At 29.3% G+C, this 57,671-nt stretch carries 58 protein-coding genes, 1 tRNA gene and 1 pseudogene (2 of these 60 only partly in view); 24 read left to right on the top strand and 36 right to left on the bottom strand.

Annotated features, from left to right (window positions below):
* The 3 genes in view from C820_RS04175 to C820_RS04165 are tightly spaced (at most 23 nt apart) and all read left to right on the top strand, a layout consistent with a single transcriptional unit that may run on beyond the window.
* On the top strand, positions 1–200 hold the final stretch of the coding sequence (locus tag C820_RS04175) for a DnaD domain protein (protein WP_035296947.1). 844 nt of this gene lie to the left of the window's left edge; the window shows 200 of its 1,044 coding nt (coding positions 845–1,044); its start codon lies off the left edge, out of view; the stop codon is at positions 198–200.
* A 16-nt stretch (positions 201–216) separates the two neighbouring features.
* The gene (locus C820_RS04170) at positions 217–1,215 is read left to right on the top strand and encodes an ATP-binding protein (RefSeq protein ID WP_004038030.1); all 999 of its coding nucleotides are present in this window, start codon (positions 217–219) and stop codon (positions 1,213–1,215) included.
* 23 nt (positions 1,216–1,238) lie between these two features.
* Positions 1,239–2,462: an ATP-binding protein gene (locus C820_RS04165; RefSeq protein WP_004038031.1), complete on the top strand. Its 1,224-nt coding sequence runs from the start codon at positions 1,239–1,241 to the stop codon at positions 2,460–2,462.
* A gap of 52 nt (positions 2,463–2,514) precedes the next feature.
* Here the strand turns inward: C820_RS04165 and C820_RS04160 are convergent, their stop codons facing one another.
* The 5 genes from C820_RS04160 to C820_RS04140 all read right to left on the bottom strand — a co-directional run bounded on the left by C820_RS04160 (position 2,515) and on the right by C820_RS04140 (position 7,363).
* On the bottom strand, positions 2,515–3,504 hold the full coding sequence (locus C820_RS04160) for an NAD(P)H-dependent glycerol-3-phosphate dehydrogenase (protein WP_004038032.1): 990 nt from the start codon (positions 3,502–3,504) through the stop codon (positions 2,515–2,517).
* A 14-nt stretch (positions 3,505–3,518) separates the two neighbouring features.
* Positions 3,519–4,136: a glycerol-3-phosphate 1-O-acyltransferase PlsY gene (gene plsY / locus C820_RS04155; protein WP_004038033.1), complete on the bottom strand. Its 618-nt coding sequence runs from the start codon at positions 4,134–4,136 to the stop codon at positions 3,519–3,521.
* 13 nt (positions 4,137–4,149) lie between these two features.
* Entirely contained in the window at positions 4,150–5,475 is a 1,326-nt protein-coding gene (gene der / locus C820_RS04150) for a ribosome biogenesis GTPase Der (protein ID WP_004038035.1), read from the bottom strand.
* Positions 5,472–6,806 (bottom strand): DUF512 domain-containing protein, encoded by a 1,335-nt coding sequence (locus C820_RS04145; RefSeq protein WP_004038037.1) that lies wholly within the window; start codon positions 6,804–6,806, stop codon positions 5,472–5,474. The genes der and C820_RS04145 overlap by 4 nt, the downstream gene beginning before the upstream one ends.
* A 245-nt stretch (positions 6,807–7,051) precedes the next feature.
* On the bottom strand, positions 7,052–7,363 hold the full coding sequence (locus tag C820_RS04140) for a YbjQ family protein (protein WP_004038039.1): 312 nt from the start codon (positions 7,361–7,363) through the stop codon (positions 7,052–7,054).
* A gap of 157 nt (positions 7,364–7,520) precedes the next feature.
* Here C820_RS04140 and C820_RS04135 point away from each other — a divergent pair, with 157 nt between their 5' ends.
* The gene (locus C820_RS04135) at positions 7,521–8,339 is read left to right on the top strand and encodes a peptidylprolyl isomerase (RefSeq protein WP_004038042.1); all 819 of its coding nucleotides are present in this window, start codon (positions 7,521–7,523) and stop codon (positions 8,337–8,339) included.
* A gap of 130 nt (positions 8,340–8,469) precedes the next feature.
* Positions 8,470–8,688: a hypothetical protein gene (locus C820_RS04130; RefSeq protein WP_004038043.1), complete on the top strand. Its 219-nt coding sequence runs from the start codon at positions 8,470–8,472 to the stop codon at positions 8,686–8,688.
* 54 nt (positions 8,689–8,742) lie between these two features.
* On the opposite strand, the gene C820_RS04125 is transcribed toward C820_RS04130, so the two are convergent.
* The 4 genes from C820_RS04125 to C820_RS04110 form a co-directional block, all read right to left on the bottom strand.
* Complete coding sequence (locus C820_RS04125; protein WP_004038044.1) at positions 8,743–9,564, bottom strand: divergent polysaccharide deacetylase family protein; 822 nt, start codon at positions 9,562–9,564, stop codon at positions 8,743–8,745.
* 60 nt (positions 9,565–9,624) lie between these two features.
* A complete protein-coding gene (locus C820_RS04120) occupies positions 9,625–10,455 on the bottom strand; it encodes a Cof-type HAD-IIB family hydrolase (RefSeq protein WP_004038046.1) in 831 nt (276 codons plus the stop codon).
* Positions 10,456–10,460: 5 nt separating this feature from the next.
* Positions 10,461–11,180, bottom strand: a complete 720-nt coding sequence (locus C820_RS04115) for an MBL fold metallo-hydrolase (protein WP_004038047.1) — start codon at positions 11,178–11,180, stop codon at positions 10,461–10,463.
* 117 nt (positions 11,181–11,297) lie between these two features.
* Positions 11,298–12,251 carry a 2-hydroxyacid dehydrogenase gene (locus C820_RS04110; protein WP_004038048.1) on the bottom strand — a complete coding sequence of 318 codons (954 nt, stop codon included), beginning with the start codon at positions 12,249–12,251 and terminating at the stop codon, positions 11,298–11,300.
* Between the two features lie 203 nt (positions 12,252–12,454).
* Between C820_RS04110 and C820_RS04105 the strand changes: the two genes are divergently transcribed.
* Positions 12,455–12,808: an arsenate reductase family protein gene (locus tag C820_RS04105; RefSeq protein WP_004038050.1), complete on the top strand. Its 354-nt coding sequence runs from the start codon at positions 12,455–12,457 to the stop codon at positions 12,806–12,808.
* Positions 12,809–12,873: 65 nt separating this feature from the next.
* On the opposite strand, the gene C820_RS04100 is transcribed toward C820_RS04105, so the two are convergent.
* From C820_RS04100 to C820_RS04085, 4 genes are all read right to left on the bottom strand, one after another.
* Positions 12,874–13,854: a 2-hydroxyacid dehydrogenase gene (locus C820_RS04100; protein ID WP_004038053.1), complete on the bottom strand. Its 981-nt coding sequence runs from the start codon at positions 13,852–13,854 to the stop codon at positions 12,874–12,876.
* Between the two features lie 486 nt (positions 13,855–14,340).
* Complete coding sequence (locus C820_RS04095; RefSeq protein WP_004038054.1) at positions 14,341–15,312, bottom strand: ribose-phosphate diphosphokinase; 972 nt, start codon at positions 15,310–15,312, stop codon at positions 14,341–14,343.
* A 120-nt stretch (positions 15,313–15,432) separates the two neighbouring features.
* Positions 15,433–16,794, bottom strand: coding sequence for a bifunctional UDP-N-acetylglucosamine diphosphorylase/glucosamine-1-phosphate N-acetyltransferase GlmU (glmU, locus tag C820_RS04090; protein WP_004038056.1), 1,362 nt, complete (start codon positions 16,792–16,794; stop codon positions 15,433–15,435).
* A gap of 167 nt (positions 16,795–16,961) precedes the next feature.
* A complete protein-coding gene (locus tag C820_RS04085) occupies positions 16,962–17,180 on the bottom strand; it encodes a DUF6870 family protein (RefSeq protein ID WP_004038058.1) in 219 nt (72 codons plus the stop codon).
* A gap of 169 nt (positions 17,181–17,349) precedes the next feature.
* On the opposite strand from C820_RS04085, the gene C820_RS04080 reads away from it, so the two are divergent.
* From C820_RS04080 to trxA, 4 genes are all read left to right on the top strand, one after another.
* Positions 17,350–17,724, top strand: coding sequence for a GntR family transcriptional regulator (locus C820_RS04080; RefSeq protein WP_004038060.1), 375 nt, complete (start codon positions 17,350–17,352; stop codon positions 17,722–17,724).
* Positions 17,717–18,418, top strand: a complete 702-nt coding sequence (locus C820_RS04075; protein WP_004038072.1) for an ABC transporter ATP-binding protein — start codon at positions 17,717–17,719, stop codon at positions 18,416–18,418. The genes C820_RS04080 and C820_RS04075 overlap by 8 nt, the downstream gene beginning before the upstream one ends.
* The gene (locus C820_RS04070) at positions 18,415–19,221 is read left to right on the top strand and encodes a hypothetical protein (RefSeq protein ID WP_004038073.1); all 807 of its coding nucleotides are present in this window, start codon (positions 18,415–18,417) and stop codon (positions 19,219–19,221) included. The genes C820_RS04075 and C820_RS04070 overlap by 4 nt, the downstream gene beginning before the upstream one ends.
* Before the next feature lie 290 nt (positions 19,222–19,511).
* Positions 19,512–19,829, top strand: coding sequence for a thioredoxin (trxA, locus tag C820_RS04065; protein ID WP_004038074.1), 318 nt, complete (start codon positions 19,512–19,514; stop codon positions 19,827–19,829).
* Between the two features lie 46 nt (positions 19,830–19,875).
* On the opposite strand, the gene hdhA is transcribed toward trxA, so the two are convergent.
* A complete protein-coding gene (gene hdhA / locus C820_RS04060) occupies positions 19,876–20,676 on the bottom strand; it encodes a 7alpha-hydroxysteroid dehydrogenase (protein ID WP_004038076.1) in 801 nt (266 codons plus the stop codon).
* A gap of 271 nt (positions 20,677–20,947) precedes the next feature.
* On the opposite strand from hdhA, the gene C820_RS04055 reads away from it, so the two are divergent.
* A complete protein-coding gene (locus C820_RS04055; RefSeq protein WP_004038078.1) occupies positions 20,948–21,517 on the top strand; it encodes an RNA polymerase sigma factor in 570 nt (189 codons plus the stop codon).
* Positions 21,501–22,286: a hypothetical protein gene (locus C820_RS04050; RefSeq protein WP_004038079.1), complete on the top strand. Its 786-nt coding sequence runs from the start codon at positions 21,501–21,503 to the stop codon at positions 22,284–22,286. Before C820_RS04055 ends, C820_RS04050 begins: the two co-directional genes overlap by 17 nt.
* Positions 22,287–22,371: 85 nt before the next feature.
* On the opposite strand, the gene C820_RS04045 is transcribed toward C820_RS04050, so the two are convergent.
* The 4 genes from C820_RS04045 to C820_RS04030 form a co-directional block, all read right to left on the bottom strand.
* Positions 22,372–23,223: a MerR family transcriptional regulator gene (locus tag C820_RS04045; protein WP_004038081.1), complete on the bottom strand. Its 852-nt coding sequence runs from the start codon at positions 23,221–23,223 to the stop codon at positions 22,372–22,374.
* Positions 23,224–23,346: 123 nt separating this feature from the next.
* Positions 23,347–24,861: a lysine--tRNA ligase gene (lysS, locus tag C820_RS04040; protein ID WP_004038083.1), complete on the bottom strand. Its 1,515-nt coding sequence runs from the start codon at positions 24,859–24,861 to the stop codon at positions 23,347–23,349.
* 38 nt (positions 24,862–24,899) lie between these two features.
* On the bottom strand, positions 24,900–25,376 hold the full coding sequence (gene greA / locus C820_RS04035; protein ID WP_004038085.1) for a transcription elongation factor GreA: 477 nt from the start codon (positions 25,374–25,376) through the stop codon (positions 24,900–24,902).
* A 180-nt stretch (positions 25,377–25,556) separates the two neighbouring features.
* Positions 25,557–26,465, bottom strand: coding sequence for a hypothetical protein (locus C820_RS04030; protein WP_004038086.1), 909 nt, complete (start codon positions 26,463–26,465; stop codon positions 25,557–25,559).
* 131 nt (positions 26,466–26,596) lie between these two features.
* On the opposite strand from C820_RS04030, the gene C820_RS04025 reads away from it, so the two are divergent.
* The 5 genes from C820_RS04025 to C820_RS04005 all read left to right on the top strand — a co-directional run bounded on the left by C820_RS04025 (position 26,597) and on the right by C820_RS04005 (position 30,077).
* The gene (locus tag C820_RS04025; RefSeq protein WP_004038088.1) at positions 26,597–27,199 is read left to right on the top strand and encodes a hypothetical protein; all 603 of its coding nucleotides are present in this window, start codon (positions 26,597–26,599) and stop codon (positions 27,197–27,199) included.
* Positions 27,200–27,299: 100 nt separating this feature from the next.
* A complete protein-coding gene (locus tag C820_RS04020; RefSeq protein ID WP_004038090.1) occupies positions 27,300–27,533 on the top strand; it encodes a DUF2508 family protein in 234 nt (77 codons plus the stop codon).
* A gap of 241 nt (positions 27,534–27,774) precedes the next feature.
* Positions 27,775–28,023: a pro-sigmaK processing inhibitor BofA family protein gene (locus C820_RS04015; RefSeq protein WP_004038092.1), complete on the top strand. Its 249-nt coding sequence runs from the start codon at positions 27,775–27,777 to the stop codon at positions 28,021–28,023.
* 279 nt (positions 28,024–28,302) lie between these two features.
* A complete protein-coding gene (locus C820_RS04010) occupies positions 28,303–29,412 on the top strand; it encodes a rhomboid family intramembrane serine protease (protein WP_004038094.1) in 1,110 nt (369 codons plus the stop codon).
* Positions 29,413–29,513: 101 nt separating this feature from the next.
* A complete protein-coding gene (locus C820_RS04005; RefSeq protein ID WP_156801465.1) occupies positions 29,514–30,077 on the top strand; it encodes a uracil-DNA glycosylase in 564 nt (187 codons plus the stop codon).
* A 128-nt stretch (positions 30,078–30,205) separates the two neighbouring features.
* On the opposite strand, the gene C820_RS04000 is transcribed toward C820_RS04005, so the two are convergent.
* From C820_RS04000 to C820_RS03985, 4 genes are all read right to left on the bottom strand, one after another.
* Positions 30,206–32,551: a heavy metal translocating P-type ATPase gene (locus C820_RS04000; RefSeq protein WP_004038098.1), complete on the bottom strand. Its 2,346-nt coding sequence runs from the start codon at positions 32,549–32,551 to the stop codon at positions 30,206–30,208.
* Positions 32,552–32,648: 97 nt separating this feature from the next.
* Positions 32,649–33,002 (bottom strand): ArsR/SmtB family transcription factor, encoded by a 354-nt coding sequence (locus C820_RS03995; RefSeq protein WP_004038100.1) that lies wholly within the window; start codon positions 33,000–33,002, stop codon positions 32,649–32,651.
* Positions 33,003–33,163: 161 nt separating this feature from the next.
* Positions 33,164–34,105: an alpha/beta fold hydrolase gene (locus tag C820_RS03990; RefSeq protein WP_004038101.1), complete on the bottom strand. Its 942-nt coding sequence runs from the start codon at positions 34,103–34,105 to the stop codon at positions 33,164–33,166.
* A gap of 134 nt (positions 34,106–34,239) precedes the next feature.
* Entirely contained in the window at positions 34,240–36,378 is a 2,139-nt protein-coding gene (locus C820_RS03985; protein WP_004038102.1) for an SGNH/GDSL hydrolase family protein, read from the bottom strand.
* A gap of 193 nt (positions 36,379–36,571) precedes the next feature.
* Between C820_RS03985 and C820_RS03980 the strand changes: the two genes are divergently transcribed.
* From C820_RS03980 to C820_RS03965, 4 genes are all read left to right on the top strand, one after another.
* Positions 36,572–37,471: a DUF4097 family beta strand repeat-containing protein gene (locus C820_RS03980; protein ID WP_004038103.1), complete on the top strand. Its 900-nt coding sequence runs from the start codon at positions 36,572–36,574 to the stop codon at positions 37,469–37,471.
* Between the two features lie 69 nt (positions 37,472–37,540).
* Positions 37,541–38,329, top strand: coding sequence for a hypothetical protein (locus C820_RS03975; protein WP_162213089.1), 789 nt, complete (start codon positions 37,541–37,543; stop codon positions 38,327–38,329).
* A 14-nt stretch (positions 38,330–38,343) separates the two neighbouring features.
* Positions 38,344–38,883 (top strand): class I SAM-dependent methyltransferase, encoded by a 540-nt coding sequence (locus C820_RS03970; RefSeq protein WP_162213090.1) that lies wholly within the window; start codon positions 38,344–38,346, stop codon positions 38,881–38,883.
* A 109-nt stretch (positions 38,884–38,992) separates the two neighbouring features.
* Positions 38,993–40,066 carry a tetratricopeptide repeat-containing glycosyltransferase family 2 protein gene (locus C820_RS03965; RefSeq protein WP_004038119.1) on the top strand — a complete coding sequence of 358 codons (1,074 nt, stop codon included), beginning with the start codon at positions 38,993–38,995 and terminating at the stop codon, positions 40,064–40,066.
* A 90-nt stretch (positions 40,067–40,156) separates the two neighbouring features.
* On the opposite strand, the gene C820_RS03960 is transcribed toward C820_RS03965, so the two are convergent.
* Positions 40,157–41,131, bottom strand: a complete 975-nt coding sequence (locus C820_RS03960) for a dipeptidase (protein ID WP_004038122.1) — start codon at positions 41,129–41,131, stop codon at positions 40,157–40,159.
* A 67-nt stretch (positions 41,132–41,198) separates the two neighbouring features.
* On the bottom strand, positions 41,199–42,410 hold the full coding sequence (locus tag C820_RS03955; protein ID WP_004038124.1) for a DUF819 family protein: 1,212 nt from the start codon (positions 42,408–42,410) through the stop codon (positions 41,199–41,201).
* Between the two features lie 265 nt (positions 42,411–42,675).
* Here C820_RS03955 and C820_RS03950 point away from each other — a divergent pair, with 265 nt between their 5' ends.
* A complete protein-coding gene (locus C820_RS03950) occupies positions 42,676–44,085 on the top strand; it encodes an amidophosphoribosyltransferase (protein WP_004038130.1) in 1,410 nt (469 codons plus the stop codon).
* A 74-nt stretch (positions 44,086–44,159) separates the two neighbouring features.
* On the opposite strand, the gene C820_RS03945 is transcribed toward C820_RS03950, so the two are convergent.
* Positions 44,160–44,696: a cupin domain-containing protein gene (locus C820_RS03945; protein ID WP_004038133.1), complete on the bottom strand. Its 537-nt coding sequence runs from the start codon at positions 44,694–44,696 to the stop codon at positions 44,160–44,162.
* A 281-nt stretch (positions 44,697–44,977) separates the two neighbouring features.
* On the opposite strand from C820_RS03945, the gene C820_RS03940 reads away from it, so the two are divergent.
* A tRNA-Ser gene (locus C820_RS03940) sits at positions 44,978–45,065 on the top strand.
* 203 nt (positions 45,066–45,268) lie between these two features.
* On the opposite strand, the gene C820_RS03935 is transcribed toward C820_RS03940, so the two are convergent.
* The 6 genes and pseudogenes from C820_RS03935 to C820_RS03910 all read right to left on the bottom strand — a co-directional run bounded on the left by C820_RS03935 (position 45,269) and on the right by C820_RS03910 (position 50,654).
* Positions 45,269–45,625 carry a PTS glucitol/sorbitol transporter subunit IIA gene (locus C820_RS03935; protein ID WP_004038135.1) on the bottom strand — a complete coding sequence of 119 codons (357 nt, stop codon included), beginning with the start codon at positions 45,623–45,625 and terminating at the stop codon, positions 45,269–45,271.
* 37 nt (positions 45,626–45,662) lie between these two features.
* The gene (gene srlE / locus C820_RS03930; protein WP_004038136.1) at positions 45,663–46,736 is read right to left on the bottom strand and encodes a PTS glucitol/sorbitol transporter subunit IIB; all 1,074 of its coding nucleotides are present in this window, start codon (positions 46,734–46,736) and stop codon (positions 45,663–45,665) included.
* 35 nt (positions 46,737–46,771) lie between these two features.
* Positions 46,772–47,306 (bottom strand): annotated as a pseudogene (srlA, locus tag C820_RS03925) (PTS glucitol/sorbitol transporter subunit IIC).
* Between the two features lie 23 nt (positions 47,307–47,329).
* Complete coding sequence (locus C820_RS03920) at positions 47,330–47,791, bottom strand: transcriptional regulator GutM (protein WP_004038144.1); 462 nt, start codon at positions 47,789–47,791, stop codon at positions 47,330–47,332.
* A gap of 22 nt (positions 47,792–47,813) precedes the next feature.
* On the bottom strand, positions 47,814–49,751 hold the full coding sequence (locus C820_RS03915; RefSeq protein WP_004038147.1) for a BglG family transcription antiterminator: 1,938 nt from the start codon (positions 49,749–49,751) through the stop codon (positions 47,814–47,816).
* Between the two features lie 81 nt (positions 49,752–49,832).
* The gene (locus C820_RS03910) at positions 49,833–50,654 is read right to left on the bottom strand and encodes an SDR family oxidoreductase (protein WP_004038148.1); all 822 of its coding nucleotides are present in this window, start codon (positions 50,652–50,654) and stop codon (positions 49,833–49,835) included.
* 584 nt (positions 50,655–51,238) lie between these two features.
* Between C820_RS03910 and C820_RS03905 the strand changes: the two genes are divergently transcribed.
* A complete protein-coding gene (locus C820_RS03905) occupies positions 51,239–54,247 on the top strand; it encodes an S-layer homology domain-containing protein (protein WP_004038150.1) in 3,009 nt (1,002 codons plus the stop codon).
* 37 nt (positions 54,248–54,284) lie between these two features.
* Here C820_RS03905 and C820_RS03900 read toward each other — a convergent pair whose 3' ends face one another.
* The 5 genes in view from C820_RS03900 to C820_RS03880 are tightly spaced (at most 27 nt apart) and all read right to left on the bottom strand, a layout consistent with a single transcriptional unit that may run on beyond the window.
* Positions 54,285–54,869, bottom strand: a complete 585-nt coding sequence (locus tag C820_RS03900; RefSeq protein ID WP_004038152.1) for a TerD family protein — start codon at positions 54,867–54,869, stop codon at positions 54,285–54,287.
* A gap of 23 nt (positions 54,870–54,892) precedes the next feature.
* Entirely contained in the window at positions 54,893–55,486 is a 594-nt protein-coding gene (locus C820_RS03895; protein ID WP_004038154.1) for a TerD family protein, read from the bottom strand.
* A gap of 20 nt (positions 55,487–55,506) precedes the next feature.
* Positions 55,507–56,187 (bottom strand): TIGR00266 family protein, encoded by a 681-nt coding sequence (locus C820_RS03890; protein WP_004038156.1) that lies wholly within the window; start codon positions 56,185–56,187, stop codon positions 55,507–55,509.
* 26 nt (positions 56,188–56,213) lie between these two features.
* On the bottom strand, positions 56,214–56,795 hold the full coding sequence (locus C820_RS03885; RefSeq protein WP_004038157.1) for a TerD family protein: 582 nt from the start codon (positions 56,793–56,795) through the stop codon (positions 56,214–56,216).
* Between the two features lie 27 nt (positions 56,796–56,822).
* A protein-coding gene (locus tag C820_RS03880) for a calcium-translocating P-type ATPase, PMCA-type (RefSeq protein WP_004038163.1) crosses the window boundary here: on the bottom strand, positions 56,823–57,671 show its end. It continues 1,800 nt past the right edge of the window; 849 of the gene's 2,649 nt are visible here — the last part of the coding sequence; its start codon lies off the right edge, out of view; the stop codon is at positions 56,823–56,825.

Below are 57,671 nucleotides of genomic sequence, written 5' to 3'. Positions count from 1 at the left end.
CAATAGAAGATGTCGAAATTTCAGACAAAAATTTTCAGTCTTCCAAAATACAAAATCAAAATACAAAATCAAAAGCAACAAATTCTAAACAAAATAAAAATGCTACTATAAAACAAAACAGATTTGTCAACTACAAGCAGAGAGAATGGGATTTTGAAGAATTAGAAAGACTGGCAAGAGAACGCTTAAAAAAAAGTTGAATAGGAGTGTATTCACATGGCCACAAAATCAGAACTGTATAGAACTGCACTGCGTCAATATGAAAAAATACAAACACAAAAACAACACGAATTGCAAAAAAATAGAAATGAAATTTATACTGCTTGTCCTCGTTTACAAGAAATCGAACAAGAAATTGCTTTAACAGGTGTTCATATTGCCCGTATGGTGCTTCAAAAACCGGAAAATATGGAACAACTTTTAAAAAAATTAAAAAAAGCACTTTCACAGTTACAAAAAGAAAAAAAAGCACTTCTTTCTGAACTAGGTTTTTCTGAAAAGGCACTTCAGCTAAATTTTGTTTGTAACGATTGTAAAGATACAGGTTATATTAATAATGTACCTTGTCACTGTATGAAACAAAAATTAATTGATTTAGCATATGACCAGTCTAACATCAAAGAAATTGTAAAACAAGAAAATTTTGATACATTTGATATTCGATATTATAGTGAAGAAATTAATGAGCATGAAGGTTGGTCACCTAGTGATAATATTAAAAAAATTTTTAAAAGATGTATGAATTTTTGTGAAAATTTTGATACTACATTTCAAAATTTATTTTTATATGGCGAAACAGGATTAGGTAAAACATTTTTATGTAATTGTATTGCAAAAGAATTATTAGACAAAGGGTACATTGTACTTTATATGACAGCAGGACAACTTTTTGATATGATTGAAAAACAGCAATTTGACAACAACAATCAAGAAGAAAAAGACGATGTTATGAAAGACTTGCTTACAGTAGATTTATTAATAATAGATGATTTAGGTACAGAATTTAGCACCATACTTTCTAGTGCCAAGCTATTTCATATTATCAATAGTAGAATGTTAACAAAAAAACCTGTTATTATTTCTACCAATTTGTCACCTAATGAACTGATTAATCAATATTCTGACAGAGTAGTTTCTCGTATTGCTGGTACATATATTATGTTAAAATTTTTTGGAAGCGATATTCGCAAAAAAAATCAAGAAAATAGTATATAAATCAAAAGAAAAGGAGCTTTTTTATGGAAATCAAACATTTTTTACTTGCTTCTTGTTCTCTGACTACATTGCGTCACATAACAGAAGCACCTATATTTCAATTAACTTATAATGTTATGGAAAGTTACGCTAAAACAGCACAAGATTTTTGTCGTGCTTATGGTGAACTTTGTGGCTATATATTTGAACACAAAGATTTATCTCGTTTATTTTATGAAGAACTTGTATATGACAACAATATTTTTGCAGATTTAAGTTGTAAAAAATCTCTCGAAGAAATACCAGAACACATAAAGTCTTCCGTATCATTTGATATACAGGTATTAGAAACCGTTTCTTCTATTACAGGAGATATGCTTATTGAACAAGCTGTTAAAACATTTCCTAAAGAAAGTGCTTTTTTACATACATTACCACGTTTTCCTAATTCTGCACAACTTCCTGTAAAAGATGTTGCTTCTCTTTATAAACTTTACAGACAAAAAGGATATGGTTATTTTGCAAGAGGAACTGCTTTTACAGTAGAAAAAGGAGAAATTATTTCTTTACCTCAATCTGACAGTATACGCCTTTCTGATTTAAAAGGTTATGAAAGGCAAAAAAGAGCAATATTGTCAAATACACTTTCTTTTTTACAAGGCAAATTAGCAAACCATATATTGTTATATGGTGACAAAGGCACAGGAAAATCTTCTACAGTAAAAGCCGTTGTAAATGAATATGCAAATCAAGGTTTAAAAATTATTGACTTATCTATGGCACAATTAAAATATTTTCCTAAAATATGTGATACAGTGTCAATAAGTCCTTTTAAATTTATATTATTTTTAGACGATTTGACATTTCGACAGGAAGATGAAACGTTTACAGCATTAAAAGCATTTATTGAAGGTGGTGTTGCAGGCAAACCAGATAATATTTTAATTTATGCTACTTCTAATAGACGTCATTTAGTAAGAGAAACAATGTCAGAACGTATGACAGATAACGAAATTCATTTAAGAGATACTTTGGAAACTTCTTCCTCTCTTTCAGATAGGTTTGGCTTAGAAATTACGTTTTCTGTACCAGATAAAGAAGAATATCTTGATATAGTAGATAGTCTTGCAGAAGAATACAGTATTGATTTAGAACAAAAAGAACTACATCTACTAGCAGAACGTTTTGCTCTTACAAGAGGAGGTCGTTCCCCTAGAACAGCAAGACAATTTATTAAATTACAAATATCTGAAATGGCCATGGAATAACAAATATTACAATAAAAAAGGAGTTATAATAAATCAACTCCTTTTTTTAGTATCATTCTGCTTTTCCATCTCTTGTCATAAGTTGTAATACTGCCTCTCTTACATTTTTATGATAGAAAAGTACTTGATTAATCTCTTCTGTAATAGGCATAGAAACATGATATTTTTTTGCTAATTCACACGCCGCTTGTACTGTGTTAATACCTTCTACTACCATTTTTACCTCTGCTAATGTTTCATCAAGAGATTTTCCTTTTCCTAATAATATACCCGCACGTCTATTTCTAGAGTGCATACTAGTACAAGTTACAATTAAATCTCCTATACCAGAAAGTCCTGCAAATGTTTCTGCTTTTCCTCCCATAGCAATACCAAGTCTTGACATTTCTGTCATGCCCCTTGTCATTAATGCTGCTTTGGTATTATCTCCAAAACCAAGACCATCAGACATACCTGCTGCTAATGCAATAATATTTTTCAAAGCTGCACCAACTTCTACCCCTATTACATCATTGTTAGTATACAATCTAAAATTAGGGTTCATAAATTCCTTTTGTATCATTTTTGCAATGTCATTTTCTTCTGTTGCAATCACACAAGCTGTAGGAATACATCTTCCTACTTCTTCTGCATGGCTTGGGCCAGATAGTACACAAGGGTGACAATGTGGTACACATTGTTTTATTACTTCTGACAGCCTCAGCAAACTGTCCTGTTCTAGTCCTTTTGCTACATTTACAATAATTACATCTTTTTGAAACAAATCTTTAAATTTTGTCATAGTTTCTCTTACTGCACGAGAAGGTACTGCAGAAATTATAATTTCTTTTGATTGAATTGCTTTTTCTGCATCACAAGTAATATCAATATTTTCACCTAACATGACACCAGGTAAATACTGTTTATTTTGTCTTGTTCTTCTCATATCTTCTACAGCTTTTTCATTTCTTGCCCACATAGTGACATCATGACCATCTTGTTCTAGCATTACAGCTAAGGCAGTTCCCCAACTTCCTGCACCTATTACAGCAATTTTTTTCATAAAACACACTCCCTTTAGATATTTTTTTCTATTCTTTTTATACCTAATTTATTTTCATTTCCTGCCAAAAGTCTGCTTATATTTGCTCTATGCTGATATAATGCTAATGTTGCTAAACAAATTGCAATGATAGTGCCTTCTAATGGAAATCCTACTTTATATAATACAACAGGTATCATTACAGCAAATGATATAGAACCTAATGAAACATATCTTGTTGCAGCAATACAAATAATACCTATGCCAAACGCAAAAGCAGGCAAATACCATGTTGTGATACTTAAACATAATACAAGTCCTATCATACAAGCAATGCCCTTTCCACCTTTAAATCCTAAATAAAAAGGAAAATCATGCCCTAATATAACACCAACACAGCCATAAAGTCCTGCTAATGGTATATCTTTAAAAAGTATTTTGCACAACAAAAAACCCACTACAGATTTTAAAATGTCACAAATAAATGTAATAGCACCCGCTTTTTTTCCTAGCACTCTCAAAGCATTTGTTGTACCTAAATTACCACTGCCATATTGTCTTAAATCCACATGTCCTACAATTTTACCTACTAAATAAGCAGACTGTAAACAGCCAATACCATACCCCAACAATATACAAATAAAGCGAAACATTTTTCTATCCCCTTTAATTTTCTTTTCCCTTTTCTCTTATAATAAAATGTACTGGTGTACCAACAAATCCAAATGCCTCTCGTAATTGATTTTCAATATATCTTTTGTATGAAAAATGAAATAGTTCTCTATCATTTACAAATATCACAAATGTAGGCGGTTTTATAGAAACTTGTGTCATATAATATAGTTTTAGTTGTCTTCCCTTATCTGCTGGAGGCTGTTGCATTGCAGTTGCTTCTATCAAAACATCATTTAAAACGCCTGTGCTGATACGTAAAGCATGATTTTGATATACTGTTTGTATCAATTCCAACATTCTAGTAATTCTTTGTCCTGTCAAAGCAGATATAAATACTTTTGGTGCATAAGGCATATAAGCAAGCTCATTGCCAATATCTTTTAAATACTGGTTCATTGTTTTATCATTTTTTTCAATAGCGTCCCATTTATTTACTGCAACAATAGCTGCACGTCCTCTTTCATGTGCAATTCCTGCAATTTTAGTATCTTGGTCTGTAATGCCTTCTTCTGCATCAATTACTAATATTGCTACATCACATCTTTCCACTGCTGCAACTGCTCTAATAATACTAAATCGTTCAATTTCTTCTTTAATTTTACTTTTTCTTCTCATTCCTGCTGTATCAATAAAAACATATTTTTGTCCATCAATTTCAATAGGACTATCAATAGCATCTCTTGTTGTTCCAGGAATATTACTTACAATTAGCCTATCTTCTCCCAATATTTTATTTATCAAAGAAGATTTTCCTACATTTGGTTTACCTATAATTGCTACTTTTATAACGTCGTCTTCTTCTTCCTCTGACTGCTGTTCCGGAAAATAGGAAATTACTTCATCTAACATATCCCCTAATCCCAATGCTTGCCCTGCAGAAATAGCAATCGGGTCGCCTATACCTAACTCATAAAATTCATAAATATTCATACTATCTCTATTTACATTATCTATTTTATTTACCGCTAATACAACAGGTTTTTTTGTTCTTCTAAGCATATTTGCTACTTGTTTATCATCATCTGTCATACCAGATTTTGCATCTGTAATAAATAATATTACATCTGCTGTTTCAATAGCAATTTCTGCCTGTTGTAATATTTGCTTCACTATAATATCCTCTGTACCAATTTCCATGCCACCAGTGTCAATCAATGTAAATTTTCTGCCTGTCCACTCTACATCTGCATAAATTCTATCTCTTGTTACACCAGGTGTATCTTGTACAATAGAAATTCTTTCTCCTGCCAAACGGTTAAAAAGTGTAGACTTTCCTACATTTGGTCTTCCTACTACTGCTACAATAGGTTTACTCATTTATTTTCCTCCAAATCTAAAATATTACACAGTAACGCTTCTCCTGTATTTTTTGTTATTTTAATCATTATATTTAATTCTCTTTCAATATCTTCTACTTCTATATCATCTAAAAGCATTGTGGTATCATTTCTTAAAAGGTTTTCTGGTAAAAGAAGATAACTTCCTAATTTTTTTTTGGTCAGCTGTTTTATAATGTCTTGTCCTGTAAGAAGTCCAGAAACTGTAATTTCATATCCAAAAAAGTCATTTCGTATTTTATAAACATAAATATTCCATTTAGGGCAATATTCCATTACTTTATCACATAGTTTTTTAATCAAGTTATATGCTGCTTCTCCTGTTGCTATAGAAATTGTATTTTGTTTTTGTTTTGGCAATTTATGTTGATATTGTTGTAATGCTTGTTCAAATTCTACTTCTAAAAGTGAAAGCATACCAACTCCATTTTCATACTGTTCAAAATTTTCATAAAAAGTATAATCAGGTAAATTACAACCTGCTTTTAAATAAAATTCATCTGACAAAAACACAAATGAAGTTCCTAATTTCTGTTTTAATTTTTTTTGCCAATATTCTACTTGTGTAATAACTTTTTTACTTTCTTGTTTATCAAAAGGTATCATAGTATACAAATTTTGTCTATATTTTGTTAAACCAATAGGTACAACAGACATACTTCTTGCATAAGGAAAAAAATAAACACAGTCTTTTATTGTTTTATCTAATACTGTTCCATCATTTATTCCTCTACAAAGAACAACTTGTAAATTCATTTCTATTCCTGCATCTGCTAACTTTTTCATTACTTCAAGTACTTTATCTGCATTAGGATTTTTCAGCATTTTTTTTCTCAATTCTAAATCTGTTGTGTGTATAGAAACATTAATAGGAGAAAGATGATAAAATATAATGTGGTTGATATCCTCTTCTGACATATTTGTTAATGTAACATAATTTCCTTGCAAAAATGACAAACGAGAATCATCATCTTTAAAATAAAGGCTTTCTCTCATACCTTTTGGTAACTGGTCTATAAAACAAAATATACATTTATTTTTGCAGCTCTTGGCATTATCCATCAAACCACTTTCAAATATAATACCAATATCTTCTTCTTCTTCTTTTTCTATTTCTGCAATATATTCTTCTCCTTCTATAGTACGTATTGTCAATTCAACATATTCTTCTTGCATCAAATATCGATAATCAAAAACGTCTTGTACACTTTGTCCATTCACAGCTAGTAAAATATCTCCTGCTTGTATACCTAATTCTTGTGCAATACTATCTTGTTCTATTTTGATAATCACATTTTGTTTTAGCTCCATTTCAATATCCTCTCTATATTACAATCGGCTACATTATATCATAGTTTATTGACAAATACAAAGGAGTGTTTTTAAATTCAGACAAAAATAAAGAGTAAAACTATAAATTTATTGAATGTCAAGCAATAAATATAATAAAGCAAAAAAAGAAATTTTAAAAAAAATTATACTTTATTATAATAAGAAAAATTAATAATAAAAAACTGTAACTTCAATAAATAAAAGTTACAGCTTTTTTTATCATTTTATTTATATTTTACTGCTGTACCATATGCCATTACCTCAGCAGCTCCTTGCATAACAGAGGAAGAAGAATAACGTACATTTACAATAGCATCTGCTCCCATTGTTTCTGCTTCTGTTATCATTCTTTGCATTGCCAAAGCACGTGCATCATTCATCATTTCTGTATAAGCTTTTAATTCTCCACCTACTAATGTTTTAAAACCTTGTGAAATATCTTTTCCTAAATGCTTTGATTGTATAGTACTTCCTTTTACCATTCCTAACATTTCTAACTCTTTTCCTGAAATATAATCTGTATTTACAATTAACATACTATTAACCTCCTTATGGTATACTTTAATAATATCAATTATAAATATATTTTCAAAAATTTGCAAATTAATAAATTACTTTTGCAATACATTGACAGCATTAAAAAAGTATACTACAATGACAAAATAGTATTTATAACAGAAAGGATTGAAAAAAATGAAAAAAGCACTTACTTGTTTTATTATGACAATGTTTCTTTTTTCTGCTGTAGGTTGTTCTGCAAATGCAGAAAATAATAACACTTTAGAAAGTAGTCAAACACAACAACGTGATGAAAATGCAGAACTTTTACAATCACAAATGCCTAAAGAAGGTGATGAAATCGCTGTAATACAAACAAATAAAGGTGAAATTCGTATGCAGTTTTTCGCTGAACAAGCACCTAAAGCTGTTGAAAACTTCAAAACACATGCAAAAGAAGGATATTTTGATGGTTTAATATTTCATAGAGTAATAAACAATTTTATGATACAAGGTGGTGACCCTACAGGAACTGGTACAGGAGGAGAAAGTATTTGGCAAAAAGATTTTGAAGACGAACCTTCTGACGAATTATACTTTTTTAGAGGTGCTGTTGCTATGGCAAACAGAGGCCCTAACACAAACGGCAGTCAATTTTTTATAGTACAAAATAATGCTGTTTCAGAACAAATATTACAAACAATAAAACAATCTAAAACAACACAAGAAGATGGCGACAATATGGGTATTTATTTAGGTGAAAAATTCATTAGTATTAACCAAATGAAAAATGCTTTTACAGATAAATCAATAGACTACTATGAACAAAATGGTGGTTCTATTGAATTAGAAAATGTGTTTTCTGGAAGTGTTTACACCATATTCGGACAAGTATACAGTGGCTTAGATACTGTAGATACTATTGCTGTTACACAAACAGATACTTCTGATAAACCAGTAGAAGACATTATTATTGAAAAAATTACAATAGAACCATATCATGCAAATGAATAATACTATTTTAATGAACAGTATATAAAGCTGTCCTTTTTTGTACAAAAAACTATTCAAATAATAATTTATATGCTATACTAATATTGTTACTATAAAAGAAGTGATGCATTATGATAGAAAGGGGAATTTTATGAAAAATATGTTATATGGTATTGGTTTGTTAATAAGTGGCAGTATTGGCATTGGTTTTTGTATTATTGCAGCACAACAAAATCCACTATTTTCTAGTAATAATATTAATATTATCAACAAAATATTTGACTGCAACATAACACTTCCTTTTGTAATATTTTGTGTTTTAGCAATTATTGGTATTATTGTTAGCACAAGAGAATTTTTTAATAAATAAAATATGTACCAAAAAGGGCGGTATATACACCACCCTTTTATTATTTCAATTATATTATTGTGATGCTAAAATTTCTTTTAGCTGACTTACAGTAACAAACACAATACCTTGTTTTTCTAGTTCTGGTGCTAATTCTTTAATTGCCTGTACTGTAATATTTCCACCTTCTGGTCCTACGTGTCCAATACCTACAGCATATCCTTTTTGTTTTGCAACTTCTGCTGTCTGTATAATTTGTTTTTTTACCACATTAATATCATCTGTACTATCTAAAAATATATCTCTTTTTAATATTGTTACTCCTTTTTCATGACATACAGCATCTCCAACAGAATTTGCTGTTGTCATACTATCCACAAAAACAAGGCCTTTTTGTGCTACTACATTCATTACTGCAGAAAAGCATCTTTCATTTTCCATAATAGCAGAACCCATATGATTATTAATTCCTGTAGCTCCTTGCACAATAGAAAATGCTTGTTCAACACATTGTGCAATTTCTTCATCAGACATAGAAGTAAATACTCCTTTATCTCCTACCCATTCCTTTTTACCTGTCAAGGATTCCATAGGCATATGTACAATCATTTCTTTTCCTGCAGACTGCAATTTTGAAACATTTTCTGCTGAATTACTTGAAAATGGCATTACTGCCGCTGTAAAAGGAATATCCAATGCTATCATATCATCTGTACCTTCTCCATTATATCCAAAATCATCAATTACAATTGCAATATACTTTTTACTAGAAGTATCTACAGAAGCAGTTGCTGCTTTTGGTTGAAACTTTCTAGTAACGCATAAAAGGCATAAAAAGGCACATAAATACAACAAACATTTTTTTAAAATTTGTTTTCCCTCAAATATTAAAAACATATTCTTTCCTCCAAATATCATTTAATATATATTTATAGAAAGAAAACAATATTATGACAATTATGAATTTCTAAAACAAAATTTTTCAATAGCGTATGCAACGCCATCTTCATCATTTGACAATGTTACAAATTTTGCTTTTTGTTTTACTACTTCTTCTCCATTTGCCATAGCAATACCATAACCTGATTGTTCTATCATTTCTAAATCATTTCCGCCATCTCCAAAAGCCATTACTTCTGACATATCCAGTCCTATCACATTACAAAGTCCTTTTAATCCATCTCCTTTATTTGCTCCTTTATTATTAATTTCTATATTTGCTCCTAAAGAAGAAGTTAATGCAATATCTTCTATGGCAGAAAGACACTGTAATAATTCTTTTCTTAATTCTATTGTAATCCATGGCAAATTAATTTTTTCTACGCCTTGTTTATTTTGTGCTATAAATTCTTCTATGTTCTCTACTGCTACTTTTGTTGTTTTATAATATTTACGAAAAGCAGGCAATATATCAAATGTATCAATACAATCTAATATTTTTTTCTCAAAATATCCATATCCATTAATATAAAATTCTTTTACGCAATGTACTTTTTTTATTGCTTCATAAATTTTTAGTGCCTTTTCTGCACTCATAAAATTAGTATAAATAGGTTTTTGTTCTCCTACACGATATACTGCAGCACCATTAGAAGAAAGCACATATTTTACACCATGTAAATTTTTTACGCTTTCTGGTAATGTGCTATAAACACGTCCCGTTGCTGGTACTACTAATATACCTGCTTGCATTGCCTTTTCTAATGCCTTTTTATTTCCTTCGGATAGTTCACTTTTGCTATTCATAAGTGTACCATCCATATCTAATGCTATCAATTTAATGCTCATATTATTTATACTTCCTCCTCTTTTATTACAAACAATTCATTTGTATGCTGAATGGGAACAACACAGCTTCTATAATTTACACTCCTTTCATCATTTTGTAAAGTGTCATAAACATTATACTTTTCCCAAAAGTGCATAGGAAATGCCTTTTTTACTTTTACTGTTCTCATAATATAATCTAAGCCAAGTATATAATTTTCTTCTAAACGAGGGTCTACTGGTACAAATACAACGTCAATAACAGTATCTTTCATATTATCAATTTCTTTTTTATACATACCAGCAATACCTTTATTAAATTTATCACTTTCTCCATTCCAATGCCACCAATTCAAATCTCCTGCATGATAAATCACTTTGTTATCTACCTTTACTAAAAAGGCAACACCTTCATCATTGGAATGAAATGTTTCTACTATAATATCATCTATTTGATAAGTTTTTCCAAAATGTACTTTATGCACATTTTGAACAAATTTAATAGGTGTTACATCATCTGATAAAACATATTGTATTTGTGGTATTACTTTTTGCCAATCAAATATTTTGCTGTCATAATGGTCCTGATGAAAATGAGATACAAACACAATTATTTTTTTAGAACTATATTTTGAAATATCTAAAAAATCATATTTACCGTTTTCTGTAAAGTAATCAAATATCAAACAATTATTTTCTGTTTCTACCATAAATCCGCTATGGTGGAAATAAGTTACTTGTATCATTTTTTATCATTCCTTTTCTTTTTTTATATAATATTATTTTAATCAATATAAACTAAATTGACAATAGCACAAAAAAAGACATTAGTATAGTTCTAATGTCTTTTTATTTTTTTCTTTTTAAACAATTACATTTTTTGGTGTGTTTGCTTCCCAATTTATAATATTGTCAAATACAATTAATGCTCTTGTATACAATGCTTCATCAGAAGCAAAAGCAACATGAGGTGTTAATACAGTATGTTTTGCATTTACTAATGGATGTGTTTTAGCAATAGGAGGCTCCATTTCAAATACATCAATGCCTGCTCCAGCTATTTTTTGTTCATTTAGTGCATCAGCAAGTGCTTTATTATCAACAACACCGCCTCTTGCTGTATTCAAAAGTATTGCTGTTTTTTTCATCAATGAAATTTGTTCTTTTCCTATCAATTCTTTTGTTTCATTATTAAAAGGTACATGAAGCGATACAATGTCACTTTGTTTTAATAATTCTTCCAAAGAAACATATTGTATACCAGCTTGTTTTACATTTTCTCTTTCTGTTCTGCTGTATGCTATAACATTACAACCAAAAGCTTTTGCTATCAAAGCCACTTTTGTACCAATAGCACCTGTACCAACTACACCAAATGTTTTATTATACAATTCAGTACCAACAAGTCCTGCTTTTGTACCTTCTACTCTTGTTACATTATCACAAGCAGGGATATTTCTTAATACAGAAATAGCTAATCCAAATGCTAATTCTGCAACTGCATTTGTAGAATATCCTGCTGCATTACATACCATAATTCCTTTTTGTTTACAATAATCAATATCTATATGATCTACTCCTGTAAAAGCAACAGAAAGCAATTTCAAATTTTGGCAATATTCTATTACATTTTTTCGGAAAGGTAAATTTGCTACAATAATAATATCTGCATCTTTTCCTCTTTCTACTAATTCCTCAGCATTTTCTGTTCTAGTTTCATAATAAACTACCTCATGTCCTTTTTGCTTTACTACTTTTGCAGCTTCTTCTACCTTTTCTAATGTAATGCCTAAAGGTTCTATAATAACAATTTTCATGCTATCCCTCCTATATATTTATTTAATTTGTATAAAACTAATTTTATTGTAAGCTATAAAAATATAAAAATCAATAAACTTTTTTTCATTCTACTATAAAAAATATATTTTTTTACAAAATTTTTTATTTTTTGCAGAGCTTGTTACAAAAATATTGTATAATAAAAAAGTATAAATTTTATATCATAAGAAAGGGGAATATAATGTCTATATTATTTTTACAATATCCAAAATGTAGTACTTGCAAAAAAGCTAAAAAATGGTTGGAAGAAAACAATATCACTTTTGAAGACAGAAATATTGCAGAACAAAATCCTACAGAACAAGAATTAAAACTATGGCATCAAAAAAGCGGTTTGCCATTAAAAAAGTTTTTTAACACAAGTGGATTAGTATACAAAGAATTAGGATTAAAAGATAAATTAAAAGATATGACGGAACAAGAACAATATACTATACTTTCTACAAATGGTATGCTTGTCAAAAGACCTCTTATTATAACAGAAAACAGTATATTAATTGGTTTTAAAGAGGCAGAATGGGAAAAACTAAAATAATATACAAATAAAAAAGCTGCCGCTTTATGATAATTTATCAAAAGCGACAGCACTTTTTTATAATATTATTTTACTTGGTTTACTAATTCAGCACCATCAACAAATGCTTTCAAGTTTCCTAATGTAACCTCAGCAATTGCTCTTAAAGCTTCTTCTGTAAAGAATGCTTGATGACCTGTCAATATAACTCTATCATCATGTAATAATTCATTTAATACAGGGTCTTTGTCTGTAATGTTGCTTCTGTCTTCATAGAAATATTCATGTTCTTTTTCACAAACGTCAAGACCTACACCTCTGAATTTTCCAGCTTTTACAGCAGCTAATAAATCTTCAGTATTGATTAAGCCACCTCTAGAAGTATTTACTAATAATACTCCATCTTTCATTTTTGCAATAGAGTCTTTATTAATCATATGTTTTGTTTCTGGGAACAATGGGCAGTGTAATGTAATTACATCAGATTTTGCATAAAGTTCATCTAATGTTACATATTCGATGTCACTGGACTTATCTGGAAAAGCATCATAAGCGATAATTTTCATACCAAATCCTTTTAATATGTTTACAGCACATTTACCAATTTTACCTGTACCTACTACACCAGCTGTTTTACCAACAAGAGCAATACCCATTAAACCATTAATATTGAAATTGAATTCTTTTGTTCTGTTAGAACCTAAATGAGTATTTCTGTTTACAGTTTGAAGCAAAGCAACAGCATGTTCTGCAACAGACTCTGGAGAATATGCAGGTACTCTTAATACAGGAATACCTAATTCTTTTGTTTTTGCTAAATCAACGCTGTCAAAACCAGCACATCTTAAAAGCATAACTTTAACGCCGCCATCTTTTAATGTTTGTATAACTTCTGCAGTTGCTTCGTCATTTACGAAACTACAAGTAGCATCAAAACCTTTTGCTTTGTCTGCTGTTGCTGGAGTTAATCTTTCTTCAAAATAAGTTATTTCATAGCCCAATTCTTTGGAAACAGCGTCAAAAGCTATTTTGTCATAAGGTTTTGTGTCGAAAAATGCAATTTTCATATCAAATTCCTCCTAAAAATTATATATTAATAAGTAGTTGTGAAAATAAAGATATATTTTCATATCTTTATCTATAAAATAATTTTCTATACGTGATTACAAGCCTTTGCTTGTCTTACTTTTAACAATATAATATATTTTTATAAATTTGTCAATATCTTTTGTAAAAATAATCTACTTTTTCACCAATTTTTTTATATATTTCTAAAATTTTTAAATTGTTATGATAATTATTTATTTTTTTTATAAAAATTCAGTGACTTTTTTAGACAAACTGCATGAGAAATAAAATCTGATATATTACAAAATCACAATGATTTTTGCCAAAAATACATATTTTTTGAAAAATTAAGCCAAAAAAATAACAGTATTATAAAAAAAATAAAGTTACTGAAAAATTTTTTATATTTATATAGAAAAAACAGCATATAAATTGTAAAAAAACACAAAAACAGCATAGTAAAATAACTATGCTGTTGTTTTATATTAAGATTTAATTTCAATGTCAAACAATTTAGAAACAGAAATACCTTCATGTATTCTATTGATAGCATCTGCAAAAATATCTGCTACAGTTAACTCTTTTATTTTTGAAATACGTTTTTCTGGAGGTAATGTAATAGTATTTAATACAATTAGCTCTTTTATTGCAGAATTTTCAATTCTTTCTATTGCAGGACCAGAAAGTACAGGGTGTGTACAACAAGCATATACTTCTTCTGCTCCTCTTTCTTTCAATGCGTTCGCTGCATTTGTAATAGTACCTGCTGTATCAATCATATCATCTATTAATATTACTTTTTTTCCTTCTATATCGCCAATAATATTCATAATTTCACTGACATTTTCTTTTGGTCTTCTTTTATCAATAATTGCCAGAGGAATATTCATTTTTTCTGCAAAATTTCTTGTTCTGCCTACACTTCCCAAATCTGGAGATACCGCAACAATATTATCTGCATGATGAAATTTCTCATAATAATGTTTTACCAAAAGCGGTGCTCCTAAAAGGTGGTCAACTGGTATATCAAAAAATCCTTGTATTTGTGCACAATGTAAATCCATTGTTAAAACTCTATCTGCACCAGCACAAGCAATTAGATTTGCAACTAATTTTGCACTAATAGGGTCTCTAGCACGTGTTTTTCTGTCTTGTCTTGCATATCCATAATAAGGAATTACCGCATTAATTCTACCTGCGGAAGCTCTTTTCATAGCATCAATCATAATAAGTAATTCCATTAAATTATCATTGACAGGTGCACAAGTAGACTGAATAATATATACGTCTGCACCACGAATGGTTTCATTAATTTTAACAAAAATTTCTCCGTCACTAAATTTCTCCACCTCAGAATTTCCTACTGTTAATCCTAAGTCTTTTGCGATTTTTTCAGCCAAGTCTTTGTTAGAATTGCAAGCAAAAATTTTAATATCGCTATTGCAGTTATAAGTCATTTCATATATCCCCCTATGGTTTTTTCTGCTCAATAGTGTCGTGCCACATTACATGGCAAAAGTAAATACAATTCTATATTACATCAAATACGACTATATTTCAACATTATTCCATAAAAATCAATGTTTTTTTACCCAACCTTCAATTATTTGCTGTCTTGCTCTTGCTACAGCAAGTACTTCTTCAGGAACATCTCTTGTAATAGTAGAACCAGCTGCAATATAAGAACCTTTTTTTATAGTAACAGGAGCTACTAAATTTGCATTACAACCTACAAACACATTATCCTCCACAATAGTTCTATGTTTTTTACTACCATCATAATTTACTGTAATACTACCACAGCCAAAATTAATTTTTTCTCCTGCATCTGTATCTCCAACGTAAGTAAGATGAGGAATTTTTGTGCCATTTCCTATAGTAGAATTTTTAACTTCTACAAAATCACCTACTTTTACACCATCTCCAATATGACAATCTGGACGAATATATGCAAAAGGCCCTATATTTGCACCATTTCCTATAGTAGAATTCATTGCAACACTATATTGAAGCTGCACTTCATTTTCTATTATCATATTTGTTAATTTTGCATTTGGACCAATACTACAGTCTTGTCCTATTACTGTATTACCTTCTATAATAGTATTAGGATATAATATGGTATCTTGTCCAATTTCTACTTCTGGGTCAATCCAAGTATTTTCAGGTGATAGTATTGTTACACCATTTTCCATATGTTTTTTATTAATTCTTTTTTGCATAATAGAAATTGCTTCTGCTAATTGTGCACGAGAATTTACACCAAAAAATGCAGAAGCATCTGTTGTAATCAGTGCATTTACTTTTCCTCCATACTGCAATATAATTTCTAATGTATCTGGTAAATAATATTCTCCTTGTGCATTATCATTTGTTAACTGAGAAAGTGCTTTTTTTAAATCAGCACCTTTAAAACAATAAATGCCTGTATTAATTTCTTTTATTAATTTTTGTTCTTCTGAAGCATCTTTGTGTTCTATGTTTTTTAAAAAATTGCCTTTTTCATCTCTTATAATGTGACCATATCCTGCAGGATTTTCTAATATAGCAGAAACAATAGAAACACTATTATTTTCTTTTTCGTGAAATGTTAACAATTCTTGTAAACTTTCTTTTGTAATCAGAGGAGTATCTCCATATAGTATCAATATATTTTTATCCTCTTCTATAAAATCCATTGCCTGCATTACTGCATGACCTGTACCCATTTGTTGCTGTTGCAATGCAAATGAAACATTTTTATTTCCAATCGCTTTTTTAACTTCTTCTGCCTTATGTCCCACCACAACACATAGTGCTTCTGTATTACAATGTTCTGCCGCTTTTATAACATGACAAATCATAGGAGTATGAAATAACTCATGAAACACTTTCGGTTTTTTAGATTTCATACGAGTGCCTTCTCCTGCTGCTAATATAATTGTTTTAAATGACTTCATACATTTTCTCCTTCAATATAATAAACATTCTATTATTATTGTCTTTTTTACTTTATATCATAACACAATAGAAATAAACAACAATTTTATATGACTATTATCTCATTTTTTACTATCTTTTTCAAGAGGAACATAAAACAGAAAAATAACAATATAGCTTGTCTTTTTTATGGCTGATTTTGCATCATTTCATAATAACGTTTTAAAACATCTTGTATTGTAACAGAACTATTTTCAGAAAATTTTATTTTTACTTTATAATCATGACATAAAAAATCATAGGGATTTTCTATTTGGTTCAAAAAGTCAATTATTCTTTGTTGTTGAGGTAAGTCTTTATTTATCACTACTTCTGTAATATCTATAAGTTTTTTTTCTTCTTCCATAAAAAACAAAACTCCTTTCTATAGCTATATATACTACATTGTATGAAATCTAAAAAAGGATATGCTATAAAATAATATAAAAAATATATTGACAATATAAAAATAAAATATTATTATATTATTGTATTAAGTATCTAATACAATAATATAATAAAGGAGTATACTTTTTGTGAAAGAATATGACAATAAAATACCTATCTATATGCAAATTATAATGGAAATGAAAATACGTATCGTTTCTGGAAAATTAGCTGCTGGAGAAAAAATTGCTTCTGTAAGAGAACTTGCACAAGAATTTGAAGTCAATCCTAATACAATGCAAAGGGCATTATCAGAAATGGAAAGAGAAAATTTATTTTATACAGAAAGGACATCAGGTCGCTTTGTAACAACTGATGAAGGTATCATTATGACACTAAGAAATCGATTGGCAGAACAAGAATTACAGAAATTTATGGGTTATATGGAACAAATAGGTTATAGTAAAAAAGAAATTATACAAAAAATAGAAACATGGCAAAAGGAGAGAAAAAACAATGAATAATAATATTATAGAAATCAAACAACTTGAAAAAAAATATGGCAATAAAGAAGTATTAAAGGGATTAAATTTAACAATAAACTCTGGACAAATTGTAGGACTTTTAGGGCCAAATGGCTGTGGAAAAACTACATTATTAAAAACTATAGTAGGATTGATAAAAGATTATAAAGGAACTGTTTTGATTGACGGAAACGCTCCTAACACTTATACTAAATCAATCGTTTCTTATTTACCTGAAAAAACATATTTAAGTAATTGGATGACAGTAAAAGATGCTTTTTCTCTTTTCAGTGATTTTTATACAAATTTTAATATAGAAAAAGCAAGAGATATGGCACATTCATTACAGTTAGAAGAAAAACAAAAAATTACTACAATGTCAAAAGGTATGCAAGAAAAAATACAGCTGATACTTGTAATGTCAAGAGAGGCTAAAATATATATACTAGATGAGCCTATAGGTGGTGTTGACCCTGCTGCAAGAGATTATATACTCAGCACAATATTAAAAAACTATTCCAATGAAAGCTCTATATTACTTTCTACTCATTTAATACATGATGTAGAAAGAATATTTGATAAAGTGTTATTTTTAAAAGACGGAAAAATAGAACTTGACGAATATGTAGATACCATAAGAGAACAAAAAGGATTATCCATTGATGCACTATTTAGGGAGGTGTACAAAATATGATGTTAAAATTAATGAAATATGAAATTAAATCTACTTATAAAGTATTTTTTACAATTATGGCGAGTTTTGTTTTGCTCACAATATTGCTATGTATGAGTATGAAAATTCCAAATAAAATGATGTTGATACTGTTTTCTGGAGCTTGTTTTGTGATAGGAGGAGGTACATTTGTTGCTTATTTGATTACATTGCTTAACAGATATTATAAAAATCTTCATGGTAGAGAAGGCTATTTAATGTTTACATTGCCTGTAAAAGGCTGGGAATTGGTATGTTCTAAATTTGTAATTGCTATGTTTTGGAATGTTGTTTTAATTATAACAATTATTATTTGTTCTCTAGGTGTAGCTCAATTTATGCTGTGGAGTATACCAGATGATATGATACAAACATCTTATACATTAATAAAACTGATACAAAGGGTAATGTCAGAACAAGGATATTTTGTTTTTTGTACATTTGTATCTATATTAGTAAGAATTGGTGTAAACATTGCACGTGTTTATTTTGTTATTTCTGTAGCATATTTGCCTTGTTTCAAAAAAGGAAATATTATTATTGCTTTATTGTTGTATTTTATAGTAAATATAATAGAAAGCATTATTACAAAAAATTTATTGAGAGTTGTATTTTTTACTTATTCTTCTCCATTTTTAACTACATTTACATCAACAATCAATCTACTAGTAGAGGGACAAAACAGTACTGTATTTTTTTCTATGATAACAGTTTCTATTATCACTATTGTCCTATTTCTTATAGGATGCAGTTATATATTGACAAAAAAAGTAAATATAAAATAACAATGAAAAAAGAGCTGACAATCTCAAAAGAAAGTCAACTCTTTTTTTAGGGGAAGAAGTAGAAAGAATGTTATTTGTATGGGGGAGAATAACATTCTCAATAGTAATTATAAACAACTATAAAAAAATTATACACAAAATTAAAAAAATTTTTAATATATTTAATAATAATTATTATCTAAAAATTATTATTGATTTTTTATACTAGTTCTGTTATATTTGGTATAAACATTTTATTTTTTATTATAATAAAAGTGTAATATCGATTGTACAGAAGGAGGAAATCATTTATGTTGTTACATTTAAAAACAAATGAATTTGATAAAGAAGTATTACAAAGCAATCAACCTGTATTAGTTGACTTTTCTGCAACGTGGTGTGGTCCTTGTCAAATGATGGGGCCAATTATGGAAAAATTAGCAAAAGATTATGAAGGAAAAGCAAAAGTTGCAAAAGTAGACATTAATGAGTGTGAAGATTTAGCAGTAAAATATAATGTTATGAATGTACCTTGTATGCTGTTTTTTAAAAATGGAGAAATAAAAGACCAAGTAATAGGTGCTGTACCAGAAGAACATTTGACCGAAAAATTAAATCGTTTGTTATAATATAAATTGTCTGTACTACCATTTTTATAGCAGTACAGACATTTTTTTAGCCTTTTTTCATCATATCTTTATACAGTGGGTACATAGGAGAAGATACACCAAATCCTCCTGAAATGGAAAGTATTTCTCCTGTGACAAAAGCAGACAAATCGCTTGCAAAATATAATACTGCATTTGCTATATCATCTGGTTGTCCTGATTTGCCAAGTGGTACTGTTTTTAAAAACATATTTAAAAATTCTTGTGACATATTATCCATGGAAGCATCTGTTTCAATAAATCCAGGTAAAACAGCATTACAACGAATATTTTTATGAGCATACTGTACAGCAATATCTTTTGTCAAAAAATTAATAGCAGCTTTTGAAACACCATATGCGGTACGAGAAATATCAGCATATTTTCCTCCTACAGAAGAAATATTTATAATACTTCCTCCTCCATTTTTTTCCATATAAGGAATGACTGCTTTACAAGGTAAATAAACACTTTTGATATTAACATTAACAATATCAAAAAATTTATCTGTATCTCCTCTTACAACATCTAAATCTTTTTGTACATCTGTTGTACCAAAATTATTTACAAGTACATCAATGCGATTTTCTTTTTGTAATACTTCTTGTATCATAGAAGTATATGTTTGTTCTTTTTCTGCATCAAAATATACTACATCTGCACTGTCACCACATTGTTGTATTTCTTCTGCTATTTTTTTACCAGCGTCTAAACGACGTACTGCTAAATATACCTTTGCTCCTTTTGATGCTAATTTTTTTGCAGTATGGTATCCTATTCCTCTTGTAGATGATGTAACAAGTGCAACTTTTTCATTTAATAATGCCATACCATTATCCTCCTATACTTTTTGTAAATTACTTTTATTTTTATAGTATATACTGTTTTTGTATATTATAAAAAATTTTTGAACCAATATCGTAATAATGTACTCTTATATATAGGTGCACCAAAATAACAAAAAAATATACAAAAACTAAAATAAATGATACTGCTTTTTTTATAAAAAAAATTTTAAAAAAAATTGAACCAATATAGCAATATGGTGCTCTTATAAATATAGGTGCACCAAGTAATAAAGAAACAAAAGGAGGCAGCACGTGGAAGAATTAGAATGGATAAAAAAAATGCAGCAAGGCGATGATACTGCTTTTTTCATAATATATGAGAAATATAAAAATGCAGCATTGCGAACAGCTTATCTGATTACGGGCAATCGTTACACAGGAGAGGATATTTTACAAGAAACATTTGTCCAGTGCTGTCTTCACATAAAAGAACTAAAAGACCCTACAACTTTTAAAGCGTGGTTTTACAAAATATTGACAAGGACAGCCTGGAAATTTGCTAAAAAAGAAAAAATTGCAGTACCTGTTGAAAATTTATTTGAAACAATAGATGAAAGTGTGGAAGAAGATTCCGAAAAAACATTTTTGCAAAAAGAAGAAAGAAGAAAACTACTGGAAGCTATCAATCAATTAGATTTGAAGCAGAGAATTACAGTAATATTATATTATTACAATGAAATGTCTGTTTCAGAAATTGCAAAAGCTACAGGCAGTTTAGAAGGTACTGTAAAATCCAGATTATTTTTTGCCAGAAAAAAGCTGTATCAAAAGTTGAAAGCAGACGCATTTTTTAAGGGAAGGGTTTGTGAGAAAAATGGATAAAAGAATAGATGATTTTATAAAACAAGAACTAAAGCAAACAGTAAAAAACATGGAACCGTCCCAACAATTATTTTTTAACATCAAAAATAAAATAAAATTACAGGAGGAAAATAGTATGAAAAAGAATTTATTTGCTTCTAAAAAATTAAAAGCTGCTGTAGTAGTAGGTGCATTGTGTGTAATGTCATTTACTTGTTATGCTGCTATGAAAATAAGTGGCTATACAAGTCACAGTTATAGAGAATGGGACAACTTACCAACAGCAGAAGAAGTACAGAAAAAAGTAGACTTTACACCAAAATTTATAGAAGAATTTTCAAATGGTTTTGTATTTAAAGATGCTTCTGTTGGTGCAATGTCTGGTACAGATAGTGAGTTTAACAAAGTAACAGCAGAGCATAAAATAGTGACATTTGATTACAAAAGAGGAGAAGAAATTATTGCTATTACAAATAGACAAGTATCCGATGAAATTGGTGACGACTATTCCGGTTTTGATGAAACAGTAGATTTAGATGGTATTGAAGGTCATTATAATAAACAAGCGTACAAATTTTTCCCACCAGATGTAACACCATCTGACGAAGATATAGAAGCACAAAAAGCTGGTGCTTTGGAAATCTCTTACGGCAGTAGCGAAATTGAAGAAATGAATATACAATCTCTTTTCTGGGAAGAAGATGGTATTGTTTATGAAATGACAGCACTAGGTGCAGATATTGACAAAGAAGGTTTAATTGAAATGGCAAAAGAAGTAATTGCAAAATAATACTACATGATACAAAACTCCCTATCAATATAATGTATCATATGAAAAAGTGCCTACAATAAATATTGCAGGCACTTTATTTATATCAATGTTTTATAGCATAAAATGCCTCTATAGCATCTGCAAAATATTCTGATGCTCCTTTACTATATTTTTCATCTATCATAGATTTTATTTTTTCATTGCGATAATATTTTGCTTGTGCTAACATAATTTCTTTTTCTTGTTTTATTTGCAAAAACTGTTTCATAATAAAGCCATATTCTGCTACTATTTCTTTTACTTCAAAAGAATGAATGTCACAATTTCTTTTTGAAATTAATTTTTGTAATATACACTCTGTTCTTTTATTATAACTTTGTGCAACTTCTTTACTAATAGGGTGCTTTAACACATCTAAAAATGTGTCTTTTCCTCCATACCACTCTACCACTTTAGCATAACGTTTTTGCATATCTTCTGATGATACTGTTTGTATATAATGCTTTTTCCATTTTTCAATGCTCCCAAATTCTTCAATTACTTTTTGCATTACATTTTCTGGCATATTATCAAGCATTGTTTGAAACATTTCTTCTATTTCTATTTTATTAAACACTGCAAAATCCATATCATTTTCTCCTTTCAGTATATTGTCTATCTGTGCTATTAATTTTTCTATACGTTCCTTTTTTGTTAACAGCATATCTCTCTGCATTTTTAATATTTGATTTTTATCGAGAGTACTCTCTTTTATTATTGCTTTAATCTCTTTTAACGGAATATCAAATTCTCTAAAAAATAATATCTGTTGTAATATTTCCAGTGCTTTATCATCATAATACCGATAACCTGCTTCACTTTTTTCTGTAGGTAAAAGTAATTCTATTTCATCATAATAATGTAATGTGCGTATACTGATACCTGTAATTTCTGATATTTCTTTTACTGTTTTCATATTACTTCAACCCCTTTTGCATTACTTTACAGTATTACGTAACGTTAGTGTCAAGCATTTTTTTACAAAAAAAATTCTACCAAACTGGTAGAATTTTTTCTTACTATATTTAACTATACTTTTTTATTTATCTAATGGTTTCATAGCAGGAAAAAGTAATACGTCACGTATAGAAACAGCTTCTGTCAAAAGCATTACCATTCTATCAATGCCAATACCTAAACCACCTGTTGGAGGCATACCATACTCTAACGCTGTAATAAAATCATTATCAATCATATTAGCTTCTTCATCACCTGCAGCACGAAGTGCTTCTTGTTTTAAAAATCTTTCTTTTTGATCAATAGGGTCATTTAATTCAGAATACGCATTACCATATTCTCTACCTACAATAAACAGTTCAAAACGTTCTGTAAATCCAGCTTTATCTGCCTTTTTCTTACTTAATGGAGAAATTTCTATTGGATAATCAATTATAAATGTAGGCTGTATTAAATTCTTTTCTACATATTCTTCAAAGAAGAAACTCAATATATCTCCTTTTTCATGTCTATCTTCAAATGCAATGTTATGTTCTTTTGCTAATTTTTTAGCTTCTTCTGTATTTGCTACTTGGTCAAAATCTATTCCAGAATATTGTTTTACTGCATCTATCATAGTAATACGTGCAAATTTTTGTCCTAAATCTAATTCATGTCCACCATATTGTATTTTTGTTGTGCCTAATACATTTTGTGCTACAGTACGGAATAAATCTTCTGTTAAATCCATCATACCTTCATAGTCTGTAAATGCTTGATATACTTCAAGAAGTGTAAATTCTGGATTATGACGAATAGAAATCCCCTCATTACGGAATACTCTACCTATTTCGTATACCCTTTCAAAACCACCTACAATTAAACGTTTTAAAGGCAGTTCTAATGCAATCCTTAAATACATATCAATGTCCATAGCGTTATGATGTGTGATAAAAGGACGTGCAGCAGCTCCGCCAGAAATAGATTGTAATACAGGCGTTTCTACTTCCAAAAATCCTCTATTATCCAAGAAATTTCTGATTTCTTTTATAATAGCAGAACGTTTCATAAAAGTATCTTTGACTTCTGGATTAACAATCAAATCAATATATCTTTGACGATAACGCAATTCTTGATCTTTTAAGCCATGAAATTTTTCAGGCAACACCTGTAAACTTTTGGAAAGAAGAGTTACTTCTTTTGCATGAACAGAAATCTCACCTGTTTTAGTTTTAAATACAAACCCTTTGATACCTACTATATCACCTATATCAAATTTTTTAAAAGCAGCATAATTTTCATCACCTATATCATTTCTGCTAACATAAGATTGTATTGTGCCATTTCTATCTTGTATATTACAAAAGGACGCTTTCCCCATAACTCTTTTTGACATCAAACGACCAGCAATGGCAACATCTTGATTTTCTAATGCTTCAAATTCTTTTTTTACCTCATCACTATGTTTTGTTACATCAAATTTTGTTTTTTCAAAAGGATTTTGCCCTTCTGACTGTAATTGTGCTAATTTTTCTCTACGTATTCTAATTTGTTCTGTCAATTCTTGCTGTGTCAATTCTGGTTGTTCTGATTGTGTTTGTTTTGTATTATCTGTCACGATAATTTGCCTCCTCTTGTTTATTACTTAGTTATATTTTATTTCTTGATTTCTTCTATACGGAATTTTAATTCTCCTGAAGGTGCTTCTATAGTAACTGTTTCTCCTAGTTTATGCCCAATTAAACCTAAACCAACAGGAGACTCATTTGAAATTTTGCCATCCATAGGGTCTGCTTCAGCAGAGCCAACAATAGAATATTCTACTTCTTCTTCAAATTCAAAATCATATAATTTTACAGTAGAGCCAACATTGACAATATCATTATTCACTTCATCATCATCTATTACCTCTGCATTTCGAAGCATTTTTTCTAATACAACAATTCTAGACTCAATTTCTGCTTGCTCTTCTTTTGCTGCATCATATTCTGCATTTTCAGATAAGTCACCTTGTCCTCTTGCTTCTTTTATTTTTTCTGCAACTTCTTTTCTACGAACAGTTTTTAAATTTTCTAGTTCATTTTCCATTTTTGTAAGACCTTCATAGGTCAATATTACTTTTTTCTCTGCCATAGTGACAATACACTCCTTTTATATTTACAATAAATATTTCAGTAATACTGAAAGAGAATTGATTTTGTTTATTTGAAAAAGAGGCAGGTATGCACCTGCCTATTTTTACTGTAAAATTATACTCCACCACTTGTTTATTGTCAATCATTTTCATCATTCAAAAATACAATAAAGCTCTTTTTATATTCGTTTTTCAAAACAAGTTAGTCCTGTTATTATAATTTCTTTTTGTTGTAATAAATCTATAATTTCTTGAGCAGATTGTTGACGATAGTCATGACATAAAAAATAATAAAAGTGTTTTTCTGTTGCACAAAATATCGTTTCTAGCTGTTTAGAATAATATGTATTGTTCTGCCATTTTAACAACAATCCATCTGAAAGTAACAAATCATTTCTTCTTGACAATAATCTTTTCATTTTAGGTTTGTTTTGTATGATATCAAAATAAAAAGCATTTTTTTGTATTTTATAGTCGTAATTATCCATATTATTAGAACAATTTATGATAACATTATATGTTCCGAATAATTTATTTTTTTCTCCCGTAAAAAATTCTAAACATAAACCATAGTCTTCATAAATTTGTTCTGTTTTTTTTGTAAAATATTCTTGTCTATTTGTATAAATAGAAAGATAATTAACATGAGGATATAATACATCTAATACCAAATCTGTAATAAAATTTTCTCCATCAATAATCAAAAACCTGCTTTCTTGTAATGTTTTATGTTGTCTTTTTATTGCTTTTTGTGTTGCTTGTAATACTAAAAGGCTATTTAGAATAGTTCCATAACATATTTTTATATTATTAGGCAGTATAATATCGCAATCAGTTAATACTACAGCAACTTCTTTTTGCTTCAGAAATAACAAAAGTTTTTGTATTTGTTTTTCTGTTTGTTGTTCCAAATTTTGATAAATTTTTATTTCATATCCTTCTGCATTTGCTAAATTCATTTCTTTTATGCAAAAAGGTCGATACTGCAATAAATACCAATTTAATATAAAATGAGGCAATTTTAAAAAAATTTTAGGTATACCAAAACTTTCAATTTTTGTAGAACATTGTATTTCTGCAAATTTCATAATATCACGTCCTTATTATAATTTATATTATATTTATTCTTTTGTTACAAAAGAGATACATTTTCTAGAAATATTTCCCTTTTTAAAAATAGTATGTTATAATAAAAAAAAATAGAGAGGAAGGGGAATATATGTATCAAAATATAAAGAAAAAAATAGCTATTTTTATTGTATTACTTATGTTACTATGTAATACCATTACAGCATTTGCTTCAGAACAAAAAGGATATTTATTACCAGAACAAAGTATTTTAATAGATAGAAGTGATATTTTTGTTACAATATTAAATGACAGTCTATTAGAAGGTTATGAAGTAGAATATGGATTACAAATGCCTTTACTAATCAATTTTCGTCCAGTAGAAACAGCAGAAGACACTCTGTTATATCAGGGAGAATGGGGTGCAGCAAAAATGGCAATATTTGCAGATAAACAAACACAACGTTTGCAGTCTGTAGCATTGATACTACCTAGAGAATATGTTTTAAATGGATATAGTCAGGGAAGTTTAGATTATTTTGCTAGTATAGGTATATTAGCAGGTTTTTTTAATGGAGCAAATGCAAACGGTATAGATGGCACATTATTAAGACAAGCACTTGATTTTTTTAATTTTGATTTTTATACATTACAGTCACAGCAATATACTGTAGGAAATCTAAATTATTACTATGAAGTAGGAGCAGGTTCTATTACATTCATGATTACAGGTGTTCCACAAACAATACAATAAATAAAATAATAGTAAAAAGAACAATACTTATTGTATTGTTCTTTTTTTAAGCATAATTTACCAAAATTTTGATTATACTATCCATAAGGAGGAATGTCCCATGGAGAGCCTAAAACAACATTTAACACAAGAAGGAGAAGAAATATTAGAAGTAATAGAAGAAATTAAGCAAAAACTAGAAGAAGCCAGAAAACGATTTGACCAAGCTACAGATGATACTTTAATTGACTGTTATATCTATGAAATGAATGCACTTTATAAAAAATATGAATATTTCTTAAAAATAGCAAAAGAAATTGGTTTAATTGCTATAGGATATGAAAAAATCAGTTAATATAAAATATGCGGCGTGTCAAAAAAACTTGATAGCAAAAATTTTATTCTCTTAAAAAATATTGATTTTACAATGAAAAATACTAATTTTTTTTATAAAATTTTTTGTTCAAATTTTTCAAAAAATTTAATGAACTTGGATAATTTATACTATTTTTTTGACACGCTGCTAGTATATATTTCTTTGTTTTTTGTTTTAAATTGTCTTTTGGCTTATAAGATATAGAAAAGGAGGAATACATATGGATTCAACACAAATTATTACAGCAATGATTTTTTCTTGTTTAGGATTAATGACACTGATTATACTATCTAAGCCAATTAAATTTTTGTTGAAAGCAGTTATCAATGCGGTGATTGGCTGTATTGCAATTGTATTATTACATACAATAGGGCTTCCTATAGGAATTAACTATATGACTGTATTATTTACAGGGCTTTTAGGTGTTCCTGGAATTGCAGGCCTTTTATTACTTTGTATATTGCTATAAAAGCAGTATTATTATTAAATTATGACATATTATTATATAAAATAATAATTTTATGAAAAAAATATTTCATATTTTTTAAAAATATATTGACGAAATCAAAAAACCATGCTATCATAATCATGTACAAAAGATGTGAAGAATATTATAAAATCTTTTCACAGCTTTGTTAATCTTTTTTAAATGCTTATATGGATAAGAATACCCCGATTCTTATTCAAAAGAAGAAACTCATTGGAATTTTCCCTTGTTCCAATGAGTTTCTTTTTTAGGAGGAATTTTATGTATTATACTATTTTACAGAATTTTGTAAAAAAACTTATTGAAAATGAATTTGAACTTTATACAGCATTTCACATAACAGAAACACAGCAACATAATAGAGTTATTCTGTTTAAGCAACAAAGCCCTATATTATACATTATATCCATTATAAATGGCGAAAAGATAGAATTACAAAATCATGAAATATTTATGAATAAATATTTACAACAGTTACAAAACTCTTTAACATTATATCATTGTTCTAAAATAATTGCTTTAACAGTTGTAATAGGAGAGTTTTCACAACAAACATCTCAAAAAAATAGTACTGATATATCACAAGTAATTCATTTTGTAAATCAAAAAGAATTACTTGCAGAAGAAAAGTATTTTCATGCCTGGTGGTATGTTTCTTGTGCAAAAAAAACAATTGAAATGCACAAAAGCCAACCTCAAAATATACTACATATAAAACAAATGATATTAGATTGTTTAGAAAATAAATACCAAAACCAAAGTCATACTTCTTTGTCTGAAATTGCTATAGAAGTAAAACAAAAAAATATCGTTTCTTTAAAAAGTAATAATATATTACTCACATTTCATTTATTATGTATCAACAGCTTTATATTTTTAGGTATGATTTTATTAGGACTAAAACAAAGTGCTATTTTATCACTTGGTGTAGAACACTATGCTGTTTTTAATATAAAACAATATTATCGTATCATTACTTATTGTTTTATTCATACAAATATATTGCACTTAATACAAAATAGTGTTTATTTATATTATTTTGGTATGCACACAGAGTTATTATATGGTAAAATAAAAATGGCTATCATTTACTTTTTTTCTGCAATAGGAAGTGGTATACTAAGTGCTTTGTGTAATGATGCTGTTTCTGTAGGTGCATCTGGAGCAATATTCGGTTTAATGGGTGCTGTATTTGTATATAGTTATTATCATGGTAAAAAAAGTATTGGTATGAATTATATGACATTGCTGCTTTTAGTTGTTATTGCTTTATTGTCAGGATTGCTACAACAAAATGTAGATTATTTTGGACATTTTGGTGGATTTATCATGGGTAGTCTGGTATCATTTATTATATTAAAGTATTATTAACAAAAAAAGCGTTTTATTTACAATATTTCTGTGGATAACTCTGTGGATATGTGGATAACTCGTGTATGATATGTATAAAAGGAGTGGGAAAAGTGGAAGAAATGGAAATTTTAAAACAAAAAATAACAACAGAAGTATTACAATCAGACTATGCAGAAAAGAAAATTGTTTTTGGAGAAGGAAAACAAAATGCAAAAATTTGTATGGTTGGAGAAGCACCTGGAGGAGATGAGGAAAAACAGGGTAGACCTTTTGTAGGAAAAGCAGGAAAAAACTTGTCTTCTTTTTTAGAAACAATAGGATTAAAAAGGGAGGAAATTTATATTACAAATGTTGTAAAATTTCGTCCTACTAATGTTAGCCCCAAAACAGGAAATTTTGTAAACAGACCACCTAAAAAAACTGAAGTTGATTTCTTTTTGCCTTATTTAAAAAAAGAATTGGAAATCATTCAGCCTAATATGATAGTTACATTAGGAAATGTTCCTTTAAAAGCAATAACAGGTGATGATAGTTCTAGTATAGGAGATATGCATGGTGTTATGACAAAAACAAAAGATGGTTATCAATTATTCCCTTTATATCACCCTGCTGCAATTATATATAATAGGTCACTTTCTGAAGTATATCAAAATGATTTACAAGTGTTAAAAACTTATTTATAATAGGTAACAATAATAATAAAAAGTATTACAAAAAAACTGTTACTTTTGTTACCACTGTGAAAAATAAATACATATAAAACTATATATAAAAAGCAAGTAGGAAATTTTTTACCTACCTGCTTTTTATTTTAAATCTTCTTTTTCATAGAATTTAATATCGCAATCAGTGCTACTCCTACATCAGCAAATACTGCTAGCCACATTGTTGCAATACCTAATGCTCCTAACACAAGCACAATCATTTTTACTGCTAATGCAAAAACAATATTTTGGTTTACAATACGGCTTGTATTTTTTGAAATAATAATACCATCTTCTATCTTTCCTATATCATCATTCATAATCACAACATCGGCTGCCTCAATAGCTGCATCAGAGCCAATACCTCCCATTGCAATACCAATATCCGCCCTTGCTAATACAGGTGCATCGTTAATGCCATCACCAACAAATATCACTTTATTTTTATCTTGTCTTTTTAATATCTTTTCTAATATTTCTACTTTATTTTGTGGTAGAAGTTCAGCATAATATTCATTTAATTCTAATTCCTTACTAATTTGTTTTGCTGTTATGGCATTATCTCCTGTAAGCATAATAGTATTTTGAATACCAAGTGCTTTCAATTTTTGTATTGCTTTTTTACTGCTTTGTTTTATAGTATCTGCAACAACAATACTACCTATAAATTTGCCATCTTCCGCAATATATACAATGCTTCCTATACCTGTATAAGCTATATACTCTATAGAAAACTGCTTCATTAATTTTTCATTTCCTGCTAACACTTGTTTACCATTTATTTGACAACAAACACCATACCCACCAATTTCTTTATAATTTTGTATTTCTTCTATTATTTTACCGTATTTTGTTTCATATTGTTTTGTAATAGAAACTGCAATAGGGTGATTGGAATTTTTTTCTGCTTTTGCAGCAATTTCTAGTATCATTTTTTCTGTGTAATTATTTATTGTATTTATTTGTGCTACCTCAAAAACACCTTTTGTTAATGTACCTGTTTTATCAAATACTATTGTATCAACATCTTTTAGAGCATGAATGTAGTTACTTCCTTTTACTAATATTCCCCTTTTTGATGCTTCTCCTATACCTGAAAAAAATCCTAATGGCACAGAAAGCACCAAAGCACAAGGACAAGATATAACAAGGAATATCAATGCTCTGCTTAGCCACATTTGAAATGTTCCACCTATAAATAAAGGAGGTATGATAGCAAGTAATGCAGCTGCACAAACAACAAAAGGAGTATATACTCTTGCAAATTTTGTAATAAACTGTTCTGTTTTTGATTTTTTTGCTGTAGCATTTTCTACCATTTCCAATATTTTTACAACAGTAGAATTACCAAAATTTTTAGTTACTTGTATTTTAAATAATCCATTGATATTCAAACTGCCACTATATACTTCTTCTCCTACAGATACATTTACTGGTAATGCTTCTCCTGTTAATGCAGAAGTGTCTAGTTGTCCATTGCCTTCTACTACAATGCCGTCTAAAGGTATTTTCTCTCCTGCTTTTACTACAATATAATTTCCAACAGCAACTTCTGATGGTTCTACTTTTTTTATTTGCTCTCCTACTACTAAATTTGCATAGTCTGGTCTGATGTCCATAAGTTCCGTAATGGATTTTCTGGAACGGTCTACTGCATAGGATTGGAATGTTTCTCCGATTTGATAAAATAACATAACAAATACTGCTTCTGCCATTTCTCCTAAAAAAATCGCTCCTATTGTGGAAATAGACATTAAAAAGTTTTCGTCAAAAATTTGCCCTTTTTTGATGTTTTTGATTGCTCTCCATAACACATCATATCCAAATATAATATAAGAAATAAGAAATGGTACAAAAGAAATATTTTGTTTTATTAACAATACTCCTCCCACAAAAAATACAATGCCTACACAAAAGCGTATGATTGTTTTTTGAAATTCTTTTTGAAATTCTGATTTTTCCGATTGTTTTGTGTCAGAAATTTGTGTTTGTGATGCTATGAAAACCTTAACATCAGGCTCATGTTTGTGTACAATTTCTGAAATACTTTGCAATAATTCCTCTATAGAAGTATATTGTTCTGTTGTGACTTCCATTTGCTGTTTTAATAAATTAACAGTAGCATTTTTTACTTTTGGCAATGTTTTTGTGCCTTGTTCAATTTCTGCTGCACAATTTGCACAGTCTAGCCCTTTTAATGTTACTTGAAATGTTTTTTGGTTTTGTTCCATAAATACTTCTACATCAGGCTCATATTTATGCACAATTTCAGTAATTTGAGTAAGCAATACTTCTGTAAAACAATTTGCTTTTTTTTCCACAGATAATTCTTGTTTGATTAAATTGATTTGAGGATTTTGCAAATTTTCTAATTTTTGAATGTCTGCTGTTATTTTCTCAGCACAGTGGGGACAGTCTAGTCCTTTTAGTTTAATTCTGATGACATTTTCCATAACAATACCTTCTTTCTTAATCAAATGTTTTTATGAATACTCATTCATATATAATTTATAATATTAGGCTGTTTTATACCAACAGCCTAATTAGAATTTATTCCACATACCCTTTTTTATGGCAAATATGGCTCATTCCTTGCTCCAAAACAATTTTAATATGTTCATCATCTAAAGAATAAAACACCGTTTTTCCTTCTTTTCTATACTTTACTAAATCATTCTGACGCAATACACGAAGTTGATGAGATACAGCAGACTGGTTCATATTTAAATGCTCTGCAATATCTCCAACACAAAGTTCTTGATTTAAAAGTAAACGCAACAATTTAATACGTGTACCATCACCAAATACCTTGAAAAATTCTGCAACATCATGAATAAAATCATTTTGCAGTTCTTGTTCCACATCTACTTCTTCAGGACATTGACACATTTTTTGCTGCTGCATAAATGTCCTCCTCTCCTATTTATTTCATATAAATATATGAATGTATATTCATATTATAATGTTTTTATTTTATTTTGTCAATATTTTTTTATATTTATGATTTACAAAATAAAACAGAGAAAAAACTCATTTTCTCTGTTTTATTTATTATTATATTGTTATTATTTTTCCAATGTTTGATAAATCCAGCGAAGTAAAAAGCGATATACTTGTTTTTGGAATGTTTCCTGTAAAAGTTCGTGACGTCCTCCTTGATATAACTTCATTTCTATATTTTCACAACCTGCTTCTTCCAACCAGTGATATACTTTTTCAACACCTTTGCCATAATCTCCTACAGGGTCATCTTTTCCAGAAATTAAAAGCATTGGTAAATTTTTAGGCAATTTTTCTGCCCATTCTTTAGAAGATACTCTTTTCAACAATAAAAATAATTCTCTATATCCTGCATAAGTAAATACAAAACCACATTTTTCATCATTTAAAAATTGATTTACTGCATCTTCATCACTGGAAAGCCAATCATAATTTGTTCTTTTAGGAGAAAATTTTACATTAAAAGCACCAAATGCTAAACGACTTACAGAATACCCTCTTGCCTTCACTCCTTTTAATTTTGCTCCTTCTTTACTAAGTAATATTGCAATGTCTAAAAAAGGGCTTCCTCCACTTGTTCCCATAAATACAGTACCTGCTAATTCTTCTCCCCAATGAACACAAAATTCTCTTGCTAAAAAAGAACCCATACTATGTCCTATTAAAAAATAAGGTAATTCGGGAAATTTCTTTTTTACAAATTCCATAATATATCTCATATCTTCTATGATATATTGCCAACTTCCTTCTTCTTCTCCAAAAAATCCTCTGTCTTCCCAATGCTCTACAGAACGACCATGACCTGTATGGTCATTGCCACACACTACAAATCCTTGTTTTGCCAAAAAAGCGGCAAATCTTTCGTATCTAAGAATATGTTCTTCCATACCATGTGCAATTTGTATAATGCCTTTGTATTTTACAAAACCGTCTGCTGTCCAAATACAGCCATATAATGGGTGACCATCTCCTTTTGCAGGAAATGTAAATTCTTTTCTTGTTACCATATTAGTTTCCTCCTCTTTTATCATAGTATTTTAATGAAAAGTTTGATTAAAAAATAGTATATGAATGTATTTTCATTTGTATAGCAATTTTTTCAGCAATATTATTGTTTATATTTTACAAAAATTGTCCTTTTTTAATTTTCTAGTTCTACTAGATATTTTATAAAAGCATATGTTGTTTTTGCCATATTTTCATATCCATGTAAATTAGGGTGTGTCGTATCAGATACTTTCATAGGTTTCGATTTATCTGTTTCTTCTATCCATTTAAAATTCATAGAAGGATTAATTGACATAGAAATTGCAGATAAATAAACACCATCATATTCTTTATTTTCATATTCTTGTTTTAATGTCTTTGTAAACTCCAAACGAGTATTTTTTGCACCATCTGTACTTTCTGTAGAAAAAAGCATTGTTGGTGTATTCAATATAATTTTAATATCGGCATTATATTGATGTATGCTGTCAAATATCGTATTGAAATACCCTATAATTTCACTATGGCTATTATGTCCTACAATATTCAAATCATTTACGCCTAAACTAATTACTACATAATCTACACCCGCATAGTCATTACTTTTCATATAATATCCAAAATCAAATTTTCCATTATTCAAAAATGGATTTGTAAAACCATATTTTGTCTGTTCATTACAATAATCATAAGCTGACCAGCCTCCACGTCCTTCATGTTTATTTTCTTCTGTACCTCTTGTACCTATCAAATGAATATTCATGTCATCTTTTTCAAACAATTCTTTTACACAATTTGTATAAATATTTTCATTGATTAAACTATCTCCCAAAAACAATACTGTTTTTTCTTTGCCTGCTCCAGCTTCTTTTTTTACTTTTATAATATCTGTAGAAGCTTTTACATTTTGTTCCTTTTCTAATGTAAGTGTCATAGAAGAATTTTGTTTTAAAAGAGAAATTCCTTCTTTTGTACTTTTGTTCTCTCCATTTTGCTCTAATAGCACAATATTATCCATAGCACTATTTATTAAAGCATTCTCAGCATATTGTACAATATCAACCCCCTCTACTACTGGTGTATATTCTGTCAATATCAATTCTTTTTGCTGTATGCAATTATCATTAATACCTGTTGTATTTCTATCAAAGCCATGTACTCCTTCTGAAGGTGCTTTCCATTTTGATAAATTTATTTTCACTTCAGCAGATGAAGTAGCAGGTGCTTTTTCTTTTGGTTGTAAACGTATTTCAGTAGGTTTATTAGATAAAAAATCAATTTCATCATATCTTACTTCACCATAAAAGCGGTGACCATTATCATTTTGTATAGACAATCCTAATGTATCTCGGCTTGTAGCAATATTCATAACATAAAAATTACTTTGGTCTGCTTCTCCATAAATTTTAATATCTGTTACAGCAGAAAGAAACGCATTCATAACATCATTTCCTGTTTGTTTTACAGTAAATAAATTTTGATTTAATTGTGTTGATAGTATAGTATTTATTTTTACGCTGGCATCTACAAAACCAACTTTTTGCCAATTTATTGCATTTAATTTACTTTGCATTTCATCATCAAATTTTTCAAATTTGCTTTCTTCTAAAGCATACAAAAATTTAACAGGTGTTCCAGCATCATATTGTGCTTTTAAATAAGCTGCCAATGTTTCTACAGTAGACATATTTTTTACATTCATAGTACGCATATATATTTTTTGTCTGTTTTCACTGAATGAAATGCCATCATATATATTGTTCATTTGAGAATTTAACAAATGTACATCAAAATGAGTACAAAGCCCATTTCGAGCAAGTACTTTTTCAGTAGCAGTACATTCAAATATTGTTGTATTTTTATTGTAAAATTTACCCTCTTTTACTTTTTGCCAATCTTCCGAACCATCAAATATTTTTACTCCAACATTTCTTTCTATTCCCCAAACACCATTTTTAAAAATAATTTTATCTGCATAACCATCAGATAATTTATACAATGGTTGAGAAAGTGGAATATCTACTGTGGCATATTCATCTAAAAGTCTTATTTGTCCGCTTTCTCCTAATCCTTCTATTGTTGCTGGATTATAAGGGTTAATATTATATATTGTAGAAGATTTTGTAACAACTGCTTTGCCTTCTATATAAAAAATACCCTTTTCATAAAAAGGCAATGCCTCTGTCTGTTGTTGTGCCGCTATGTTATTTTGTATTATTGTTTGTCCAAAAACAATTGTTGTTGCAATAGTACATATCATAAACATAGAAATTACATTTTTATAAATTTTCAAAAAAAAGCCTCCCTTATATGTTATATTTTCGTATTATTATTCATTATAGTACAAGCTTTTTAAAATCACAACTGCAACATTTTAGAATATATTGTAAAGTCATTTTTTGTCATTGCTTCTTCTATTATTTTGTTATTTTTGGTATAATAATAAAACAAAGCAGAACAAAACCAGTATATAAGGAGGTTTTTATATGAGAAAAAAAATAGTATCTCTTTTACTGATACTTTGTTGTAGCACTGCATGGTCTTTTTGTGCCTATTCTCAAACAGAAACAATTTCAAAACAACAAAAAACAGTAACCGTAACGCAAATGACACTTTCACAAAAAGAATTTGACAATATTGATAAAATACAAATTATTTGGGCAAGAGGAAATGTTGTTGTAACACAATCTCCAGATGAAAATGTTCACATTACAGAAAAAGCATTTGTTATGCCTAAAGAAACAGAAGTTGCAGGTATTTCTATTAAAAATGATACTCTTTTTATAAAAGATTATAACTCCCTTTCTAGCTTATCTGCACAAAATAACATGAATATAGATAGCAAAGAAATTCAACAATTATTGCAGCAATATCACAATACAGAACACGACTTGTATATTGCATTACCACAAAAGCAATACAAAGAATTTTATTTTAAAACAGTCAATGCTAACTGTAATCTAGAAAACAATGATTTTTATACTATAATTACAGAAACAGTAAATGGTGAAATACAACTAAATAATGTCAATGCTAATTTTATTAATTCTAATACTGTAAATGGTAATATTTTATTATGCTCTGATACAAATGCACAAAAATATCATTTAAAATGTGTAAATGGCAATATCAATGCTGATTTTACTGTATTTCCTACTGCATTATCTATTGAAACAGTAAACGGCAATATTACACTAACATTACCTGAAAATGATGGTTTTAGTTTTTATAAAAATAAAGTAAAAACTTATAATAATTTTAGCACTTCTTTTGCATTAAAAGATAATGCTCAAAAAAAGGTATATAAAAATGGAAACATATTACTAGATATTGTTTGTATAAATGGTTCTGTTACATTAAAAAAAGCTGAAACAAATTCATTTTGACAAATATACACATATCTTGTAAACTAATATTGTTTTATGACATTTATATTAGAAAGGTGTGTGTATTTTATGGAAGAAAAAAGTATCAGCCGTTTATTAGAATTTCGAGATACTTCAAAATTATTATTTCAAAGATCTAATGAACTTCTGCAAAATACTAAAAATGCAGATATAATTGAAAAATTAAAAACACTTGTAGAAGCATTAAAAAATGTTTCTATAACATTCCATTGTCAAGAAAAAGAATTTGTAATCAAAGAAACTGCTCAATTATTACCTTTGTTAAAATCTCCTTATTCTCCAAATGCAAATAAAAAAATGCAGTTTTGGATATTTGTATTTTTAGAAGCAGTAGATGCAGAATTAATTATTACATTAAATAATTATATTGAATTGTCAGCTGAAATAGGTAATGCTCTATATAATTATATAGAACAGAGAAAAAAATGTAGTCATTATACTTCTTTGCTTGTAAATACTGCATTACGTACAGGATATAGTTTACCAGAAAAAACATATACTGTTATTATGAAGGCAATACAAAAGCAACCAGATTTATTGAGCAATTTTAAGGCACATCAAAACTACATTTATAAACAAACAGAACAAAGAACATTCAACCGTTGTACTGTTTGCGGAGGAGAAGGTAAAGCTTTTTATACTTCTTTTGCTTATTTTATGGCAGATTTTGAAAATCCTTTTGAACCTGCTAAAACATGGATAAAATGCAATAATTGCGGAAATTTATTCACACAAAAATTTCCAGAAGAATTTTTGAAGCAATGTGAACATTATGAGCTTATGTCGCCCAATACTGCCCCCCCCCCGATATTTCTCAATTCTGTTGCGTTTGTGTAAATCGTCCTACTGCATTGAGCATTTGGTGTAACATACTAAACGAACTGCATAAATATGCAAAAGGGAAATCTCTTTTAGAAGTGGGTATTGGTACAGGAGAACTTTTAGCCGTTGCTATTGAATTGGGTTATGACACCAATGCTGTAGAACTTCGCCAAGATAGAGCACAACAAATTGCAAATATGCTCTCTATTCCTATATGGTCATGTGACTTTTTAAAGTTTGAGTCAGAAAAAAAATATGACATCATTACTATGGGGGATATTATAGAACACGTTACTAATCCTAAATCTGCATTAGAAAAAGCGTATAGTCTTTTAAAAGAAAATGGTGTTTTGTGGCTTTCTACACCAAATTATAATAGTTCTTTTACTCAGATGATGAAATTTAAAGATGCTATGTGGAAAGAACCTGAACACATTACTTATTTTCATTTAAAAGGATTTGAAAATTTAGCAAATGATGTTGGATTTGTGATACAGAAATATCAAGTAAGCAATAGATATAACGGTTCTATGGAATTGATACTTACAAAAAAATCACACACTTTATAAAAAAATAATTTAAACAGTAATAAAATATATAAACTTTTTTCATAAATAGCATACCCCATTTTCTATTTGCTGCATACCATAGCAGTAATAACATAAATGGGGTGTTTTTATGGTTACAATAAGTCTTTGTATGATTGTAAAAAATGAACAAGATGTCATAGCACGCTGCTTAGAAAGTGTAAAAGAAATTGCAGATGAAATTATTATTGTAGATACAGGTTCTTGTGATAAAACTGTAGAAATTGCTTCTCGTTATACCCAAAATATTTATTATTTTGAATGGATAGATGACTTTGCCGCTGCTCGTAATTTTTCTTTTTCAAAAGCTACAAAAGAATATATATTGTGGCTAGATGCAGATGATGTGATAGAACAAAAAGACAAACAGCAATTTCTAAAATTAAAAAATACACTTTCTAACAATATTGATGTTGTAATGCTTCTTTATCATGTTGCATTTGACCAAAACGGCAATGCAATACATTCTTATTACAGAGAAAGGCTTCTCAAAAACAAGCCAGATTTAAAATGGCTTGGTGCAGTACATGAAGCGATACCACCAAAAGGGAATATAGCATATTCAAGCATTGCAATCAGTCACAAAAAATTACATTCTTCTGACCCAGACAGAAATATACGTATATTTGAAAAATTGCTTTCAAAAGGGCAAAAACTAGAGCCTAGGCAGCAGTTTTATTATGCAAGAGAATTGTATTATCACAAGAGATATGAGGAAGCAATTTCTCTTTTTGAGCAATTTTTATATGAGCAAAAGGGCTGGGTAGAAAATAATATTAGTGCTTGTATTGATTTAGCAAATTGTTATAAACAAACTAATCAGCAACAAAAAGCACTACTTTCACTTTATCACAGTTTTTTATATGACATTCCAAGAGGAGAAGTATGTTGTGAAATAGGAGAAATATTTTTACAACGTCAACAATATAAAACAGCAATATTTTGGTTTGAAACTGCTTCTAATCAAAAACCAGATATTTCTTCAGGAGGATTTTTTACTACAGACTGCTATAATTATATCCCTTATTTACAACTCTGTGTTTGTTATGATAAATTAGGAGAATATCAAACAGCTGCTATGTATAATCAAAAAGCAAAACAATATAAGCCAAATGACGCTGCTGTATTACAAAACGAAAACTATTTTAAAAGTAAAGGATTTTAAACTTTATTGCTGTTGCAAAAAATCAGCGAAAATAATTATTTTCGCTGATTTTTTAACTAAATATCATATTTTACTACAATATTATTTTTATTATCCTAGCACTTTTTTGATTACTCTATGAAAGTTTTTATAACAAATTCCTTCTACCTCTTTTTCTGTAAAACCTACTTCTTTTAATTTTTTAACAAAATCTGGAACCTTAGAACTATTTTCTAGTCCTTTTGTACAAGATATTTGTTGACTAATAAAAGAATTTGATGTTTCTGATGGTAAAAATTCAAAGAAGTCAAATCCACACCCTACATGTTCTGCTCCTATTTTATCTGCAATATAAACAGCATGTTTTATAAAATTATCAATATTTTGTTGTATAGTATCATTGTGCACAAATTCATTGAAAGCATTTACACCAATTACTGCATCTAAATCCCTCATTTTTAAAAGTTGTTCATCAGAAAGATTTCTTGCTACATTACACAGTGCTTTTGTATTGGAATGAGAAGCAATCACTGGCCCTTCTACCATTTCTGTTAAGTCCCAAAATGATTTTTCATTCAAATGAGATACATCAATTATCATCTTTTTATCAATCATTTTTTTAACTGCTTTTTTACCTAGTTCTGTAAGTCCTCTTGTTGCATCACCTTTTGCTCCTGTAGCAAGAGCATTTTGTTCATTCCATGTTAGCATAGCGTGTCTTGCTCCTAAATCATAATATGTATCAATCAAATCTAAATTTTCACCTATAGAACTTAATCCCTCTGCACCAATAATAACATAAAATTTATTTTGTGCGATTGCTTTTTGAATATCTTCATAGCTTTTTACAACTACAAAATCTTTACTTACAGCAATTTCTTTTTTAACCGCTTCTGCAATTTCTAAAAATCTTTCGTAAGGACGTGTTGCAGCGTGAGGAGGGTCAATCCATATTACAAAAATGCTTCCCTCAATTTCACCTTTTTTCAATCTTTCTAAATGATATTTACTGAAAATATCACTTTCTCCTTTTAGAGAACGTATTGTAACATCTGTCCAAATATCAGAATGTGCATCAAATACCATACTATATCCCTCTTTCATTATGAAATATATATTATTTAATATTATGTATTCCAGTTTGCATTTATCATTATGCCCCTAAAATAGTACCTATAAAAGTACCAAAATATGTACCTATAACATAACCCATTGTACCAACAAGCATAATAGGGCCTACTAATTCTACCCAACCTTTTGAAATAGCCATAGCAACAGCTGTTGTAGGACCTCCAATATTTGCATTAGAGGCTAATATAATATCTTCTAAATTAAATTTTAATAATTTTCCAAATACAAATACTACTAACATATTAACTGCAACTATAATTGCACAAAATACTAAAAGTAATGGAGAATTTCTTATAATTTCCATAAGAGAAGCAGGAACACCAATTACAAAGAAAAATAAATAAATTAAAAATGTACCTATTTCTTGTGTACCTGCAATTTCACCAAAAATTTTAGGAAATGCACTTGCACAAATCATTGAAACTGTTGTAATAATCAAATATTGGTTGCCCAACAAACCATTTATTATATTTAAAAGTACATTTGTTGTTGGAATAGTAGAAGCAAAAAATGCCGATAATTCTCTTGAAATTGCAACAATAATAAATCCTGCTGCTGCTGCACAAGTAATATCTTTCAATCCAATTTCTTTTGGCTTCCAATAAGATGATGCTACATTTTGATTTCCACCCTCTGATTGTAATTTTTCCATATTGTCAACATAAGGATGTTTAAAATGTTTTCTAAAAAATGTAATAGATGGTATTGATATTAATACAAAGAAATATATTGCCATTAAAAGATTATCTGCAACTGTTGCAGAAGAAACCATTGCTCCAGAAACTTCAAAGGAACCAGCTAATGCTGCAAAATTAACAGTACCACCTATATAAGTACCTGTCATCATAGCAGAAATACCTGCTAATTCAGGTATATTGTTTTTCAATGCTTGATATGCAATAAATGTTCCTGCTGCTGTACCACAAGAACCTATTAAAAACAATATCATCATAGCACCGCTTTCTTTCCCTATTTTTCTAATATCGCATTTCATTAAAAGTAATGGTATGGCAAGTGGCACAACATAACCCCATACAGCATCATATGCTGGTGCATCTGTTGGTATAATTCCTGTATTGCTCAGCAACATAGCTAATATGAGCGCTATAATTGCACCAGAAGCAGTTGCTGCCCACTTATATTTTTGTTCCAATATAATGCTTAATGCTGCTCCTCCTACAATAATTGCCCATAGTGCCCAAGTATTGTCAGGACTGATAATAGGTGTAGTCATAAAAATTCCTCCTTTAATAAAATTAAATATAATATATTTTCATCAATAAATTGATGAATTTTATATTATTTATGATAATATTATTGTGCAAATTTGTCAATTATAATTTATTTATTGTAAAAAAACAAATTAAATTGTACAAATTATTATTGTTATATTATTTTTTGAAAAACAGCATTTTCAGAAATGATATTTTTCGTTATAATGATAAAGTAAAAAGAATTATTTTATTGCCATCAGAACATTTAGAAAAGGAGCGTTGCATATGGGTGGTATATTTGGTGTGGCATCAAAAACAGATTGTGAATTAGATTTATTTTTTGGAGTAGATTATCATTCACATTTAGGTACTCGTAGAGGTGGTATGGCAGTATATGGAGAAAATGGTTTTAATCGTGCTATACATAATATTGAAAATTCTCCCTTTCGTACAAAATTTGAAAGAGATGTAGAAGAACTTACTGGTAATATTGGCATTGGATGTATTTCAGATTATGAACCACAGCCTCTTTTAATACAATCTCATTTGGGTAGTTTTGCCATTACAACAGTAGGAAAAATTAATAATATACAGGAGTTAGTAAAACATGCCTATGAAAAAGGAAATAGCCATTTTTTAGAAATGAGCGGAGGAAATATTAATCCAACGGAACTAACTGCTATTTTGATTAATCAGAAAGATAGTATTGTAGAAGGTATTCGTTATGCACAAAGTTTAATTGATGGTTCTATGACCATATTGCTTATGACAAACGAAGGCATTTATGCAGCTCGTGACCGTATGGGTAGAACTCCTTTGGTAATAGGTAAAAAAGAAGGAGCTTATTGTGTTTCATTTGAAAGTTTTGCATATATTAATCTAGGCTATGAAGATGTAAGAGAGCTTGGTGCAGGAGAAATTATATTTTTGACAGCAGATGGCTATGAAGTACTTTCTCCTCCAAATAAAGAAATGAAAATCTGTTCTTTTCTTTGGGTATATTATGGTTATCCTACTTCTTGTTATGAAGGTGTTAATGTAGAGCAAATGCGTTATAATTGTGGAGATATGCTTGCAAAAAGGGATAATGATAGTATTTCACCAGATATTGTAGCAGGTGTTCCTGATTCTGGTATTGCTCATGCCATAGGATATGCTAATCGTTCTGGTATTCCTTTTGCAAGACCTTTTATTAAATATACGCCTACGTGGCCTCGTTCTTTTATGCCAACAAATCAAAGTCAAAGAAATTTAATTGCTCGTATGAAATTAGTACCTGTAGAAACATTAATTCGTAATAAAAGTTTACTTTTAATAGATGACTCTATTGTAAGGGGAACACAGCTAAGAGAAACAACAGAATTATTATATCAAAGTGGTGCAAAAGAAGTACATATTAGGCCAGCTTGTCCTCCTTTGCTTTTTGGTTGTAAATATTTGAATTTTTCTCGTTCTAATTCTGAAATGGACTTGATTACTAGAAGAATTATATTTGAAAGAGAAGGAAAAAATGCTGTTAGTACATTAGAAGAATATGCAGACCCAGACAGCACAAAATATCAGGATATGTTATCACAAATTTGTAAACAATTAAAATTTACATCTTTGCGTTATCATCGTTTGGACGATTTGCTGGCTTCTATTGGTATACCAGCAAATTGCCTTTGTACTTATTGCTGGAATGGAAAAGAATAAAAATAATTAAAAAACCAATGCAAAGCATTGGTCAAACTGTCAAAGAACTCACTTTTTAATATAAGTGAGTTTTTTCATTTATCAAAAAAAAGTGGTGTCATTGCCCATATAGAAACACATTCCTCTTTCTGTAAATTAATATACTTATGAGGAATTGTACTTTCAAAATAAACACTATCTCCTTCTTCTACCTCATAATATTCTCCATTTAATTGTAATGTTAATGTTCCTTTCAATACATAGCCACATTCCTCTCTTTCATAAGTTTGTCCTCCTTTTAATGTGACTTTTACAAAATCTATTATATGGTTTGTATCATATGGTGAAAGTATTTGATAAGTACTATTTCCATTATTTGTAATAATTAATTTATGTTGTCCTTTTTTCATAACAATATTAGGTTTTTTTTCTATGTTTTCAAAAAAGAAACCAATGTTAGTATTTAGTGCTTTTGCAATACGCCATATACTTACAACTGTTGGTACTACTAAATCTCTTTCAATTTGACTAATTAAGCCTGTACTTACTCCCGAGATTTCTGAAAGCTGCAATATACTTAAACCCTTTAATTTACGCAGTTGTTTTACTTTTTGTCCCATATTAAAATCCATAAACATTCTCCTTATAACAAAGAAATTATTTCCTATTTAGTTTACCATTTTTTATATATTGCTACAAGCATAATTTTGTCAAACATTATACCTATATTTGTATTATTATAGTAGTAAATATTTATTAATATTTTTATTATTTTTTATGAATAAAATTAGTTTTTGCTGCAATAATAAAAATATTATTTTCTATCATTAATTATTTTAAAAATAATAAAAAAACATTTGACAAGTATTCTTTTTTATGATATAGTATTGCTTACAGTAGGTCATAAACTTCTGGAGAAGTACTCAAGTGGCTGAAGAGGTGCCCCTGCTAAGGGTATAGGTCGTTTGCGCGGCGCGAGGGTTCAAATCCCTCCTTCTCCGTTTAAAAAAGAACATCTTTTATATAAGATGTTCTTTTTTTTGTATCATTAAATATTAATTAAAAAAAAGATATCAGAATAAATTATTATCTGATATCTTTTTAAAAGATTGGGATTTTACTATGTAATGCTTATAACATATTATCACTATACTAAGCAATGCTTAGCAGTGATAGTAACTATAATAAAACACTTCAACACATATTATGCAATAATTTGTATGGTACTGCCAACTTCCAATTTAGGAACAGTTGCTTCTTCTAAATAAATAGTACCTGGTAATTCTGCTTCTGTTTCTCCTGTGAAAGAAAATGTTACATGACCTAAATTTCCAAGATTTTGCATTACAACATCACCAACTGCTGTGATGTTATATTCTTTTCCGTCAATGACTGCTTTTTGTCCTGCTTTAATTTCTTGTTGAATAGGGTTTACATCGATTGTATAACAATAGTCTTTTAATGTATCTGGTGCATTGTCACCAAACAATATAAACATTCCTTCAAATTCTGCTACACAAGCTCCTAATCCTTTTACTTTGTTGTCATAAATTACTGCCATATCAATTTCCTCCTTATTATTTTTTATACTTTATATTTTACACATACATACCAATACTTGCAAGCCAACCAACCAATACACGTGGTACACCTGTTAAAAATCTGGAATATAATACCGCTGGAACACCAACTTCTACTGTTTCTGGTTCTGCTTCTGCCAAACCAAGACCAACTGGTACGAAGTCACAAGCACATTGTGTATTTATAGCAAATAATGCAGGCAATGCTAAATTTGGATTGATATTTCCTTTACCAATTTCTACACCAATCAATGTACCAATTACCTGTGCCATAACTGCACCAGGTCCAAGCAATACAGAAAGGAATGGTATAGAACAAATGAAACCTAATACTACAAGACCAATACCTGTACCAGCCAAAGGAATTAACAACTGTGCGAACATATCACCAAAACCAGAACCTTGTATTAAACCAATGAGCAGTGAAACAAATCCCATAAAAGGAATAATTGATGTAATCATTGTTTGTACTGCATCTCTTGCTGCTTGGTTAAATGTGTTGATTACTTTACCAGCAGCCATACCAATTTTTGTTACAATGCCGCCTTTGTTGCCTTCTGCCATTGTTTGAGATACTTTTTTATCTGCACTATATTTAAACTGACGTTCGTCTTTGTTTTCTTCTTTAGGAGCAGATGCTGCTGCTTGTGGAGCTTTGCTTTCAGAAACACTACCTAATACAGTAGAACCAGGTGCTGCTGCATTAACAGGTTCTCCATTTGCATCACTAATTTGATTTACACCAACTGCAGAAACATAAATATCTTCTACAATATATTTTGCCATAGGGCCACTTTTACCAACTGGCATAACGTTAATTGTTGGTATTCTTTTTTGTGGGTAAATACCACAACGAAGTGTACCACCACAGTCAATAATTACTAAAAATATTTCTTTTTCAGGCACAGATGTTTTAAATCCATTTACTGCTTCACAGCCTGTTAATTCTACAATTTTATCTACTATATCAGGTTTTGCACCGCCACCTGTAATATATACTAATTTATCTTTACCTTCTTCTGGCTTTACTACCAATGGGCCGCCAAACCCGCCACTGCCCTTTACAATTTTAATTGCATTATATTCTGCCATATATATTATCCCCCTTCGAATTTATAAGTGATTTATCAAATTTTCAATTCATTGCTTAATTCAATACCTTGCTGTTTCATAACAAATTTTGTTGTAAAATCTGTTGCCCAGCCGCTTACAAAGTTCATAACTAAACCAACAAACATATAACGCATTGCTAAAGGCATTGTACTAAGTCCTAATGTAGAAATACCTTCTGCAATTCCTAACCTCACCAGGATTGATATGTGGGAATACACCACTTGATGTATGACAGAAATAACTAGCAGAAGCATAATAGCTTGGTTTTAATCTTTCTGGCATAAAACGACCTAATGAAAGTGCTGTTGGATTACCTAACATAAATGCACCTAAATATGGTAATATCATATAGCGTAACAAAGGATTTTTAGTAGATGCTTGTGCTAATTTGTTTATTCTTTCTTCACCAATTAAATGAATTAACGTGTTCATAGCAATCAAAAGCATCAATACTACTGGTACAATACCACTCATCCAACCAATAAATGTTGAGGCACCTGTATTAAATAAATTCATAAAAGCTTCCGCAAACTTAATTACATAATCCATAAACTTTACACTCCTTTTTTTAATTACTCTGTTTTTGTTGTCATCACTGTTTTTTTAGGAGAAAGTTTTTGTCCTATTTTTTGGAATAGACTCAGTCTTGGAGGAATTTCGCCACCACTCATAATAATATTATAATTCATCACAGCATCTAATATCGCTTTACGTAAAGGCTTTGGCAATTTTTCCACATCTTTCTGTGTCAGTTCTCCAATGTTTCTTCCTTCAAAACCAGTAAAATCTTTAAACTTTGCCAGAACCGTTACTCCCATCATTCTTTTTCCTGTTAATATTACACCGTTTTCATCAATAGCAAACATGACAATCGCACCTGCTCTAAGTCCTCCATTTGTTCTGCCTATTGCTACTCTGCCCATTTTTCTCAAAGGGCGGAATGTTTTTGAAAAGTCTTTCATCTGCATTAGTCCAAACAAACACTGTATTAAATATCCGCCTCCTAGCAAACATGCAACTAACCAAAAGTTCATGGCAAAGTCTCCTTTCAAAATGTTATAGTAAGTTCCCTATACCTAATTTTATAAAACATCTTACCAACTGTTTATAACTTTCTGCTTTTGTAATTTCTGCAATATATTCTTCATTTTGTGCAATAGAAATTAGTTCATCATATATCCTTACCAACACAGAGTCATCTAATTCTTTCTGTTCTGGTAAAGCAAGCAGAAATATTAGTTTTACTTCTTCTCCATTTTCACTCGGCAAATTTTTAGCACATACTCCCAAAGCTAATACTAATTTTCCTTCTCTTTGTTCATTGATGGCATGAGGAAATGCTACATTATGTCCAAATACCATAGTAGAATTTTGTTCTCTTTCTAGTATTCTTTGCTCAAATTGTTTGTCTACAAGCTCTTGCTTTGTTAAGTGCTCTATCATCATTTTTGTATTGTCTAAGTACCCCTTTTTTTCATCTAACAAGAAAAATGTATTTTCTTCCAGAAGTGCAGCAATCAATGACACACCACTTGTTTCTTCTCCCAAAAAATCAACTTTTTCAAGATATTTTACTTTTTGTATATGCAATAATAACTCTTTTTCATCAAAAATATCTTTAATTCTAATAATCTGTTTTTTAGTTTGAAGTGGTATTTTTATAGTAGAAAATACTATATCATAACTATCTAATAATTCTACTGATATCTGTTTTTCAGAATACAAATCCATTTCTGCATTATGGTCAAGTAGTTTTTTCAATTGGGAGGCAATCAATCTTGCTGTACCTCTTCCTGTACTGCATATCAAAGCAATACGACATGGTTTTTGTTGTACAATACTATATTCTAATATATAAACTCCAAAATATGCTGTAATATAACCTATTTCATCTTCTGGCACAGTAACATCATAATATTGTTCTACTACTTTCGCTGCAATTTTTGCCATTTTGTAAGCTAGAGGATATTTTTTAGTAATCTCCTCTGCCAAAGGATTTTTTAGCATATAGCCGAACTGGAGCCTATTCACCATAAAAGAAATATGATAATAAAAGTCCTGTTGTAAATTCTCTTTTTTTAAATATAACTCCAATTCATATCCTATTCTTTCAATAATTTCTTCAATCACTTCTTCAATATTTTGTTTTAATTCCATTTTAGAAATATTTTCTAAATCAGTGGGTGTTCTCATACCAGCAAGAGGAATTGTCATAAAAAGTTTTTCTTCTATGTTAAAATCTTGTTTTAAAAGTGGTCGTAACTCTTTTATTACTGCTTGTGTAATATTCCAAGCATTGCTTTGTTGCAATGTATAAAACTTTTTATCCATAGTATCTAAGCTATGACCACTCTGTATTCTATCTGCTGATATTACAACATACTGAAAAAAGTTCTTTTCTGTAGTACTCTCTAAACCGTAATTTTGCAGCAATGTAATAATACTATCTTGTATATTTTCTTGTATTGTACATCCTTCATACAATATATCATATATATTTTCTAATATGAAAAGCCTTAACTGAAACTCTTTTCCTTTTAAACGAATACCTGCACTTTGTGTTCCTTCAATAGAAAGACCATAATTATATAAAACTTTGTTCAGCTTTTTGATTTCATTAGACAGTGTTGTTCTACCTAAATTCATGCTATACGCTAATTCTTCTGTAGAATAATGTGTATCGTTTGTCATAAGTGTTTTTATAATATAAGCTACTCTTTTTTGAGGAGAATCAAAATCCCTTTGCATTTTTTCTAAAGAAATTTTCTTTTCTTCTAACTCATAATGGTCTGTAATATAAAAACGACATTCTCCTTGTTCCATTTCAATAAAAGCGGCATCTTCCAATAACTCATTTAATAATTTAATATCATTTCGTATTGTTCGTGTACTGACATTAAGTTTTTGTGCTAATTCTGCAAGAGCAATCACATTATTTTGCTGCAATAGCTTTATAATTAAAAATTTTCTATCTTCTGCAAAATAGTTGTTCATACCGTTTTAGCCTCCCCCTGAAAAATCTTTATTACACTTTTCATACTGTCTATACACGCTCATACGACTAAAAGCAGTAAATTAACCTCTTGTCTTTCCTCCAGCTACATTAAATGTAACACCATGTACATAGCTTGCTCTTTTGCTTGCCATATAACAAACTAAGTCTGCAACTTCTGTTAATTTTCCACTTCTGCCCAAAGGTGTGGTAGATGTTTTGCTATATCCAGCACGTAATTCATCTACTGTAATACCTCTTGTATAAGCTAATGCTGTTTCATATTGTATTGTACGTAATCCTGTTGCTTCTAATATTCCAGGTGCTACCCCCACTACTCTAACACCTAACTTGCCAAGTTCTTTTGCCCAAGAACGTGTTAATGAATTGACAGCATTCTTTGTTGCTGCATATACACTTTGTCCTTCAGAGCCTTCTAAACCGCTTTCACTTGACATATTAACAATAACGCCTTCTCCTTTTTTTACCATTTCTCTTGCTGCTGCTTGAGCACAGAAAAATACACCTTTAAAATTAACATTTACTACTTTGTCCCAAACAGCTTCATCTAATTCAAACTGTCCTTTTGGCTCTTTTGGGTCTACCAACAATCTTGGAATGTTTATACCTGCATTGTTTACAAGAACATCTACACCGCCAAATGTTTCTACTACTTTGTCTACCATAGATTGAACACTTTCCATACTTGTAACATTTGTTACAACATACAATAATTTACCACTGTTTTCATTTGTTTCAAATGTAGGTGCTTCTGGGTTCATATCGCATACTACTACATTTGCACCTTGATTTAAAAACTCCTGTGATACTGCTTTCCCAATGCCAGATGCTCCTCCTGTTACAATAACAGTTTTTCCATTTAATTCAAGCCAATCTTTATTCATAATGTGTTTCCCCCTTTAAAAATTAATTTTATCGTTCTCTTTGTAGCTTTATTATAAATAAAAACGGTACTCCAATTAATACATTCTTTTTCACTCCCTTTGAAAAACAGTGACAAAACTATATTTTACAATAAAAATGTACTTTAATGTCATGCTAAAATTGATTATATGTTGTAAGTCAATGATTTTTCCTAAAAATAATGTTGTTCGAAATTTGTGACATTATTTGTTTTTTGCTATTAAATTTCGCCACATTTTAACTACTATATTAGTACAAATTACTAGTAAAACCCTAACAATTTGAAAACTCTACAACTAAAATATTGCCTTTATATCACTAATTTAAACACTTTTTTAAAATTTTTCTTTTATTTTCTCGTTAATACAAATATATATTCTTATAATGATTTGTGAAACTCATAAAAAAGCTAAAATTTTCTCTATTGACTTTTATAAAGCATATGTTACTATAAAAAAATATAAATATGTAGATTAAATTTTGTGCATTTTGTACACATCAAAAGATGTTTTTGCAAAAAAATATTTTCTTTGTAAAAACAAAAAAGAAAGGGAGGAATATTTATATGAAATATAGTAAAATTCTAATTTTAATGCTTTTATTACTTAATCATGTTACAATGGCATTTGCCTTTTCACCTATACCTAGTGATATAACAGGGCATTGGGCAGAAAATACAATATTACAATGGCAATCAGAAGAAAGAATAAAAGGATACGAAGACAACACATTTCGTCCAGATAATGCTATCACAAGAGCAGAATTTATTCATTTGCTTCACAGCATTATTACTATAAAACAAAATGCTATTGTAAATTTTAGTGATGTCAACACAAGCGACTGGTTTTATGAGGATATATCAAAAGCTGTTAGCAATCATATTATTTCTGGATTTGAAGACAATACATTTCGCCCTAACGAAATGATTACAAGAGCACAATCAGCACTAATTATTAGTAATGCTTTACAACTTCCTACCAATACCACAAATGGCACTGCTTTAAAAGATGATAGTGATATTCCAATATGGTCAAAAAATGCAGTATATGCTATGTTAAATGCTGGTTATATTTCTGGATATGAAGATGGCACTTTTAGAGCAAATCAAAATATGACAAGAGCAGAAGCAATTTCTATGCTTGACAGAATAGACAAAAGTAATACATTACATAAAAATGAAGCATCTGAAAATGATATTATAGAAAATTCTAATGAAAACAGTATTAAAATAAATATGCTAGAACCAGGTAACATTGATAATAATCAAAAAACATTAAAAAAAATAGTTTGGGAAAATGGTGACAGAAATCTTTATACATCAAATGAACAAAATAAAAACACTGAAAAAACTTTAATTATTACAAAAGATAACATCACTGAATTTTATGGAAAAACATTACAATATACAACTGTAAAAATAAAATTAGAAGATATTTCTATGGAATTACTTAATATAAAATTTACTGGAAATGTAGAAATTATTTCCGATATTCAAACAGATAAAATACCTACATTATATTTAAAAGGCAATACAAAAATAAAACATTTGACTACTTCTACACCTGTTATTATAAATTCAGAAAATAATATTATAAAAACATTTATTACAAAAGCAGAAACAACAATATCAGGAAATACTCAAATAACAAATTTAAAATGTTATAATAAAACAACTCTAATAGATAACACTACAATTACAGATACTGCACAGATTTTTTCTAACATTACCACAGACAGTAATACTCAAATCAATACTATAAAAATGATACCAAATACAGATGCTAGTATTTCTGCAAATGGTATCATTAATAAAATAAATGTAAATGGAAAAGGAAATATTTCTTATATTCATTTAGGAGAAAATACAAATGCTGATATTAACATTTCAGATTTTGCTATAGTAGAAAATATTACTCTTTATGAAAATACACAATGTCATATTACTATAAAAAATAATGCCGAATTAAATCAACTGCTTTCTTTTTCTCATTGTTTAGGTAGTACAGTAAAAAATAATGGTACTGTTCACAGCATTATTGTTTTAAATCCAGAAACTATTTCAGTAGAAAATGCTACAGTGGAAACTGCTATATTACAAAATATTACACTGATTTCATATCCAAAAAAATTACAGTATAAAGAAGGCGACACTTTATCTCTTTCAGGTATCTCATTACTTTTAGAATATCAAAATAATATTACTCAAGTTGTAAATAAATTAGAAGATATTGCATTTTATCATATTCAAACATCACCTACTCACAACACTATATTAACAGCAAAGCATCACAATACACCTATAAAAATATACAGTAATGACTTATATGTATATACAAATTTTATTACAATAGAAGGTATTGAAATAAGCACAGTAGATACAGAACACTTTCAAAAACTTATTCAACAATGTAAAACAATATTAAATGATACACTTATTAAATATGCAGAAGAGAAAATTCCAGTAGGAAAATATTATGTTACTGAAAATGATTTTATTTCATTTAAAGATATTCTATTCCTTTCAGAAAAATTATTACAAAAAGAAAATTTAACACAACAGCAAATACAAAATCAATATAATATACTACAATCTGCTCTACATGATTTTGAAGAAAAAAGAATACTTTCTGAAAAAGTAATTACACCTCCAGAATTATCTATAAATAATACATTACCTCAATATGGTGATGAAAATGTCATATTTTCAATAGAAAATATTCAAGAAAATACAATGTATTACTATACATTAGATGGTAATGAACCAACATCAGAAAGCATACTATACACAGAACCTGTTACATTATTGCCTCCTCAATCTACATCAGAAAGTTCTATTACTATTAAGGCTATTGCAGTACAATATAATATTTGTTCTGCCATATCTGAAAAAACTATAACTTATTCTGCAGCATTACCTATTGAGGATATTATGCTTTATCGTCTAAAAATTCCTATGATAGGAGAACAAACTACTTCTACAGTACAATCTAGTAATGAAACACAATATATTATACATTCTTTTTGTTGGAAAAATGCAATGAATACTGATGAAATTGTAAATTCATTTGAGCCAGATACTATTTATACTGCAGAAATTATGCTAAAAGCAAATAAACCTTATGCTTTTCAAAATGATATACTACCTAAATTAGATATTATAGATACAGATATAGATATTTCAATAGACAAAGAACGTTCTAATGCAAATTATTTATGTGTATTAGTTACTTTTGAAGCTACGCCCCCAATTCCTACAGAAGAATTAGCAGAAAAAGAACTAAATTATTTATTAGAACAAAACATAAATATTTCTGTACTAGACACAGATATTCCTGACTTTGAACAAGAAATAAAAGAATTTTGCTGTGAAGCAATTTTAAACTCTGCTCAAAAAATAATATCTAAATATTGGACACTAGAATTTGATGTGTTGGGTTACTTTTGCGGAAGTTCCTCTATTGGTATAACTGGTAAATTCACTATAATCAGTACAATAGACCCTTCTATAGCATTTACCTCCCCAAATTATGTAGACATAAGCATTCCTATTCTCTCAAATACTTTAGATAATTAATAAAATAGCTGTTCTCTTTTGAGAACAGCTATTTTCACTATACATTTACACCAAAACTTTTACAAAGTGCTTCTAATCCGCCCTGATAGCCACTACCTACAGCATTAAATTTCCAATCATTCCCATATCTATATATTTCACAAACTACAATAGCAGTTTCAATAGAAAACTCTTCCATTAAATCATATTTAAGTTCTTCTATTCCTATCATATCATTTTCATTAGAACGTCTGGCAACACGAACATAAGCATTTGAAATTTGTCCAAAATTTTGCCCTCTTTGAGTTGCTTCATGTATAGTAACAGTAATAGCAATTTTTTTAATTTCATCAGGTAATTTTTTAAAGTCAATCAATATAACTTCATCATCGCCTTCTCCATCACCTGTTAAATTATCACCTGTATGCACTACAGCACCATTTCTTCCATCTAAATTATTGTAAAATATAAAATCTTCATCTTTTAGTACTTTTCCATTTTCTCCTAATAAAAATACTGCTGCATCTAAGTCAAAGTCATAGCCTCCATCATACTGATTAGTATCCCAACCTAGCCCAACAAGTGCTAATGTCATTGCTTTTCCTAAATTTACTCTTTGTCCTTTTGAAAGATTAATACCCATATAAGCACCTCCTTACTACGATATTATAAAAAATGTTCTGCCAATGCTCCAATACTTGCATCTTGCGTAGCTTGTCCTATAGCATTAAATTTCCATTCTCCTTTATAACGATATACTTCTCCAAATATCATTGCTACCATATTGTCATAATTCTCAGAAAGATTATATTTGCAAAGTTCTTTATTTGTATCTGCATCTACTATTCTAATAAAAGCATTTTTAATCATACCAAAATGTTGATTTCTCTCATATGCTTTATAAATATTTACTACAAATACAATTTTTCCATAAGTATCAGGTATTTTATTTAATTCTACAATTAACTGTTCATCATCACCTTCTCCTGCACCTGTCAAATTATCACCTAAATGTATTATTGCATCTGTTTTGTGTCTTAAATTTCCAAAATATACAATATCACTTTTATCCAACAATTTTCCACTTTCTGAACAGACAATAGCAGAAGCATCACAGTCAATATCATTTTTCTTTTTAATACCTAAAAAACCTCTTTTTTGTTCTGCTTCGTCCCAGCCTAATCCTACAATAAGCCTTTTTAATCCAGCATTTCCTTTTGTTAAATCTACTTTTTGCCCTTTTTGTAAATTTACTGACATTTTTACATCTCCTTCACTACTCACCCTTTTGAAAAGCCAAATGAAGAAATCCAATTTGAAAATCCATTAGGGTTTCTAGTTTGTATACATATTGTTCCTGGTCCTCTAAAACGACACACAAGGCATTCCCCAGATATAATACTATTCACCCAGCCATTAGATGCTTTTTCAATGCTATAATTCATATCTTCTGTCCATGCTACTAAATGGCCATTGTCTACTATCATCTCTTCTCCTGCTGCTAATGTAATAGTATGAATAGCACCATAGCTGCTCAAAAACAATATGCCTTTTCCTTTTGCTTTTAATACAAAAAATCCTTCTTTTGAAAAAAATCCCTTTGCCAAATTTTGTATTTTTGTATCAATTTCAACATATTCTGTAGATGCTAAAAAACCATTTTTTTGTATAATCAAACCAGATGTTCCATCTAATTCTACATCAATAATACCTCCAGGATAAGCATGAGCAAATAAAACTTCTCCACTTCCTCGTGTTGCTGTAAGATACTGAAAAAAGAATTTTTCTCCAGAAAGCATACGTGTTAAACCTTTTCTAATACCACCTTCTACGCCACCTGTTACATCAATTGTAGAAGACATTGCTATCATAGCGTCTGCTTCTGCTTTGATACGTTCTCCCTTTTCCAATTGATATCTTACAATAGGAAAAGCATCTTGATGCAATATTTCATACTTCATACTATTCCCCTCTTTTCTATATAAAGTTACGCTACTTCAATGCCATAATTACCACAAAGAGCTGCTAATCCTCCTTGAAAACCACTTCCAACAGCATTAAACTTCCACTCTGAACCATTTCGATATAATTCTCCTACTACTACTGCTGTTTCAATAGAAAAGTCTTCTCCCAAATCATAACGAATTAATTCTTTATTATTTGCCTCATCTACTACTCTAATATAAGCATTAGAAACTTGCCCAAAATTTTGTTTTCTTGCTTCTGCGTCATATATTGTTGCTGTAAAAGCAATTCTCATTATATCAACAGGTACTTTAGAAAGATCAATCAATATTTGTTCATCATCTCCTTCTCCTTCGCCTGTTCTGTTATCTCCTTTATGCACCACAGCACCACTTTCATGGTTTAAATTGCTGTAGAATACAAAGTCATTTTGTTTTCTTACTTTTCCATTTTCCCCTAACAAAAACGCTGCTGTATCTAAGTCAAAAGCATTTCCTCCATCGTATTTATTTATGTCCCAGCCCAATCCAATACACATTTTTGTTAATCCAGGGTTTGTTTTTGTTAAATCCACTTTTTGTCCTTTTTGTAAATTAATAGGCATAAATCATCTCTCCTTTTTATAAAAACTTTAATTCTTTCCTTTACATATAAGCTTTCTTATTAAATCTACTGGTATAATTGTAAAAGCTAATACTATTACAAATAACCATTCTGTTGCTGTTAATCCATAGCAGCGAAGTATTTCGCCACCAAAATAAGTCATACTTATCTGAACCACAACAATCAAAAGTAATATTTTTAAAAATCCATTATTACCACTAATATTATCGAAAAGATTTATTTTTTCTGTTCTAGCATTAAAGGCATTAAATACAGAAGCAAATATAAAAAATGCAAAATAACCTGTCAGCATATATTTATTTGAAGGGTCATCTCTAAAAAAGGCATCTGCTTCATGCAATACAAGCATACCCATACTTAATACAAATATCCATAGACTACCTACAATAATTTCACTCCACATATACTTACTTACAATATTTTCATCTCTACGTTTAGGTTGTTCTTTCATATAACGCTTAAGTGCTGGTTCTCCTCCAAATGCAAGTGCTGCCAAAGTGTCCATGACAAGGTTTACCCACAATATTTGCGTAATAGATAAAGGATTTTCCATACCTAAAAGTGGTGACATAAATGAAACTAATACTGCTGCAACATTAATTGTTAACTGAAATATAATAAATTTTCTAATGCTATTAAATATTGTTCTACCATAAAGTATTGCTTTATCTATAGAAGTAAAATTGTCATCTAATATTACAATATCACTTGCTTCTTTTGCTACTTCTGTACCGCCTCCCATGGCAAAACCAACATCTGCTTTTTTTAGTGCTGGAGAGTCATTTACACCATCACCTGTCATACCAACAACTAAATTTAATTCCTGTGCTAATCTCACCAGTCGGCTTTTATCACT

This window comes from Clostridium sp. MD294 (assembly GCF_000364165.2).
Classification (GTDB): Bacteria; Bacillota; Clostridia; order Lachnospirales; family Anaerotignaceae; genus Coprocola.
This window is presented reverse-complemented; position numbering and strand designations above follow the sequence as displayed.

Bases quoted from the DNA above. Each gene is read 5' to 3' on its own strand.
- C820_RS04170 (WP_004038030.1), top strand. From the start codon at position 217: ATGGCCACAAAATCAGAACTGTATAGAACTGCACTGCGTCAATATGAA.
- C820_RS04165 (WP_004038031.1), top strand. From the start codon at position 1,239: ATGGAAATCAAACATTTTTTACTTGCTTCTTGTTCTCTGACTACATTG.
- C820_RS04160 (WP_004038032.1), bottom strand. From the start codon at position 3,504: ATGAAAAAAATTGCTGTAATAGGTGCAGGAAGTTGGGGAACTGCCTTA.
- plsY (WP_004038033.1), bottom strand. From the start codon at position 4,136: ATGTTTCGCTTTATTTGTATATTGTTGGGGTATGGTATTGGCTGTTTA.
- der (WP_004038035.1), bottom strand. From the start codon at position 5,475: ATGAGTAAACCTATTGTAGCAGTAGTAGGAAGACCAAATGTAGGAAAG.
- C820_RS04145 (WP_004038037.1), bottom strand. From the start codon at position 6,806: ATGGAGCTAAAACAAAATGTGATTATCAAAATAGAACAAGATAGTATT.
- C820_RS04140 (WP_004038039.1), bottom strand. From the start codon at position 7,363: ATGTTAATTGTAAATACAGATTATATTTCAGGAAAAGAGTTAGAAATG.
- C820_RS04135 (WP_004038042.1), top strand. From the start codon at position 7,521: ATGAAAAAAGCACTTACTTGTTTTATTATGACAATGTTTCTTTTTTCT.
- C820_RS04130 (WP_004038043.1), top strand. From the start codon at position 8,470: ATGAAAAATATGTTATATGGTATTGGTTTGTTAATAAGTGGCAGTATT.
- C820_RS04125 (WP_004038044.1), bottom strand. From the start codon at position 9,564: ATGTTTTTAATATTTGAGGGAAAACAAATTTTAAAAAAATGTTTGTTG.
- C820_RS04120 (WP_004038046.1), bottom strand. From the start codon at position 10,455: ATGAGCATTAAATTGATAGCATTAGATATGGATGGTACACTTATGAAT.
- C820_RS04115 (WP_004038047.1), bottom strand. From the start codon at position 11,180: ATGATACAAGTAACTTATTTCCACCATAGCGGATTTATGGTAGAAACA.
- C820_RS04110 (WP_004038048.1), bottom strand. From the start codon at position 12,251: ATGAAAATTGTTATTATAGAACCTTTAGGCATTACATTAGAAAAGGTA.
- C820_RS04105 (WP_004038050.1), top strand. From the start codon at position 12,455: ATGTCTATATTATTTTTACAATATCCAAAATGTAGTACTTGCAAAAAA.
- C820_RS04100 (WP_004038053.1), bottom strand. From the start codon at position 13,854: ATGAAAATTGCATTTTTCGACACAAAACCTTATGACAAAATAGCTTTT.
- C820_RS04095 (WP_004038054.1), bottom strand. From the start codon at position 15,312: ATGACTTATAACTGCAATAGCGATATTAAAATTTTTGCTTGCAATTCT.
- glmU (WP_004038056.1), bottom strand. From the start codon at position 16,794: ATGAAGTCATTTAAAACAATTATATTAGCAGCAGGAGAAGGCACTCGT.
- C820_RS04085 (WP_004038058.1), bottom strand. From the start codon at position 17,180: ATGGAAGAAGAAAAAAAACTTATAGATATTACAGAAGTAGTGATAAAT.
- C820_RS04075 (WP_004038072.1), top strand. From the start codon at position 17,717: ATGAATAATAATATTATAGAAATCAAACAACTTGAAAAAAAATATGGC.
- C820_RS04070 (WP_004038073.1), top strand. From the start codon at position 18,415: ATGATGTTAAAATTAATGAAATATGAAATTAAATCTACTTATAAAGTA.
- trxA (WP_004038074.1), top strand. From the start codon at position 19,512: ATGTTGTTACATTTAAAAACAAATGAATTTGATAAAGAAGTATTACAA.
- hdhA (WP_004038076.1), bottom strand. From the start codon at position 20,676: ATGGCATTATTAAATGAAAAAGTTGCACTTGTTACATCATCTACAAGA.
- C820_RS04045 (WP_004038081.1), bottom strand. From the start codon at position 23,223: ATGAAAACAGTAAAAGAAATATCAGAAATTACAGGTATCAGTATACGC.
- greA (WP_004038085.1), bottom strand. From the start codon at position 25,376: ATGGCAGAGAAAAAAGTAATATTGACCTATGAAGGTCTTACAAAAATG.
- C820_RS04030 (WP_004038086.1), bottom strand. From the start codon at position 26,465: ATGAAATTTGCAGAAATACAATGTTCTACAAAAATTGAAAGTTTTGGT.
- C820_RS04025 (WP_004038088.1), top strand. From the start codon at position 26,597: ATGTATCAAAATATAAAGAAAAAAATAGCTATTTTTATTGTATTACTT.
- C820_RS04020 (WP_004038090.1), top strand. From the start codon at position 27,300: ATGGAGAGCCTAAAACAACATTTAACACAAGAAGGAGAAGAAATATTA.
- C820_RS04015 (WP_004038092.1), top strand. From the start codon at position 27,775: ATGGATTCAACACAAATTATTACAGCAATGATTTTTTCTTGTTTAGGA.
- C820_RS04010 (WP_004038094.1), top strand. From the start codon at position 28,303: ATGTATTATACTATTTTACAGAATTTTGTAAAAAAACTTATTGAAAAT.
- C820_RS04005 (WP_156801465.1), top strand. From the start codon at position 29,514: ATGGAAATTTTAAAACAAAAAATAACAACAGAAGTATTACAATCAGAC.
- C820_RS04000 (WP_004038098.1), bottom strand. From the start codon at position 32,551: ATGGAAAATGTCATCAGAATTAAACTAAAAGGACTAGACTGTCCCCAC.
- C820_RS03995 (WP_004038100.1), bottom strand. From the start codon at position 33,002: ATGCAGCAGCAAAAAATGTGTCAATGTCCTGAAGAAGTAGATGTGGAA.
- C820_RS03990 (WP_004038101.1), bottom strand. From the start codon at position 34,105: ATGGTAACAAGAAAAGAATTTACATTTCCTGCAAAAGGAGATGGTCAC.
- C820_RS03980 (WP_004038103.1), top strand. From the start codon at position 36,572: ATGAGAAAAAAAATAGTATCTCTTTTACTGATACTTTGTTGTAGCACT.
- C820_RS03975 (WP_162213089.1), top strand. From the start codon at position 37,541: ATGGAAGAAAAAAGTATCAGCCGTTTATTAGAATTTCGAGATACTTCA.
- C820_RS03965 (WP_004038119.1), top strand. From the start codon at position 38,993: ATGGTTACAATAAGTCTTTGTATGATTGTAAAAAATGAACAAGATGTC.
- C820_RS03960 (WP_004038122.1), bottom strand. From the start codon at position 41,131: ATGGTATTTGATGCACATTCTGATATTTGGACAGATGTTACAATACGT.
- C820_RS03955 (WP_004038124.1), bottom strand. From the start codon at position 42,410: ATGACTACACCTATTATCAGTCCTGACAATACTTGGGCACTATGGGCA.
- C820_RS03950 (WP_004038130.1), top strand. From the start codon at position 42,676: ATGGGTGGTATATTTGGTGTGGCATCAAAAACAGATTGTGAATTAGAT.
- C820_RS03945 (WP_004038133.1), bottom strand. From the start codon at position 44,696: ATGGATTTTAATATGGGACAAAAAGTAAAACAACTGCGTAAATTAAAG.
- C820_RS03935 (WP_004038135.1), bottom strand. From the start codon at position 45,625: ATGGCAGTAATTTATGACAACAAAGTAAAAGGATTAGGAGCTTGTGTA.
- srlE (WP_004038136.1), bottom strand. From the start codon at position 46,736: ATGGCAGAATATAATGCAATTAAAATTGTAAAGGGCAGTGGCGGGTTT.
- C820_RS03920 (WP_004038144.1), bottom strand. From the start codon at position 47,791: ATGAACTTTTGGTTAGTTGCATGTTTGCTAGGAGGCGGATATTTAATA.
- C820_RS03915 (WP_004038147.1), bottom strand. From the start codon at position 49,751: ATGAACAACTATTTTGCAGAAGATAGAAAATTTTTAATTATAAAGCTA.
- C820_RS03910 (WP_004038148.1), bottom strand. From the start codon at position 50,654: ATGAATAAAGATTGGCTTGAATTAAATGGAAAAACTGTTATTGTAACA.
- C820_RS03905 (WP_004038150.1), top strand. From the start codon at position 51,239: ATGAAATATAGTAAAATTCTAATTTTAATGCTTTTATTACTTAATCAT.
- C820_RS03900 (WP_004038152.1), bottom strand. From the start codon at position 54,869: ATGGGTATTAATCTTTCAAAAGGACAAAGAGTAAATTTAGGAAAAGCA.
- C820_RS03895 (WP_004038154.1), bottom strand. From the start codon at position 55,486: ATGTCAGTAAATTTACAAAAAGGGCAAAAAGTAGATTTAACAAAAGGA.
- C820_RS03890 (WP_004038156.1), bottom strand. From the start codon at position 56,187: ATGAAGTATGAAATATTGCATCAAGATGCTTTTCCTATTGTAAGATAT.
- C820_RS03885 (WP_004038157.1), bottom strand. From the start codon at position 56,795: ATGCCTATTAATTTACAAAAAGGACAAAAAGTGGATTTAACAAAAACA.